Origin of the sequence: Myroides odoratimimus (genome assembly GCF_030326305.1) — a bacterium.
GTDB lineage: Bacteria > Bacteroidota > Bacteroidia > Flavobacteriales > Flavobacteriaceae > Flavobacterium > Flavobacterium odoratimimum_A.
The window spans coordinates 1-44,846 of record NZ_JACAKB010000025.1 but is presented as its reverse complement, the minus strand read 5'-3'; the positions used below and the strand labels follow the sequence as shown (position 1 = coordinate 44,846).

General features: G+C 34.3%; 35 protein-coding genes and 1 tRNA gene. 15 read left to right on the top strand and 21 right to left on the bottom strand.

The genetic code is table 11. The features are described from left to right. Positions 1-307: 307 nt before the first annotated feature. The 3 genes from HX049_RS14870 to HX049_RS14860 all read right to left on the bottom strand — a co-directional run bounded on the left by HX049_RS14870 (position 308) and on the right by HX049_RS14860 (position 4,055). Positions 308-1,495 carry a porin gene (locus HX049_RS14870; RefSeq protein WP_286416824.1) on the bottom strand — a complete coding sequence of 396 codons (1,188 nt, stop codon included), beginning with the start codon at positions 1,493-1,495 and terminating at the stop codon, positions 308-310. Between the two features lie 29 nt (positions 1,496-1,524). Next, on the bottom strand, positions 1,525-2,871 hold the full coding sequence (locus HX049_RS14865; protein ID WP_286416822.1) for an anaerobic C4-dicarboxylate transporter family protein: 1,347 nt from the start codon (positions 2,869-2,871) through the stop codon (positions 1,525-1,527). Between the two features lie 113 nt (positions 2,872-2,984). After that, positions 2,985-4,055 (bottom strand): type II asparaginase, encoded by a 1,071-nt coding sequence (locus HX049_RS14860; RefSeq protein ID WP_286416821.1) that lies wholly within the window; start codon positions 4,053-4,055, stop codon positions 2,985-2,987. A 578-nt stretch (positions 4,056-4,633) separates the two neighbouring features. On the opposite strand from HX049_RS14860, the gene HX049_RS14855 reads away from it, so the two are divergent. Then, the gene (locus tag HX049_RS14855; protein WP_286416820.1) at positions 4,634-6,583 is read left to right on the top strand and encodes a PQQ-binding-like beta-propeller repeat protein; all 1,950 of its coding nucleotides are present in this window, start codon (positions 4,634-4,636) and stop codon (positions 6,581-6,583) included. Between the two features lie 57 nt (positions 6,584-6,640). Here the strand turns inward: HX049_RS14855 and HX049_RS14850 are convergent, their stop codons facing one another. From HX049_RS14850 to HX049_RS14840, 3 genes are all read right to left on the bottom strand, one after another. Beyond that, a complete protein-coding gene (locus HX049_RS14850; protein ID WP_286416818.1) occupies positions 6,641-7,018 on the bottom strand; it encodes a DUF2752 domain-containing protein in 378 nt (125 codons plus the stop codon). A 9-nt stretch (positions 7,019-7,027) separates the two neighbouring features. Next, positions 7,028-7,381, bottom strand: a complete 354-nt coding sequence (locus tag HX049_RS14845; protein WP_286416817.1) for a CD225/dispanin family protein — start codon at positions 7,379-7,381, stop codon at positions 7,028-7,030. A gap of 107 nt (positions 7,382-7,488) precedes the next feature. Then, the gene (locus tag HX049_RS14840; RefSeq protein ID WP_286416816.1) at positions 7,489-8,070 is read right to left on the bottom strand and encodes a cell wall assembly protein; all 582 of its coding nucleotides are present in this window, start codon (positions 8,068-8,070) and stop codon (positions 7,489-7,491) included. Positions 8,071-8,458: 388 nt separating this feature from the next. Between HX049_RS14840 and HX049_RS14835 the strand changes: the two genes are divergently transcribed. Beyond that, positions 8,459-8,869, top strand: coding sequence for an NUDIX hydrolase (locus HX049_RS14835; protein ID WP_286416814.1), 411 nt, complete (start codon positions 8,459-8,461; stop codon positions 8,867-8,869). Positions 8,870-9,133: 264 nt separating this feature from the next. On the opposite strand, the gene HX049_RS14830 is transcribed toward HX049_RS14835, so the two are convergent. Then, on the bottom strand, positions 9,134-9,715 hold the full coding sequence (locus HX049_RS14830; protein ID WP_006260179.1) for a PhnA domain-containing protein: 582 nt from the start codon (positions 9,713-9,715) through the stop codon (positions 9,134-9,136). 303 nt (positions 9,716-10,018) lie between these two features. Here HX049_RS14830 and HX049_RS14825 point away from each other — a divergent pair, with 303 nt between their 5' ends. The 6 genes from HX049_RS14825 to HX049_RS14800 all read left to right on the top strand — a co-directional run bounded on the left by HX049_RS14825 (position 10,019) and on the right by HX049_RS14800 (position 23,465). After that, positions 10,019-11,686 (top strand): formate--tetrahydrofolate ligase, encoded by a 1,668-nt coding sequence (locus tag HX049_RS14825; protein ID WP_286416812.1) that lies wholly within the window; start codon positions 10,019-10,021, stop codon positions 11,684-11,686. Between the two features lie 202 nt (positions 11,687-11,888). Beyond that, positions 11,889-14,222, top strand: a complete 2,334-nt coding sequence (locus HX049_RS14820; RefSeq protein WP_286416810.1) for a TonB-dependent receptor — start codon at positions 11,889-11,891, stop codon at positions 14,220-14,222. A gap of 216 nt (positions 14,223-14,438) precedes the next feature. Beyond that, the gene (locus tag HX049_RS14815) at positions 14,439-15,164 is read left to right on the top strand and encodes an OB-fold-containig protein (protein WP_286416808.1); all 726 of its coding nucleotides are present in this window, start codon (positions 14,439-14,441) and stop codon (positions 15,162-15,164) included. 25 nt (positions 15,165-15,189) lie between these two features. Further along, positions 15,190-17,265, top strand: coding sequence for a hypothetical protein (locus tag HX049_RS14810; RefSeq protein ID WP_006267068.1), 2,076 nt, complete (start codon positions 15,190-15,192; stop codon positions 17,263-17,265). A gap of 116 nt (positions 17,266-17,381) precedes the next feature. Beyond that, a complete protein-coding gene (locus HX049_RS14805; protein ID WP_286416806.1) occupies positions 17,382-22,223 on the top strand; it encodes a DNA repair ATPase in 4,842 nt (1,613 codons plus the stop codon). A gap of 78 nt (positions 22,224-22,301) precedes the next feature. Continuing rightward, a complete protein-coding gene (locus tag HX049_RS14800) occupies positions 22,302-23,465 on the top strand; it encodes an MFS transporter (RefSeq protein WP_286416805.1) in 1,164 nt (387 codons plus the stop codon). Positions 23,466-23,501: 36 nt separating this feature from the next. Here the strand turns inward: HX049_RS14800 and HX049_RS14795 are convergent, their stop codons facing one another. From HX049_RS14795 to HX049_RS14780, 4 genes are all read right to left on the bottom strand, one after another. Next, a complete protein-coding gene (locus HX049_RS14795; protein WP_006260186.1) occupies positions 23,502-23,804 on the bottom strand; it encodes a helix-turn-helix transcriptional regulator in 303 nt (100 codons plus the stop codon). Then, positions 23,791-24,126: a type II toxin-antitoxin system RelE/ParE family toxin gene (locus HX049_RS14790; protein ID WP_286416802.1), complete on the bottom strand. Its 336-nt coding sequence runs from the start codon at positions 24,124-24,126 to the stop codon at positions 23,791-23,793. The genes HX049_RS14795 and HX049_RS14790 overlap by 14 nt, the downstream gene beginning before the upstream one ends. A gap of 128 nt (positions 24,127-24,254) precedes the next feature. Then, the gene (locus tag HX049_RS14785) at positions 24,255-27,299 is read right to left on the bottom strand and encodes an AAA family ATPase (RefSeq protein ID WP_286416800.1); all 3,045 of its coding nucleotides are present in this window, start codon (positions 27,297-27,299) and stop codon (positions 24,255-24,257) included. A gap of 6 nt (positions 27,300-27,305) precedes the next feature. Next, positions 27,306-28,523 carry a metallophosphoesterase family protein gene (locus HX049_RS14780; RefSeq protein WP_286416798.1) on the bottom strand — a complete coding sequence of 406 codons (1,218 nt, stop codon included), beginning with the start codon at positions 28,521-28,523 and terminating at the stop codon, positions 27,306-27,308. A gap of 429 nt (positions 28,524-28,952) precedes the next feature. Here HX049_RS14780 and HX049_RS14775 point away from each other — a divergent pair, with 429 nt between their 5' ends. Then, entirely contained in the window at positions 28,953-29,714 is a 762-nt protein-coding gene (locus HX049_RS14775) for a hypothetical protein (protein WP_286416797.1), read from the top strand. 100 nt (positions 29,715-29,814) lie between these two features. Then, entirely contained in the window at positions 29,815-30,282 is a 468-nt protein-coding gene (locus HX049_RS14770) for a hypothetical protein (RefSeq protein WP_286416795.1), read from the top strand. 78 nt (positions 30,283-30,360) lie between these two features. On the opposite strand, the gene HX049_RS14765 is transcribed toward HX049_RS14770, so the two are convergent. After that, complete coding sequence (locus HX049_RS14765) at positions 30,361-31,065, bottom strand: DsbA family oxidoreductase (protein WP_039328418.1); 705 nt, start codon at positions 31,063-31,065, stop codon at positions 30,361-30,363. A gap of 140 nt (positions 31,066-31,205) precedes the next feature. On the opposite strand from HX049_RS14765, the gene HX049_RS14760 reads away from it, so the two are divergent. Continuing rightward, a complete protein-coding gene (locus HX049_RS14760; protein WP_230493145.1) occupies positions 31,206-31,421 on the top strand; it encodes a DUF2905 domain-containing protein in 216 nt (71 codons plus the stop codon). A gap of 7 nt (positions 31,422-31,428) precedes the next feature. Here HX049_RS14760 and HX049_RS14755 read toward each other — a convergent pair whose 3' ends face one another. Further along, positions 31,429-32,625, bottom strand: coding sequence for a CynX/NimT family MFS transporter (locus HX049_RS14755; RefSeq protein WP_286416794.1), 1,197 nt, complete (start codon positions 32,623-32,625; stop codon positions 31,429-31,431). Positions 32,626-32,725: 100 nt separating this feature from the next. On the opposite strand from HX049_RS14755, the gene HX049_RS14750 reads away from it, so the two are divergent. The 3 genes from HX049_RS14750 (at position 32,726) to HX049_RS14740 (ending at position 34,251) form a co-directional block, all read left to right on the top strand. Continuing rightward, positions 32,726-33,508 (top strand): AraC family transcriptional regulator, encoded by a 783-nt coding sequence (locus HX049_RS14750; protein WP_286395939.1) that lies wholly within the window; start codon positions 32,726-32,728, stop codon positions 33,506-33,508. 17 nt (positions 33,509-33,525) lie between these two features. After that, positions 33,526-33,843, top strand: coding sequence for a hypothetical protein (locus HX049_RS14745; protein ID WP_286416793.1), 318 nt, complete (start codon positions 33,526-33,528; stop codon positions 33,841-33,843). Between the two features lie 171 nt (positions 33,844-34,014). Next, positions 34,015-34,251 (top strand): DUF2158 domain-containing protein, encoded by a 237-nt coding sequence (locus tag HX049_RS14740; RefSeq protein ID WP_286416792.1) that lies wholly within the window; start codon positions 34,015-34,017, stop codon positions 34,249-34,251. Positions 34,252-34,366: 115 nt separating this feature from the next. Here HX049_RS14740 and HX049_RS14735 read toward each other — a convergent pair whose 3' ends face one another. The 5 genes from HX049_RS14735 to HX049_RS14715 form a co-directional block, all read right to left on the bottom strand. Continuing rightward, on the bottom strand, positions 34,367-36,403 hold the full coding sequence (locus HX049_RS14735; RefSeq protein WP_286416790.1) for a dipeptidyl-peptidase 3 family protein: 2,037 nt from the start codon (positions 36,401-36,403) through the stop codon (positions 34,367-34,369). Between the two features lie 98 nt (positions 36,404-36,501). Next, on the bottom strand, positions 36,502-37,065 hold the full coding sequence (locus tag HX049_RS14730; RefSeq protein ID WP_286416788.1) for a DUF1572 family protein: 564 nt from the start codon (positions 37,063-37,065) through the stop codon (positions 36,502-36,504). A gap of 114 nt (positions 37,066-37,179) precedes the next feature. Beyond that, positions 37,180-37,932 (bottom strand): NYN domain-containing protein, encoded by a 753-nt coding sequence (locus tag HX049_RS14725; protein WP_286396432.1) that lies wholly within the window; start codon positions 37,930-37,932, stop codon positions 37,180-37,182. Between the two features lie 396 nt (positions 37,933-38,328). Further along, entirely contained in the window at positions 38,329-38,928 is a 600-nt protein-coding gene (locus HX049_RS14720) for a Crp/Fnr family transcriptional regulator (RefSeq protein WP_286416786.1), read from the bottom strand. After that, the gene (locus tag HX049_RS14715; protein WP_286416784.1) at positions 38,913-39,482 is read right to left on the bottom strand and encodes a TIGR00730 family Rossman fold protein; all 570 of its coding nucleotides are present in this window, start codon (positions 39,480-39,482) and stop codon (positions 38,913-38,915) included. The genes HX049_RS14720 and HX049_RS14715 overlap by 16 nt, the downstream gene beginning before the upstream one ends. Positions 39,483-39,653: 171 nt before the next feature. Between HX049_RS14715 and HX049_RS14710 the strand changes: the two genes are divergently transcribed. Beyond that, the gene (locus HX049_RS14710; protein ID WP_286416782.1) at positions 39,654-42,053 is read left to right on the top strand and encodes an outer membrane beta-barrel family protein; all 2,400 of its coding nucleotides are present in this window, start codon (positions 39,654-39,656) and stop codon (positions 42,051-42,053) included. 94 nt (positions 42,054-42,147) lie between these two features. Here HX049_RS14710 and HX049_RS14705 read toward each other — a convergent pair whose 3' ends face one another. The 3 genes from HX049_RS14705 to HX049_RS14695 form a co-directional block, all read right to left on the bottom strand. Then, on the bottom strand, positions 42,148-43,092 hold the full coding sequence (locus HX049_RS14705) for an alpha/beta hydrolase (protein ID WP_286416781.1): 945 nt from the start codon (positions 43,090-43,092) through the stop codon (positions 42,148-42,150). Between the two features lie 61 nt (positions 43,093-43,153). Further along, positions 43,154-44,629 (bottom strand): cardiolipin synthase, encoded by a 1,476-nt coding sequence (gene cls / locus HX049_RS14700; protein WP_286416779.1) that lies wholly within the window; start codon positions 44,627-44,629, stop codon positions 43,154-43,156. A gap of 144 nt (positions 44,630-44,773) precedes the next feature. Next, a tRNA-Thr gene (locus HX049_RS14695) sits at positions 44,774-44,846 on the bottom strand.

The window sequence follows — 44,846 nt, the reverse complement described above, 5'->3', positions numbered from 1 at the left end:
AATGCGGATGCAAAAGTAGTATCTTTTCCTTTACTTCCAAACTTATCTTTGAATTATTTTCAAGGTTTTTGAAAACTTTTTCTTAACTATCTATTATATCACCTTTTACGAGTAAAAGTTTTTTATCTTTTTTTCAGAGCTTATAGCGTCATAGCATCTCTATACTATATATACGTAAGGCTGTATGGCAGAATGTATTTAATATTGTACTCTATTATATATAGGAGCATGATACTACCTACTTTTGTAAAAAAGAAAAGCTCTAAGTCAGAAGACCTAGAGCTTATACTTATTATATAGCTATCTATTATAATATCAATAAAGGAGCAACAAATCCTATTGTCAATCTTCCTGTATTATAATTTTCTAATCCTAAATTATTCTTAGCATAAGAAGAATAGTTATAATATCTTCCCACATAAGAAACATAGAATCTCACATTAATATCCTTAAATGGTATATACTGTACCGTTGGTATAAAACCATAACTTGTTCTCAAACGATCTGTACCACTTGTAGCGCTCTCTATATTTTTACCATAAGCGTTACTAGTCATTAATGTTAATGATAAATTTAATTTAGGAGTAACAAGATAATCTGCCTTAATCCAGTTATCCATATAAGATACATTTTCACTTACATGGCCTTTCACTCCTTCTTCTAGTTTATTATTTACCATATAACTCACCATCCCTTTACGATCTAGATCTTCCTTGCTATATTGGAAGTCATACATAATCGTTAATTTACTATCTTGATATTTATGCCCAAGAGACACATAGTTCATCGCTTTACTTTTTGCTTCTTGAAAGTAGCTATAACTATAGTTTGTTTGGAACTTCCCATCAAAGAAATTACCTCTCCAGTTTGCAACAAAAGCCAAAGGCATTTTTGCTTTCTCTAAATTAGTTATATCAAAATCATGATATTGATCTTCAAAATCTTGTGTTCTAGAATTTAGAATCTGTGCCCCAAAAGAATGTCCATTATCTAAAGTATGTGTAACACCTACTCCAGTCAAGAAATTATCTGCATGTTGTAATATATCATTATATTGTAAAATCTCAATTGGATTTAAATCAAACTCATACCCTCCCCAGTCAGCACTCATCTTACCAATGTCTAGTCTAGTTTTAGAATCTAGATAGATTCCTACAAATGCCATATCAATACCTCTTTCAATATGGTCTTTCGTTCCTATTTCAGATTTCTGAGTATATCGATTTCTAAATCTAAAATACACTCTATCGTGTATTTTTCCTTTTATCTCAATACGAGCCTGATTATTATCAAACTCAGAGTTGGTAAAAGTTCCGTTATCAAAGTAACTCTCAAATCCCACTCTAGTATGAAATAGAACGTCTATATTTTTTAACAATCCTACTTTCTCGACGGGGATAATAGGTTTTACAATCGTGTCTGTAGAAGACTGCGGTTCCTGAGCCATTGCTCCCGCACTCACAAACATCGTCATTAATAATAATGCCTTTTTCATTTTCATTTTTTTATTTAATACTTCATTTTTTATAATAAAACAGCTCCTAACAAAAAGCCTGCAGCTACGGCTACGCCAATCGCTACTAATCCTGGAATCATAAAACTATGATTCACAACAAACTTCCCGATCTTAGTACTTCCTGTTCTGTCAAAATTAATTGCTGCTAACAGTGTTGGATAACCCGGTAAAACAAAATCTGCATTCACGGCAGGGAATATTGCTATCAGCGCAGGGTTAGATAATCCCAAAGACAATCCTAGAGGCATCATCGTTTTTGTTGTAGCTGCCTGACTAAACATCAAGGCTCCTAAAATAAATACAGCAATAGCAAAAGTCCAAGGATATGTAGAAACCACATCTGTCATAAATGCTTTTATCACCACTTCATTATGCGCCATAAAAGTAGAACTCATCCACACTACACCAAACACAGAAACGACAGCAGTAGCCATAGAACTAAAAAGACTAACCTTTGTCACAGCTATTGCACTTGTTTTGGTTGTAATCATCATCAGAGCAGAAGCAGTCAATGTAATCATACTTATCACTGCCACCATCTGCAACTCCCCACTAGCCTTAAGTACTAAGCTTGCAGCTCCAGGTTCAAAAACAGGAAGTAACTGAGGAAAAGCACCTGCTAAAACAATTAGTAACACCGCTATAGAGAATATCACAACAGAAGTCTTCGCTCCTTTTCTTAATTCTTTTTTCTCCCCTACCACATCCGCATCAAGACTTTTAGCAAACTCCGGATCTTTCATCTTCTCAATAAATATAGGGTCGTCCTCTAATTCCTTACCTTTCTTAAGAACAGACAAACAACCTATTAAAATACCAATAAGACAGGCTGGTATACACACTTTCATAATATCTATCAAAGCCCCAGGATAAGCTAAAATACTAGCCCCTGCAAAAGCCGCTGTAGCAGCACTCATAGGACTCCCTGTTATCGCTAAGTGAGAGGCGATCACCGATATACTTAAAGGACGCTCAGGTCTAATTCTCTTTTTAGCTGCTACCTCAGAAATAATAGGTAATAAAGAATATAGTAAGTGCGCCGTCCCTGCAAAAAGACAAAAGAAATAAACCGTAAATGGTGCAATAAACACAATATTAGAAGGATTACTTCGAATTACTTTCTCAGCTAATTGCACTAAATAGTCTAGTCCACCACATGCTTGAAGAGTAGCTGCTGTAGAAACAATAGCCATAATCACAAGCATTACATCTATAGGAGGATCACCAGGACGCATACCGAATACAAATACGAATATACTTAACCCAACCATTCCCATGACACCAAGACCAATTCCTTTCATTTGTGATCCGATAAGAATCATTCCTATCAGGATACAGAACTGTAATAGTAACATCGCCACAAATTTTTAATTATACCTTTAGTCTACATTCTATATAAGAGGAGCGCAACACTGTATATAGATTCAGTAAGCGCTCCTCCTATATTAATGGTTATAATTTACTTCTCTTAATATTTGAAGAACATATCTTGAATCGCAGCTCTATCCTTAGTCTCAGTAAGTGCTAACATCAATAAGATTCTAGCTTTCTGAGGACTTAAATCATCTGCTACAACAAAACCAAGTGCATTATCATCCACCTCATTGAATAAAGTCACTCTACCTGCACCCGCTCTTGCCGAACGACAAACTATAATACCTGATTTTGCAGCTGATATTAAAGCTTCTCCTACAGGAGCATTAAAGTTACCATTCCCCATACCAGCGTATACTATACCTGCTACACCTTCTTCTTTTGCAGCAGTTACAGCTCTAGGGCTAGCATCAGCATAACCGTACACGATTTCTACTTGAGGAAGTTTAGTTAATCCTTTTACATTAAATTTCTTTTCTGGAGATCTTAATGTTTTATAATAGTAACTCACTTTTCCATCAAAGATTAATCCTATTGGTCCGAAATTTCTAGACTGAAAAGTAGCCATGTTAGTTGTCACTGTTTTCGTAACATCTCTAGCTGCAAATACTGCTTCATTCATAGCGATTACCACTCCAGCTTCTTTGCTTTCTGGAGATGCAGCTACCATCACAGCATCTAGCAAGTTTCTATTACCATCTTGGCTCATCGCAGTTGCAGGTCTCATAGCTCCTACTAATACCACAGGTTTATTAGAATTTATAGTCAATTCTAAGAAATAAGCCGTTTCTTCTTGTGTATCCGTTCCATGCGTAATCACTACCCCATCAGCCTCATCTTTTTCGAATATCTCATTAATACGATTACTTAATTTTAACCATGTTTCGATATTCATATCTTGACTACCAATCTGAGCGATTTGCTCACCCTTGATCTTTCCAAACTTATGCATCTCTGGTACAGCATTCAGAAGATTCTCAATCGGAATTTTACCAGCAGTATAAGCTGCTTTGGTTGCTGATTCTCCAGATCCTGCAATTGTTCCTCCTGTTGCAAGAATGATTACTCTTGGCTCATCCTTAGATGTATTTGTAGCTCCTTTAGTTTGAGCTTGCATCTGAAATGCTAATAATACACCGAACATTAAACTAAATACCTTTTTCATGGTTACTATAATTATAATTAATCAACTTCTACTTTTTTAAACCAATCTTTTATATCAGAGATAGGTTATTCATATCATTCTATACTACACACTACAACTTTCATTCCCTTTTTTAATTTTCTTAAAAAAAGAATAAAAAAACTAAATACTTAAATCTTAGAACTTCTACGAATACTTTCTCTTAAAAAATTATAAATGTACTGTATCATTTTATTTTTCAAGCTTGTAACTAGAAGCACAAACCTTCCTTATCCTTTAATTTCCAACTATTTTAAAACAAAAAAATATAATCAAAAAAATGACAAATAAAGTCACTTTAACACAATACACATCTAAATAATATATAAAACTACAACAATAATTAACAATATCAAATAAGTAAAAGTAAAAAAGAATAAATAAATATTCAGCAATAATATCTCAAAATACTCTTTATTTTTAGAAATATCTCAATATAAGCAAAAATAAAGTCATCTTAACATCTTTATTTTTTGTTGCATTTATTTGATAAATATTAAAAAATTAAACAAAAAATATTACAATCATTTTTTTAGCTTATTTTTGTTAAAAAAAATATAATGAAAAAGTTTTTAATCAGTGTACTTTTAATAGCCACATCTATTAATTACGCACAACGACAAGCTGATGTTGTTACTAAATTTGACAACAATATCGAATCTATTAGTTTAGTTCCTGCTACGGGAGATATAATTGTTAAGGATAAAGATATTATCTCTAGTTATAATCCTACTACTAATCAAACTACTTGGAAGATTGTAAAAAAAGATTATCAAAGTGATTTTAAATCTACTGCTTTAGGAAGTGTCTTGATGTACTTCGAAGAAGTAGCTACAGAAATAGAAGTACTTCCAAAATCTCCTTATGCAAAAATCAAACTAGATGACAATGATTTGATAATTAATATCTTCAATGGAGATGTTATATTCAACACAAAAGAAAGTAAATCAAGAATAATCAAAACTAACTATATAATAGAAGATAATGCTATTCTATTATTAACAGCTAACGAAAGTGCATTCAACTTTGAGTACCTATCGCCAACAGACAAAAAAACATTATGGAGTACTCAAGTAGGTACTCAAGAGAAAATGTCTGTTTTTAAAACAATCACTTCTTCTTTAAACGTTAAAGAACAACTTTCTAAACTCAAACAAGCTGAAGATATTATTCTAAAAGTAGATAACAAACTCTATATCACAGTCAAAGGCTTTCTATTTAATCTAGACTTGAACTCTGGAGAAATTAAATGGAAAACAGATTATCAAATCAATGACTTTTATTTATCTCAAAACTTAGAAAACATCATCATTATCAATAGTGAAAAATCTTTATTAAGTACAAAAAGTTATCTAAATATCTTAAATGCTAATACAGGAAATAAGCTATGGAAGAATGATATTACTACTAAGTTTTTATCTTATATAGAAGATTGGAATGACAGAATATTAATTGCACACAATACTGGATTTAACTTCTACTCTTATAGCGATGGAAAAAAGATATGGAAAAAAGATGCCAAAGGTAAATCTATTAAACGAGTGATCCCTATTGAAAATAACTACCTGTATATAGCAGATACAGAAATGAATTTAATCAACCAAGAAGGACAACCAAAATGGAAGAAATTTATTGAAATAGCTGATAAATCAGATGATGAAATCTACTTCTTAGATAAAGTAGACAACAACAGAGTACTATACCTTACAGATACTTATGGTAATATGGTAGACTATACTAGTGGTAAAAAAATCTGGAAACGAAATGTAAAATTTAATAAAAACAGACCATTAGCTGTAGGACAAGACGAGAACACAAAAGCATTCTTAGCTTATAACAATAAGAAAATATACAAGTTTGACCCTAACTCTGCAGATGCACCAGAGCCTATCGGAGACAAAATAGATGTACAAAATGACAAGCTAATTACTAGCTTAGAGGTAATCGATGGTGTAATCTGTATCATTGGACAAAACGATGTTATCGGTGTTGGTCAAGATGGAAATGTTATATACCACAACACGTATAAAGAACCAGGAGAAGTAGGAAGACGCTTACTAAAATCAGCATCAATAGCTGGTAATGCTTATATGGGGGCTATGAATGCTAAAAACCAAGCCATAACAAGTGCAACCTATTCTGTATCTTATCGCAATGCTAATGGTCAAGTAGTAGAAAGCAAAGACTATGTATTCAGTGAGAAAGATCGTGCTAAAGCACAAAAAACACTAAATACTCAACAGTCCCTTATGAATGACCTGAATAGTACTATCACCCCATTGGTACAAAACAGATTTAATGCGCTTAAACAAACTGCTGAATACGCTTATGTATTCGCTAAAGGTACTGAAGGAGAAACTACACAACTAGTGAAAGTGAGAAAGAAAGATGGTAAAGAAGTAGATAAAATAGCTATCGACAACAATAGACCTCTATACGAGATAGACCCTATCACTAATAGTATATATTATGTCTATAAAAATGAACTACGCACTTTTAAAGAAAAATAAGAATCTAATCTTCTTATAAATATAAAAGCCCCTTAGTTAACTAAGGGGCTTTCTATTTTACCATATATTTCTGACTATAAAGAATACAATAATAAGCGCTAGAAAAAAATAGGCAAACCAATTCGGAATAGCATATTTCTGCAAAAACTTATCATTCTTTACAATATACACTTCCACTAATGCTATATATAAAAAAGCAAGTAAAGGAAAGTATACTAATATCATTATATTATACTCTAGAGCCTCTCTAAAATGTCCATGTAGTAATGCATGCAAGGCACGCTGTCCTCCACATCCAGGGCATAGCCACCCTGTCTCACGATAGAACATACACGATAGACCACCATTATCATCACTCCCAAAAAACTGATAGTAATAATATAATCCAAAAAGAGGAATTATTAGAAATATGATTCTAAGTATCCAATTCTTCATTATAACCTATTACATATTTTGAGCTGCTCTCACTTGCTCCATAATTGTTTCGAAGTATGCATTTATACCTCCTGCACTCACAATATCAAAAACAGCTTTACCAATAGCGATTACAAATAATAAAATAGCTACTAAAGCTAATTTCTTCGCTGTACTAGCTGCTTTAACAGAAGCCTCATACTCACCGTTTTTATACTTACTAGTAGACTGACTAGACATTACGATAGCAATAATACCTAATATTAACCCAATACACCAGAAAGAACACATCCCTAATACTGTAGAAGTAATAGACAGCCCCATATAGTTATTAGGCTTCTCACGTTGTTCCGTAACTTGATTTTCAAACTGATTAAATTCCATATTTTTTTTATTTTGTTGAGCAAGATAGTTATTTTTATTAACATATATATAACAAAAAAGAGAGGAATTTCCTCTCTTCATTATATCTTATTTGATTGCCACAATATTTATGCAAACTTAGCTATAAACTGCTCTAAGTCATCAGCAAATTGATCTTGCGCATTAGCAATAACTTCATCAATAGCTTCTATTGTAAGTATTGGTTTTAATTTCGCATCAGTACGAACCCAATCCAAGAATTCTTTATTGAACTCTGTAGCATCGAATTCTCCCTCTTCTATCAACTCCTCTTTATCAGGGAAATAGAATTCTTCCATAAACACAACTGCCTCCACATCATAAGCTGATATCTGTAGCAGCTCTTTGATATTTTTAGCAACGATAAACACTCCTCCTTCATCACCAAAAACAACGATAGGACAGTTATCCAAACTTTTTACCGCTTTATCCTGTACCCAAAAAGCATAAATACTACCAGTACTATTAGCTTCTGCAAAAGGAACAAACGAATTTACAAATTCTTCTTCTTCTGAAATAGACTCTATGATTCCTGGATCTTCGTCTATTAAATAGATAGCGTTAGAATAATAAGATGGAATATTCTCAGAGGTCTGAAATTCCAATAAACTTTTAATTTCATTAGGTACTTTATACCCTTTAAATAATGCAGTAAATTCTTCTTTTACCATTGTGATGTTCATTTTCGCCTCTTATCAGGCTTACGGATTTTAAAAATTAAAACTAATGTAATACACTAAATCTTACTCTATACAAGGTATCACTTTAATAGAATAAAGATAAAATATTTTTTAATTGAAAAACATATTTTCACAATAAACTTATATTTTTTTTATCATTCAAGTCAATTGATGTATGTAATTCTTTTATTTGGGTGGTAAAAATACTAAACTTTACTAAATACAACGCTAATTATTTAAATATTAACCAACTAATTTTTGCACCCACCTATTTAAACTGATTTATAAAAACATTCCTTGTTCTAAAAAACTCAAAAACACCTATTGGCTAAACAGTTATTTTTAATAATGCTATCTTTGTCACTTAAAATTGTCCAATATGACAACTCCTAATATTCTATACTTAGCATCAGCATTAATAACAGATCAAGATAACCGATTACTGACAGTTCGCAAAAAAACGTCTACCTATTATATGATGGCAGGTGGTAAAATCGAAAAAGGAGAAACTCCTGAACAGGCATTAGTAAGAGAGTTAAAAGAAGAGCTACACTTAACAATAAACACAAATGAACTAACTCTGTTAGGTACACATAGTACAGAAGCTGTGAATGAAAAAAACACTATAGTCAAAGCTCATATCTATCATATTACAATCAATCATCAAACGCTAGAAGTAGCTTCAGAAATAGCGGAAGCAAAGTGGCTCACAAGAGAAACTTATAAAGAAACTAAACTTGCACATCTATTAGAAGAATTTAGTATTCCTATTTGGTTAAGTTTATTCTAGCTCTCTGATACTACTAAAACACACTCACAGCATAATTACAAAGACCTCCTCAGGCTTCTAGCTTCATCCAGTACTGTACCTATTTTGTTTGTAATATCAACATTATCTTAATATAACACCTAAGTAGTGATTCCGTTATTTATCAAGGATTATCGGAGTCATTACAGACTCATAACGGACACAATACGGACTCAACGCTACCAAAAGTCAATAAAAAAGCCTCTAAGTCTAGAACAAAGAGGCTGTTATATCTGTATAAGCTAATTATGCTTGTTTCTTTACGAATTTGGTTAAGATAACGATTTGTTGACCGTCTATCTTTCCTTCGATTTGCTCTGTATTATCGTGTACTAAACGGATATTTCGAACAGCAGTACCGATCTTAGCATTAATCGTAGATCCTTTTACATCAAGGTCTTTAATTAATGTCACAGTATCTCCACCTACCAAGACATTACCATTACAGTCTTTATGCAGGTCTACACTACCATCTCCTGTATGATCTCCAGTAAGTTTAGCAAACTCTAAAAGTTCATCATCTAAATACATCATCTCTAAACTATCTGCTGCCCAACTTTCGTTACGGAAACGGTTCAGCATACGCCAAGCTACTACTTGTACAGCTGGAAATTCACTCCACATCGACGTAGTCAGACATTGCCAGTGATTAGCATCTAACTCAGCTTTCTTCTCTACTTGCTCTAAACAAGTATCACAAATATAGATTTCTCTATCTGCTTCATTTGCTGCTGCAGGTGGTACTTCATATACATTTAAATGTCCAGTTGCCTCACATAGTTCGCATTTATTACCACTTCTTTCTATTAATTGTGCTTCAGTCTTCATTTATAAAACAATATATTATTAAAGTTGTAAAGATATATGTTATTATTTAGATATAAAAAATAATAAAACACTTCAGTAATTAAACCATTTACACTACACAGATATGAATTTAACAAAATACTTAATTTTTTAGAAGCATTCTAAAAATTGATTCCTAGAATTATGGTTTCGACTTATATGTCATGGTTTTCATTACACAATTCGCCATAATATCTATCCCTTATTTAATTAAGCACAATAGCGATAATTGCCCTTACAAAAAACCTTATCTTTACTCTTCAATAACACAAACTATCATTATAAATGAAAACAGATATCGAAATTGCTCGCGAATGCGAATTAAAGAGAATACAAGATGTAGCGCACGCTATCGGTGTAAATGAAGAAGAGCTTATCCCTTATGGAAAGTATATGGCTAAGGTTCCTTTAGACGCTATGAATACAGAGAACATCAACAAATCAAATTTAATATTAGTTACTTCAATCACTCCTACTAAAGCAGGTATCGGTAAAACGACTGTATCTATAGGCCTAGCATTGGGGTTAAATAAAATAGGTAAGAAAGCTGTAGTAGCCCTACGCGAGCCTTCATTAGGTCCATGTTTTGGGATGAAAGGTGGAGCTGCAGGAGGTGGATATGCTCAGGTATTGCCTATGGAGAATATCAACCTACATTTCACAGGAGATTTTCACGCTATCACATCAGCTCATAATACGATAAGTGCTTTATTTGATAATTATATTTATCAGAATAGAGCTAACGAAAACGGAATTAAAGAAATATTGTGGAAAAGAGTATTAGATGTGAATGACCGTAGCTTGCGCTATATCAACACTGGGCTAAGAGGTAGCGCTAATGGAGTGCCACAAGAATCAGGATTTGACATTACTCCTGCCTCTGAGATTATGGCTATTATGTGTCTGGCGACAGATATAGAAGACCTTAGACGCAGAATAGAAAATATCTTATTAGGATATCGATATGACGGAAGTATGTTTACCGTAAAAGATCTAGGTGTAGCTGGAGCTATTACGGTATTATTAAAAGATGCACTTAATCCTAACTTAGTACAAACTACCGAAAACACTGCGGCCTTTATTCACGGTGGGCCATTCGCTAATATTGCACATGGTTGTAACTCTGTTATCGCTACTAAAATGGCTATGAGCTATGGAGACTATGTCATCACTGAAGCAGGGTTTGGTGCAGACTTAGGTGCCGAAAAATTCTTTGATATCAAGTGTCGCAAATCTGGTTTACAACCCAAACTGACAGTGGTAGTCGCTACTGCACAAGGATTAAAGATGCACGGTGGTGTAGCTATCGAAGATATTAAAGCTAAAAATACAGATGGTATCCGCAAGGGGTTAGAGAACTTAGCTAAGCATGTAGAGAATATTAAATCTTACGGACAAAGCATTGTAGTAGCTTTCAATAAGTATGCAACTGATGATGCAGAGGAATTACAAATCGTAGAGCAATACTGTAAGGATAACCACATTGGATTTGCGATTAACAATGCATTCGTAGAAGGTGGTGAAGGCGCTAAAGCCCTTGCTGAAGTAGTTGTAAACACAATAGCACACAATCCTAGTAAACCTCTTCAATTCCCTTATCAAGACAGTGAAACAATAGCTGTAAAAATAGAGAATATCGCTAAAAAGATATATGGAGCTAATAAAGTAGAGTTCTCCTCTGCTGCTAAAAAGAAGTTAGCCCAACTAAAAAACACAGATATGGACCAATACCCTGTATGTATTGCCAAAACACAATATTCATTCTCTGCAGATGCAACAGCATACGGTGTAGCTAAAGATTTTGACATTGTAATCAATGACTTAGTGATCAATAGAGGTTCTGAGTTCATCGTGGCTATAGCAGGAGATATTATGCGTATGCCTGGACTGCCTAAATCACCTCAAGCACTAAGAATTGACTTAGTAGATGGATTAATAGAAGGATTGAGCTAATTGCTAATATCATATACTATAATGGTAGGGTCACCTTTATAAGGTGACCCTATTCATTTTATAATAACTGTGAAATAATCAAAATTAAACATCTACTATTCAAAACTTTAACTACATATTCCTCTTAATTTACGATCTGTTTTTTTAAATAAAGTGATGCTTTTGTATAAATTTGTTTAGAACAATTCTAAATAAATAGACTATGAAATTACTATCCTCCCGAAAAGAGAAACTGTACATCACACTATTCTCTTCATTATCAATGTTCTCACAGGCACAGCATTTAAATCTTCAAGTAAAAAATCCTTCTGGTCATGCCGTTCCTAATGTAGTCGTAGAGATAAATAATCAAAATGTAGGTATCACCGATGATACAGGCATATTCTCTCTAGTAGATACTCATTCTTCTACTCTTGACTTAAGGTTAAAAGCCTTTGATTATGCTGATTATCATACGATTCTAGAGTTACAAAAAGATACGATTAATAACTTTACAATTACACTTACTACTAATCCTGAGACTATAAATGAAATTATCATTACTGCTGGCCGAAAACCAGAACATACTTCTACAGTCCCCTCTTCTATCACAATACTTACCAAACAAGAAATAGAAACACAAAGTGATATTAATAGTAATATTGGCTATATCTTAGGAAATACAGTACCTGGACTCGCTACAGCCACTAATAAAGTAGCCAATACAGGACAGACACTGAGAGGAAGACCTTTATTAGTCTTAATAGATGGTATTCCTCAATCTCTCCCTTTAATGAATGGAGCCCGGAGTATACGCTCTCTAGATCCTTATGTAATCGAAAGGATAGAAGTAATAAAAGGAGCAACATCTATCTATGGCAATGGGTCTGCAGGTGGTATTATTAATTATATTACTAGAAAAGACGTCGGGAACAAACCATTAAGTGGACAGACTAAAATAGGTACTACTTTTAACCCTTATAACAGTAGCGGAACTATAGGTTATCAAATAGGACAATACTTCTCAGGTAGAATAAATAACATCAGCTATGCTATAGGTGGTCATCTTAAATACAATGGCTTACAAAGAGATGGTGAAGGCTTGCCATTAGGGCAACTAGGTGGACTATCGAATTCTTATGAACGAAACATCTTCACAAAACTATCTTATCAGCTCAATGATTCCTCATCACTACAACTACTCTACAATTATTACACTACCGTACAAGATGAGAAATATAAAACTAAACCAGGACGTTATGGACAGGAGCCTGCTATCGGAATAAGAGGTAGCGAAGGTGGAAAGCCTGTAGGCACACCATACAATCATAATGCTATGCTGACCTATAGTAATAATGCTCTTTATGCTAATACCCGATTAGACATTAGTGCTTACATCACCTCCTTTCAATCTATGAATCGCTATGTACCAAAAGGAACAGTCTGGTATGGACCAGGTCAGACTAGGATAATCTCAAAAAAGAAAGGGTTGAGAACCAACTTTAATACCCCTTTCACCCTTTATAATACTCCTATTGAAATTACTTACGGTTTTGATCTACTCAGTGATATGACTATGCAAGACCTCACAGATGGTAGGATATTAACCCCTCAAATGAAAATGCTAAGCGTAGCTCCTTATGCACAGTTAAAGATACATTTGTTAGATGACTTTATCTTTAAAGGAGGGATTCGATATGAAAATTCGAATGTAAAAATCAATGATTATACCACTATAGCAACAGGCCCTAACAACGAAGGCTCCATAGCTGTCAATGGAGGCAAACTAACTTATAGAGCAACAGTATTTAACGCAGGTATTCGATACGCTAAATATGATTACTTCAATCCATTTATCAGTTACTCACAAGGTTTTTCTCTCAATGAAGTAGGTAAAATATTGAGAAGAGCAGATGCTAATACACTGAATAATTTAGAAACTTCTCCTGTCATTACTAATAATTATGAAATAGGTTTCTCTAGTAAATACAGCATCTTCTCACTACAAACTTCATATTATATAAGCACTTCTAAATACGGTATTAATTTAGTAGATGTAGGAGGATATCTGATGCCTAGTAGAGAACCCGAAAAGATTAAAGGTTTTGAAATAGCTTTAGAGGTGAGAATAATAGAGAACTTAAAAATGGGCGGTACCTTCACCTCTATAGAAGGAAAAACAGAGAATAAAAAAGGTGTCTTAGAATACCTGGGAGGTGATAGAATACCTCCAAATAAAGCGACTGCATTTATTACATACAATCCAATCAATAAAGCGACTCTATCCTTATTTTGGATAAATACAGGAAGCAGAAAACACTTCAGCCCAAATAACAATGGAAAATATAAAAACGGACAAGGCCCGATAAGTGAAATCAATCTATTTAATCTTAGTGCAAATTATACACCTAACAATCATTGGTCACTCTCACTAGGTATTGACAATTTATTCAATAAAACATATTATCCTCCAGTAAGTCAATACAGAGGTATTCACGCAGATTACACAAGAGGAGTTGGAACTACAATGTCAATCCATGCAACTTATTCCTTTTAATAAACCAAATAAACAACCTTTTTTAAGCTATGACTTTTTTTATTCAATAATCTATAATTTATGCTATCTAAACCTCATTTCCTAAAAGAGGTATCCTAAAAGGATAAATTATTTACTCATGTTATAATATTGACAAAACATAACAGAATACTTTCTTAAAATTAAGTTATATTTGGTAAATTTTAAACACATATTAATATAATACGCTATTTATAAATGACAGAAATAATTCATCATTTATTCAATCCTCTTCCTAACGCTATTATGAGCGTATTAATGGGAATAACCTTTATCTATTGGATATTTTCTGCTGTATTAGGAGGGTTTGATGGTTTTGATATTGATATGGATGTCAATCCTGAAATAGATGTTGATATAGACATAGATGCAGATGTAGATACAAATTTTGATTTACAACAGAGTCATGTAGATATCACTCATGACAAAGAAGTGGATGTAGCAGATCATGTAGATGTACGTCAGCCAAGTATCTTTATGCAGATACTTGAGTTTATGAATGTAGGGAAGATTCCTTTCATGATTGTATTGACGATCTTTAAGTTCTTTACTTGGGCCGGTACGTTATTAACTACCACTATTCCTAAGGTAGTGAATCTAGGCTTTTGGTCTGTTGTGATATTAATTCCACTTTCTTTTATAGCGATTATCTTAACGCATTACGCTACACTTCCGTTAGTTAAGTTTTTAAAGAATACTGGTTATCACGGTGAGAAGGCAATAGACTTTATCGGAAAAGAAGGTGTTATGCTATCAAGTATTATAGCAGATAAACAAGGAAATATGGAGGTAATCATCGATCAAGATCCAATCAAGATATTGGTACAGAGTACAGATGGTAACCAAATAAAATATGGAGAGAAAGTCATTATCACTAAAAAATGTGATAAAGAAAATATATTCCAAGTAAGAAGAATACATTAATTATTAACTATAAACACTAAAATCTATGGGTGAGTTTGGCTTAGGGACATTAATAGCTATTATTATAGGCGCACTTTTTCTATTAGTATTATTATTTTTTGCAATACTTGCATCCTTCTATAAAAAAATACCACAAGGTAAATCTATAGTAAGAACAGGGGTTGGAGGAACTAAAGTAGCTTTTAACAAAGGTATTTATGTAATCCCAGTATTCCATAAGATGGAGATAATGGATATCTCTGTAAAAAAACTACAAATCGATAGAATGCAAAACGAAGGTCTTATCTGTAAAGACAATATTCGTGCAGATATTAAAGTAGCTTTCTTTATCAGAGTTAACAAGTCTATAGAAGACGTAATTAATGTGGCACAAACATTAGGTTGTGAGCGAGCAAGTGATGTAGAAACGCTAAGAAACATATTCGAAGCGAAGTTTTCTGAAGCTTTAAAAACAGTAGGTAAGAAATTTGAGTTCATCGAATTATACGAAGCTCGTAGAGAGTTTAGAGAAGAGATTATTAATATCATAGGTAGAGACTTAAACGGGTATATCTTAGATGACTGTGCTATCGACTACTTAGAACAAACAAATATCTCTTACTTAGATCCTCAGAACATTCTTGACTCTGAAGGGATTAAAAAGATTACCGAACTTACTGCATTACAAAACATCAATGCTAACCTTATCCGTAGAGATGAGCAAAAGGTAATCAAGAAGCAAGACGTTGAAGCTCGTGAAGCTATCTTAGAACTTGAAAGACAATTGTCAGAAAAAGAAGAGAAACAACGCAGAGAAGTGGATAATATCCGCGCTCGTGAAGAAGCTGAGATTCAAAAGGTACGTGAAGAAGAACGTCTTAAGTCTGAGAGTGTACGCATCTCTACAGAAGAAAGTTTGGCTGTATTAGAAGAGAATAAACTACGTCAAGTAATCATCGCTGCTAAAAATAAAGAGCGCACTGATGCTGTAGAAACAGAAAGAGTAGAAAAAGACAGAGCGTTAGAACAAACAGAAAGAGAGCGTATCGTAACATTGGCTCAAATCAATAAAGAGCGTGCTGTAGAAGAAGAGAAAAAGACGATACAAGATGTTATTCGCGAAAGAGTACAGCTTGAAAAAGGAGTTGTGGAAGAACAACAAAATATTAAAGACGTAGAAGCACTTCGCGCTGTAGAAAGAGAGAAACAAGTAGGTATCACTCAAGCAAGCAGACAAGCAGAAGAGAACTTAATCAGAACAGTAAAAGAAGCAGAAGCTAAAAAGTCTGCTCAAGAGCAAATCTCTCAACAAATGCTGATCGAAGCAGAAGCAGAGAAAGAAGCTTCTATTAAACAAGCTGAGGCACGTAAGATACTTGCAGATGCAAAAGCTCGTGAAGATGCTACTATCGGATTAGCAGAGGCAGAAGTAATCAAAGCAAAAGCAGAGGCTGTAGAACAACAAAGTATCGTAGATGCTGCAAAAATACAACGTATAGCAACTGCTGAAGCTGCTGGTATCGAAGCGAAAGCGGAAGCGAAGAGAAAAGAAGGGTTAGCTGAAGCGGAAGTGATGAAAGAAAAAGCAATAGCAGATGCTGAAGGATTAAAAGAGAAAGCAAATGCTATGAAGCAAATGGATGGTGTAGGAAAAGAACACGAAGAGTTCAAACTACAACTTCAGAAAGAAAAAGAAGTGGAATTGGCTGCTATCACAATCCAAAAAGACATTGCTCAGTCACAAGCTAACGTATTATCTTCTGCACTTCAGACTGCTAAGATTGATATCGTAGGTGGAGAAACAATGTTCTTCGAAAACATTATCAATCAAGTAAGTCGTGCAAAAGGATTTGACCAATTAATCGACAAGAGTCAGAATGCTCAAGATATTAAACTTGCTCTATTAGGTGATGGTTCTACTATCAGTCAAGGGGAGTTATTTAACAATATTAAGCACTATGCAAGTCAGTTTAATATCACAACTGAAGATTTAAAGAATCTTAGTATAGCATCATTAGTACTTAAGATGCAACAAAACGCAACTGAGGACAATATGGGCCTATTAAGTAATATAGCTGATGCTGTTCAGAGTTTCGGTATAGGGAATAAGAAGTTATCTTAATATATACTAATCACTCTTCTCTATAGAGAAGAGTGATTTTCTACTATTACCCCTACTCTATTTTTAATTTACCTACGTATTAGTCTTATCGTTCTAATACAAAGTATCCTTTATATATGGCTGAATTAGAAAACCAAAATATAGAATCATTAGATTCTAACACTTATGAGATTATACAGAAGAGACTGCAAAGTCAAAAAGGAGATTTAATCCAACGATTAAATGCTCTGAATGACGACCGTAAAGAAGTCTTTACCTCTGTTGATCTAAAACTTATCGCCAATCAACGTATTACGACAGAGAACAACTGTACTGCCAGAGGTATTATTGCCTTTGACACGACTTGTATTTTTGCCTATAACGTACACTTTGGACTTAAGACTGATATTCAGTTAAGTGATGTATTTAGTATATACCGCTTTGAGAACAATCAGTTCTTACCTCAAGCATTAGACTTTATCTATGATGAGAACTTCATCAGCGATTATAAAAACTTATACAAATACTATAGAGACTCTATCTTCAGCAGATTTAAGAAGACTGAGAATTACCTCTATATGGTATTCCAAACAAGTAAGAATGCAGATAACTTAAAAGCTTTTAAGTGGTTAATCAAAGATAATCAATTGATTTATCAAGATGATCGTAGCATTCACGAAGTAGTAAAGAGCCCTCAGTTTGAGTTCAACTGGGTTAAAACTAACCTTGAGAACAGACGCTTAGGGGTACACCCTCATATCTCTATACAAGACAAAGTGTTTATAGAAGCTGTAGGTGGAGATATTACTTTTAAAATAGAAGACAACACAGATAATGGACAAGGGATATACTCTGAGCCTGTAAAGAATATAGATCAACAGCTAGATGATGCCGACTATTTCTACGCTGACTTAGGTAACTTTATCGCTATACGCATTAAACCTTACCAAGAGGATTTCCGTGCTTTTATCTTTAACAATAGAACAAAACAAGTTATCAATGTACCTGCTTTAAACGAGACAGGTATTCTACTTCCTGATGGACAGGGTATCTTATTCTCTAATGGGTATTACCTACAGAATGGGGACTATAAGATATTTGATAACAGTGTTCAAAACTTAGAGTTTGTAAGAACTATTCCTTCTCATAATGGAGAGGACTACTTATACCTATTCTATCAAGCAGAGAATAATATCTATACCCTGATGTCTTATAACATCATCAAACAGCAAGTAGAAACTCCTATCGTATGTAGTGGTTTCACTTTGTTTAACGATGGTAAGTTAATCTATTTCCGTTCAGAGAATGAAGCAGTAAGACATCACGTAGTACAAATATGGGAAACTCCTTATGCTGCTACATTAATAGAGAATAAGGAACAAAAAGAAAATCACCTATACAAAATAGGGAATAAAGACATCGTAAAAGCGATGGCTGAATGTCAAGAGATCATCCACCTCATCGATAAAGAAGATTCGTATGAAGGGCTGTATGGTGATATAGCTAAGAAAGCAAATGACATTATAGATGCTTATTTCTGGATAAGAACCAAAGAGACTAAAAGCTTAGACGAGCCATTAGAGCAGATAAAAAGCATTGCTAATACAGCAATAGATGAGTTCGAGAAAGTACAAGAACAACGCAAAAGAGCAGCTGGTCTATTAACTGACCTAAAAGCGAAAGTAGATAAACAACTCTTTAATGTTAAGAATGCTAAAGGAGATACTTTAGAAGGATTAGTACATCTATTGGCTGAAAACAGAAAGCTATTAGGTGAAGTCATCAGCGCTCGTCAAACGAAGTATGTTGACTTATCTATCTTAGAGAATTATCAAGAGCAATTGGGTAAAACTAATGAATCGCTATCTGATAAAACAATTGCTTTCTTACTACAAGAGCAAGCTCTAGTTCCTTATGAACAAAAAGTAATTGATCAAAAGACTAAAGTAAATGAGGTAGTCAAAGTAATCGATGCTAATGCTATAGATGAAAATTGTAAAGCGATATCAGGTGAGTTAGAACTGCTAATCGATATACTGAACAGTTTAAAAATAGAAGACACTACTCAAGCAACAAAGATTATAGAGAAAATATCTGTAATATTTGCTTCGCTTAATGAGGTGCGTTCTCAACTGAAGAGAAAGATAGACTCTCTTCGTACGAATGAATCTATTGCTGAGTTTCATGCCCAATTAACCTTACTTGATCAAAGTATCATCAACTTCTTAGAGTTATCTAATTCACCTGAGAAGTGTGACGAATATCATTCTAAAGTAAGTGTACAAGTAGAAGAACTGGAGAGTAAGTTTGCTGACTTCGATGATTTTATCTTAAAGATAGCCGATAAGCGAGAAGAAGTATCTAAAGCTTTTGATACGCGTAAAACACAGTTAGTAGAACAAATCAATAGACGTACAAGTTCATTAGAACAGATAGGTCTACGTATATTAAAAAATATAGAGAACAAGTCTTCTTCGTTTAAAACCAAAGAAGAGATACTTGCATTCTTCTCTACTGACTTAATGGTGGATAAGGTACGCCAATTAGTAATCGAACTAAAAGACTTAGGCGATGTCTCTAAAGCAGAGAATTTAGAGAACAGCGTGAAGACGAGTCAAGAGGATGCACTGCGTACACTAAGAGATAAACAAGACTTATTCGCTGATGGAGAAAATGTAATTAGCTTAGGTACTCATAAATTCTTAGTCAACAAACAGCCATTAGACCTTACTATTGTAAGACGTAACGATATTTTGTATTATCACTTAACAGGAACAAGTTTTACTTATCCTATTAACAATGATAAGATATATGCCTATAAGGAGATATGGAATCAAGATCTTATCTCTGAAAATAACGAGGTATATAGAGCTGAGTATTTAGCTTACCAAATCATAAAAGAGTTGCAGACTAATCCTTCATTAGATATTCATGAAGCAGTTAAGTTTAGAACAGAACAAAATTACTCTGAAGGGTATTTAAAAGGAGTACACGACTTTGACGGATTAGAGATTACGCAAGCCCTACTGAAGCTAAAAGCAGAGTTAGGAATATTGACGTATGCTCCTGCTATCCGTGTTTCGGCACAAGTATTCTGGTATAAATTAGAAGCGGAAGTAAGAGAGTCTTTATTGAAGAGTATCAATAGTGCTGCTGCTGTACAAAAGGTATTCCCTAACAGTGCTAATTATCAATATATAATTAGTCAATTAGAGGAGCTATATACACAATGGCAATCTCCATTGCGTGAATTAGCATACAAGAAAGACATAGCACATTATATTTTTGAAGAGTTCTCTTCAGGAGTGTTCTTTACCAAAGCTGGACAAGCTTCTCAGTTAAAGAAACAGTTTGTCGCTTTCTTACAACAAAAGAATGCGAATGTAACCTTTGAGAATGATATTAACGATGCAACCTTATCTACATTAGATGCTTTCTATCTAATACAAAACTGGTTGTATTCTTATATAGATAATGAACCAAGTGCTGCCCTTTACAAAAAGTATATAGACGAAGCTTGTTGTTTACTGTTATTTGAAAAACAGTATAACTATACTTTAAAAGAGAGTACTGATACTGTAGTCTTAAACAACCTAAAAGGGAATCACACTTTAATAGTACAAGATACTTATACATTAGACTATCACGAATATATGCGCAAACTTCAAGTATTCGAGACTGAAAGTGTTCCAATGTTTACAGACTTTATTGCTACTAAAGATATGTTGTTAAGCGAATACAAGAAATCATTAAAAGTAAATGAATTAAAACCGCGTGTACTGACTTCTTTTGTTCGTAATAAACTGATTAATGAAGTTTACTTTCCATTAATTGGAAATAACTTAGCCAAACAGATAGGAGTTTATGGTGATAACAAACGTACAGCACGTATGGGAATGTTATTATTAGTATCTCCTCCTGGGTATGGTAAGACTACCCTAATGGAATACTTAGCCAATGCTTTAGGTCTTCACTTTGTTAAGATTAACGGACCAACTATTGGACACTCTATTACTTCTATTGATCCAACTGAAGCGAAGACTTCTGGTGCTCGTGAAGAACTAAAGAAGATCAACTTATCGTTCGAAATGGCGGACAACGTAATGCTATACTTAGACGACATACAACACTGTAGTTCTGAGTTTTTACAGAAGTTTATCTCTCTAGCCGATGGACAGCGTAAGATGGATGGTATTTTCGAAGGAGAGAGTAAAACGTATGACTTAAGAGGTAAGCGGTTTTGTATCATTATGGCTGGTAACCCATATACAGAATCAGGAGAGAAGTTTCAGATACCAGACATGTTAGCTAACCGTGCAGATACGTATAACTTAGGAGATGTGATTGGTAGTACAGAGCATTTGTTCAAACTAAGTTTATTAGAAAACGCGATTGCTGAGAACACCTATTTTCAGAAGTTGAGTAGTAACTCTTTAGACGACTTCTATAAACTGATTAACCATATCGAAACGAAGTCAGAAGAATCTTTATCCTTAGAAGGAAACTTTAGTGGACAAGAGATAGAAGAGTTTACTGCTGTATTAAAGAAATCAATAACAGTAAGAGATATTGTACTAAAGGTAAACCAACAGTATATCTTAAGTGCAAGTATGGACAATGCTTATAGAACAGAACCTGCCTTTAAGCTACAAGGTTCTTACCGTGATATGAATAAGATGATGAGTAGGATAGTTCCACTGATGAACGATAGTGAAATAGATGAGTTAATCTTAACTCATTATGAGAACGAGTCACAGACCTTGACATCAGATACAGAGGCTAACTTACTTAAGCTAAAAGAGCTTGCTAATCGACTAACAGATGTAGAGCGTCAACGGTGGGAGGATATTAAAGATATCTTTGTTAAGCAAAACAAATTAGGTATGGCAGGTAAAGACAATCAAGTTGCTCAAGTATTAGGTCAACTGATGGACTTTAATCAAAACTTAGAAAGCATTGCTAAAGCAATCAAAAAATAAAATCATCTAAACGGTCTGTATAAACAACAGACCGTTTTTATTTATTCATACATTTACGGCTTTCAATCAAAAAGAACTATGTCAAAACACTTAGCACGTATAGCCGTAACTGTTTTATTCTTCATCTTTGGAGGAATATCTGCCTCATGGGCATCGCGTATTCCTACTATTAAAGAAGCTTTCGGAGTAAATGACTCTGCTTGGGGATTTGTCTTATTATACATCTCTATAGGAACCTTAATAACTCTTCCTATAGCAGGTAAAATAATAGAGAAACTCGGCAGTAAAAAAGCAACCCTATTCTTCTTATTAACCTACTTAGTACTATTAGTGGGTATTGGTTATTGGGAGGTATTATGGCAGTTAAAACTAAACTTAGTCTTATTCGGGGCAATTAGTAATATCACTAATATTTCTATCAACACACAGGCTATTAAGGTCTCTAAACTATATAAAGGACAAATCATAGGCTCTCTACATGGTACTTGGAGTATAGGAGGCTTTGCTGCCTCATGGTTAGGCGCAGAGATGATCAGTAGCTATGTCCCACCTTTAGAACATTTTATCTATTACTCTACCGTAGGGATTATTGTTTCTCTATTGCTTTTTAAATACCTTATTCCTGAAACAAACGACGCTGCTAGTGATAATCCAATACTAACAGAAAAGAAAGGCTTTCAATTACCCGATAAGAACTTAGTCTTGTTAGGGCTATTAGCCTTCTTCGCTATGGTAGCAGAAGGGATGATGACTGATTGGTCTAGTGAATATATGAAACATGTCACCCATGCTCCTATACAGCTTATCGGATATGGACTGACAGCTTATATGTTTGCGATGGCAAGTGGCCGTTTTATATCTGACTTTACAGTTAGAAAATTTGGAGAACAGAAGACATTACTTTTCTGTGGTATATTACTTTTTTTAGGGTTAGGTGCATCGGTTATGTTTCCAAGTGTATATACAACGATTGCTTCTTTTATGATTGTAGGGCTTGGTGTATCAGCCGTAGTACCCATGTGTTATAACTTAGCAGGACACACGAAAACAATGCCACCTCAGCAGGCCTTAACGTTAATTACCAGTATTGGTTTTATCGGTTTCTTTTTAGGACCACCAGTTATAGGGTTTATTGCACAGCACTCTTCTCTTAAGACTGCCTTTGCTATAGTAGCCTTTTTTGGGTTAGCTATCTCTCTACTAAGTAGATTTATAGTTATCGAATCTACCTCATCAAAATAAACAAAAAGCCCAATCATCACTGAATGGGCTATATATTTATAGTTCAATAGATATTGTCACCTTTCCTCCTAATCCTTTTTCTACGATATCATATAACGTCTTTAATGTCATATTACTTCCATTATTTTCTACTCGAGAAATATATTCTCTCTTCTTATTCACTAAACTAGCTAGTTCTGCTTGAGTTAGCTTTTTCTCTTCTCTTGCCTTTCTAAGCAATAGTCCTACTTTAAAAGTCTCTACTTCTCTCTCTATCTCATCTCTTTTTGGTTCTCCAACTACACCAAACACCTCATCTTTTACTTGTGACCAAGTCTTCACATCTCTATTTTCTTTCATAATACTCATTCATTAACTTTATAGCCTTTTTAATCTCATTTAAGGGAGTCTTTTGAGTTTTCTTTTGGAAGCCACTCAATAAAACCACTAATTTATCTCCATCAAAAAAACAGAACACTCTCCAAATATCACTTCCTAATTGTATTCTTATTTCATACAAACCTACTGTTCCCAAAATATGCTTCATGTAATTAGAAGGTATTCTATCTAGAATTTCAACTGCTTCAATTATTTTAATTATCTTCATTTGAACCTTTAATGGTTGTTTACTTAAAAACTCATTAAAGTAATTCTTATACATCACTACTTCTCTTATCTTCATTACAAAGGTAATTTAAAAGTTACTTAAAAACAATACAAACTATAAATCAACATATTAAGCCACTAAAACCATACCATAAAAAAAGCCCAATCATCACTGAATGGGCTGTAATATATAAATGAGGTTTACTAATAATTAATCACTACTTCACTACCTCGTTCTTCATCTTTTACCACAGATAGAGACATAGGGATGCGCTCTTGTAGTTCATCTACGTGAGAGATAATACCAACTATTCTATTCTCCTTATGCAGATTACTCAAAGTCTCGAATACAATATTTACTGACTCACTATCCTGTGTACCGAACCCTTCATCTATAAAGAAGAAGTTTCTATCTGACTTAGATAAACTCTGTACGCTCTCTGCTAATGCTAACGCTAAAGATAATGACACCTGAAAACTCTGTCCTCCAGATAAAGTCTTCACACTTCTCGCTTTCCCATTGTTTAAATAATCTATGATCTCAAACTCATTTGCTTCGTTTAGCTGTAAGCTCAATTGGTTATTCGTCAATCGATGGAAACGGGCATTCGCCATATCGCATAAGTTCTTTAAATAGATAGCTGACACATAATTTACAAAACCAGCTCCACTAAACATTGTCAATAGCGTATTCAGATTCTTCACCCGTTTTTCTATTGCATCATACTGCTTCTGTAAGTTTTGCTTCTTCGCATAGTCTTTTTCCAAACGATCTATCTCTCCAGCTAATTTAGCTACAACCTCTGTAGCCTCTTTAACCTGTAGCTCTAACTTCATTATTTCTTCTTGCTGTTTAGCGAATTTCTCTTGATCAAAAGAAATACCTTCTAACTTCATTTCTAAAGTACTCACAGCATTTCGGACAACCTCTAGTTGTACTTCGAATGCTTGTATTTGTTCTCTACGTTCTACGACATTAATCTGTTTATCTAGCACACTACGCACTTCCTCTACAGATTGTACTTGATGAGTGATTAATAAAGCCTTAATCTGCTCGTTAAACTGATCAATAGCTACTTTCAGTTCATTTAACTCTACTTGTACACTATTGCTCTCTGTCTGTAAGCTTGCCAATTTAGGAGACATCATCTGATATTGATTCGTTAGATCTCTATAGCGTTGTTCTACTAAGGTTACATTAGCTTCTCGTTGCTGTACTTGCTGTGCTAATAAAGTCTCCTCTAAACTTAAATAGGTCTCTATCTGCAACCTTATAATCTGTGTACTCTTAGATTTGATTTCACTGTCTAAACTGACACCTTCTACCTCTATCGCATTTAGTTCTTTAGTAAACTTATCTACATTACCTCTGTGCTGTTCTACCTCTTTTCCTATTGTAGTATATTGTATCTCTAGAACTTCTACTTGCTTGTTCGCTAACTCAGCTCTTTGTTTTAACTCGATAAACTGTGTTTCATTACCCTTCTCTATCACTGTCCAAACAAAGTTCTGCTGATGAGAGACTAACTCTTGTTGCAAGTGTTGTTCCCTCTGTTGGCTTTCTTGCCATTGTGTTGTTAAGAGTTTCTTTTTATCAAAAAGACTAGCTGCTTTCCTTTCGTATTTCTTTAGGCGCTCCTGTTTATCCTTTATATCACTTAGACGAAGTTCACACTGCTGTATAGCAGAAGATACATCATCTCCCTGAAGAATATGAGGGTGATGTGCAGAACCACATAAAGGACAAGGCTGCCCATCGTGAAGCTCGTTAGCATACTCTGCTAACTGTTGAGCTACACTATGATTGCGCAACTCTACTTCTATCGTATTGATCTCTTGTTCAAAGTGATTTCTATACTTCTCTATCTCTTGTTCCCAATGATTGATATCCTTTAACTTTAGACCTAAGATATCCTTTTCTACTATTTGCAACTCTGACTGCAGTGCATTCATTTGCTGTTGCACATCTTGAATTCCTTTGTGAATAAAAGATTGCTGACCGAACCACGCCTCTATAGCCATCAGCATCGTTGTATCTACTCTAGCTGTTTTGGCAGTATTTAGTTCTATCTCCTTTTGTGCTAAAGCAAGTTTGCTCCCCTCTAATGCCTTCTCAGCATCTACTACGAAAGACTTCCCTTTGTGATAACGCTCTAATAAGGTCTCCTTAGCTAGATTAGCTTTCTTGATTTCTTTGATCAAATTCAACTCATACAACTCTGCTTTTAGGTGTTCTAAGCCTGCATACTGTTGTTCTGCTACTTTGAGCTCATCTGTCACTTTCTTAAACTGACTTTGTAGCTCTGTGGTTTCTTTTGTCAATGTAGCTAATCGAGTCTCTCGATTCACAGTCTTATCAACTGTCTTTTGTTGTTCTAACAGTATAGCAGAAAATGCTTTATCTAATTGTTCATACTGAGACAATTCGTTCTTTTGAGCAGTTATCTCAGGTAACTTCACTTCTAATGTACCTAACTCTGCTTTCTTTACCTCCAATGCTGAGAAGTCATCCTTCACTGCTTTGACCTTTTGATAACTTTCGTTTTCTTCCTTAAAAGTCTTACTTAGCACATTAAACTTCTCTGCCTCCTGTAAGTGTAGCGCCTTCTGCTCTGCTATCTGCTCCGTTGTAACTTGGCTAAAACTTTTTAGCTCTCCTTCTACTAAATTCAGACTCTCTTTAGTCGAACTATATAATCGTTTAGTCTTATCTGCAAGGTCAAAACGGTCTAGACCGAATATCTCTTGCATCATCTTCGTTCTATCCTTTCCTCCTAATTCTATAAATTCTCTGAATTTCCCTTGAGGAATAATGATAGTACGCTTAAAGTTCTCATAGCTCAGCCCTACTACTTCCTGTATATTCAACTCTTTCTGAGGTACCCAGATACCATCTTCATCCTTATACAATGTTGCCTCACCTCTCTTTACATCATCGAAGCGCTTAGAGTTTCTTCTAAACTCTCTATAGATGCGGTATTTCTCATCTTTAAAATTATAGAACTCAAAGTCTATTACCGAACGGTCAGACTTTAGGTTCATCATATTATACGCACGGTTATCACGAGAGTTCATACGCTCTGTCTCTCCGTAAAGCCCAAAAGAAATAGCTTCTAAAATAGATGACTTTCCTGATCCTACCTTACCGAATATACCGAATAACCCTGCCTCTATAAGACTGGTGAAGTCAATAACCTGTTTTTCTTGATAAGAATACAGTCCTTCTATTGTTAACTTAATTGGTATCATACTGCTCTAATCTAAAATCTCGTTAAACAAATCCATCAACTCCTCATTAGGCACTTGCCCTTTATTGCGCTGTTTAAAGTAATCTCTAAACAGTCCTTGCATATCTTGTTCTAAGTTCACCTGTTTTACATTCACTTGTTCTCCTTTGTCCCCCAGTGTTACTTGTGGGATAATCGTAATAATACCATCATGCGCAGTGTATAACCTCTTGATATCATCCCCATTTAAGAACGTATCGCTTACTATGGTTAACTCTACTAGATGATACGGATTCGCTAATAACCACTCCACAGCATCATCTACACTATCAAACTTCAAACGTGACAGTTGTCTCCCACTCTCTAATGCTACCTTAGTATAAGTAATAGGTTTGCTAGCCTCTGCCTCTAAGATCATCACATACTTCTGCTGACCAGCTTCACTAAAACTATAACTCAATGGGCTACCCGAATAAACCACAGGTCTATCTTCTACTCCCACCTGATGTGCTCTATGTAAGTGCCCTAGAGCGGTATACTGCACTTGCTCTGGAATAATGTCACTGTATATAATATCTGCATTACCTACCTTCAGAGGCTTCTCTCCATCAGGTTCTTCTAATAACTCTCCATTTCGGTTCATCATATACAGATGCGAGATCAATAGATTCACTCCTTTAGTCTTACAATACTTATCTGCTAAAGCTTGCCAACTCTCACCTAACACCTCATTAAGAGCTGCTCCTTTATCTTCTGTGTCTAGTGCTTTCTTTAGCCTTATCTCATTCGCATAAGGAGTGTGTAGTATACGTATCGGTTGTTTAAATCGTTCTAATCTCAATTCAAAAAAACCATTTGTTGACTTCGATATTTTAAACTGATTTTCGATCTCAAAAGGAGTAACCTCAGCATGAGGTAGTCCTACTAAGATAATCCCACACTCTCGCGCTAACGGATCTGGTGCGTCTATACGCTCAGGACTATCGTGATTACCAGCTATAGCGATGACAGGTCTCTCCCCATTCTTCGCTAAGCGTTTAAGTGTTTTGTAAAATAATTCTACAGCTTCTACTGGAGGGTTAAACGTATCAAATAAATCCCCTGCTACTAAGACTACATCCACTGCTTCTCGATCTGCTATCTCGCAAATTTCGTCTAGCACTATGCGCTGTTCGTCTAGGCGGCTAAAGTTATCTAATCTCTTCCCTAAGTGCCAGTCGGCTGTATGTAGAATCTTCAATCCCATGTATCTTTCTTTGTTTTCTAGTGCCTCAAAGATACTAACTATATCAAGGTTTATAAGCCATTTTTAAGATTAGCTTACTCCTTTTTTTTAGCCAAAAGCATTATAGAGATTCTAATCAAATAGACAATAATTATCCTATATCCATTAACAATCGATAATTACTGAGTCTACTAATAAAGTGTACATTCTATTCATAGGATAATTATAGGATAGTGGTCGTATAACAGTCGCATAAAAAAGGGCTAAAAGTATGCGATAACTATGCGATAACTATGTGACCATTATGCGACCATTGGCATCAAAAAAACATAACAATTACAGTAAAAAGACATTCATACTCACACACAATTTTAAATTAAACAATTCGTTTTCAATTTAATATTGATTCTAATACCTATTCGCTTATCTAACAACTTTACTTAAAACACTATGATGAAAAGAATCTTACTATACTTCACAGTCCCTATAGTGCTAATCTCTTGTCAAGAGCCTAAGAAATTTGGAGACCTTAAGATGGATATTGAGACATTTGATTATAACTTCCCAGTAGAAGACTTTTATGCTTTTAATGGCAATAACGATGGAAGTATCACAGCTGATGCAGATGCTAGTGTGATGACAGTAGTTAAAGAACTCAAACCTATAGAGATCACATACTATAAAGTAGCTCCTAAGAGATATAATGATTCTATTAGAGATATAATCGGCAAAGAATATAGTATGAGGATGTGGGTAGAGTCTGACAGCGTGGCAAAGTATGGGGATTATTACTTCGATAAGGTGGATATGCTACAGAGTCTAAATAAAGACCTAATCGGAGTAGCCTGCTCTGACCTAAAAGGTGACGAAAACAAGGCTATACAACTCCGTGACTATATTATCTCTAAAGAAGGAGAACCTGTAGAGAAAATCGCTTTTATGGTGTATGACTGTATCGTCTATACTTGGCAAAAAGAAGATAGGGTATTAGCCTTAGTAGTGCGCTACCACGAGATAACAGAACCTCCGTTTATAGCAGAACATATCTCTACTGAAGAACAAGAAGTATACACTCCCTCTCGTGTACAAGTAAGACTATTCAGTATCAACAATAAGTACAAAGATCTTGTATTCAACAATCTATACCGAGGTGAATGGGCTTATATGCAATACAATGATACACCTACTAAGGATCGAAGACTTCCTCAATAGAATGTTCTTGTTTGAGTAGACTAAATTCCTTACACTATTCAAACATTATTCTTCTTCAATTTAATAGAGATGGCTATTTCACTATCTTTAAAATAAAGAGATGGAGAAAAGAGTATTTCATAATGTGATATGGGACTTCTTAGATGATATGCCTATAGAACGAGACGACTTTAATAATGCAGTCATCGCTAAGCAATTCTTTAATTTTAATAATTCTGACAATTGGGATCCAAATGAGATCATTATACATAAACCTAAGGTGATTATCAGCTATCGAACTATGATGTGTTCTCAAGAAGGTATATATGATAACGAAAAGGTCATCAAGCTTGAACAGTTCACTCTACCTGAAGAATTAGGAGAAGGCGACGACTTACTATTTGGTACAATATACACTACTTTAGAGACTGATAATAAAGAAAACTTCGCTGCATTAGAGCTCTTGTACAAACTACATAAACAGTTATTAAACAAAGATTCTATGACGCACCTATACTTCGATGGGTTAGAGATAAACAAACAACCAAAGAACAAATACGATTACCTCATGCATTTTGATTTTGGTTAAGAAATACCAGAATACAAAACAGCCCATTCATACACTGTATAAATGGGCTGTTCTTATTTATAAATCAACTATAGGTACTTATATCTCACATCCTTCTGGGCCACATGCTGCCGCATCACTCCCCCCTTTCATTTCGAATTTAGGTTGGCTTTCTTGGAATGCTTGTGTCAGTGCTTCTACAAAAGACTCTGTAGGTTGAGCTCCTGATACACCGTATTTTCTATCTAATACGAAGAAAGGCACTCCTGATATTCCTAGAGCACGTGCTTCTGTAATATCCGCTGTCACCTCATCTAGCTGTTCGTCAGTAGCTAAGAACGCTTTTACTTCTTCTGCATTTAATCCTATCTGCTCTGCTAGTGCTACTAATACTGCTATATCACCTACATTTTTACCATCTGTAAAGTGAGCTTTAAACACTACTTCTTTAGCCTCATTCCCTTTTCCTTGTAACTGTGCGAAGTGTACAAAGCGATGAGCTCTAATCGTATTCACAGGAATAGATTGATCTTGATTAAATTCGATACCTACTGCTTTACCTGCTTGTTTTAAGTTCTCTAGCATTCCTTGTATCTGTTGCTCCGGCATACCTTTGCGTTTAGCTAGGTACTCCTTAGTAGACATATCTAACCCTTCTACTGGTAAGTCTGGATCTAGCTGAAAACTCTTCCACTCTACTTCTATCTTATCTGCGAAAGGCAATTGTACCAACGCATTCTCAAAATTCTTCTTTCCGACGTAACAAAACGGACACATAATGTCCGACCATATCTCTACTTTCATATCTTATCTTTTTAAATGAGGAGCTACCTAAATAACTCTATACTCAAAGATACTATTAAAACACCCTAATACCTGTCTCCTTAACAATAATTAAATAGTTTCCTAAAGGGAAGTGCATGCATTTTTATACCTTTACTCTTATGGGAAAAACAGTCATCTTTATCGGTTGTATCATCGTCATCATAGGTCTATTGATACAGTTCACCTCGTTTAATCTGGATTGGTTTGGCAAATTGCCTGGTGATATCCGTATCCAGCGCCCGGGTTTTTCATTCTTTATGCCGATTACCTCTATGATTATCGTATCTGTAGTAGGCACTGGGTTACTATGGTTATACAGAAAATTCTTTAGTTGATAAAGAACTATTTCACCCAGTCGTTCTTACCTGCGATACCTCCTGATACAATCAAAGTAATAGACATCACTAATAAAAACATCAAAGACATAGACCAAGACTGTGTCACATCGAATAATGCTCCAAATACTGGTGGACCACATGCTGCAATTAGGTATCCGATAGACTGTGCCATACCTGATAATTCTGCTGCTTGGGTAGTGCTACTTGTACGCAATACGAAGAATAGCATCGATAAACTAAAGGCTAATCCGCTCGCTGTACCGATTAATACACACCATAGCGCGATCATATTTACCTTAAAGATCAATAAACCTGCTATCCCAATAGCAAACAATACTCCTGTACCGATAGCTAGTAGTTTCTGATTAGATAACTTACTCGCTATGATAGCACCAATAAACGTCATAGGTAGCTGTGCGAACTGCATATAAGACAATAACCATCCTGCATCTTCTTTAGGTATACCCCATGTAATAGCTACTTTAGGTAACCATGCTGCTAAACAGTAGAACAGTAGAGACTGTACACCCATAAATACTGTAACTGCCCAAGCTAACTTAGACGAGTACATATTTACTTTTTTCTCTTCTGTGAAACCTTTATTACTTCCTTCGATTGCTTTTCTCTTTTTTACTTGAGGAAGCCAAATCAAGATAGTCGCAATACTCAATACTAACCATACTCCTATCGAACCTTTCCATCCCATCTCTGTGAATTTACCCAAGCTAATACTAAACCCTGCTGCTAATGCTGCTGTTAAGTTCATAGCTACTGAGTATATTCCCATCATGGTACCTACATTCTTCTGGTAATTATTCTTGATATAGGCTGGCATCAATACGTTACCTACTGTAATCGCTATCCCCACTAAAGCTGCTCCTAAAAACAAAGTGACCAAACTACCATAAGGTCTAATGACTAACCCTATACTCAATAGAATCAAGGATCCTAATAACACTAGCTCCATACCGTATCTACGTGAGATCTTTGGCACCATACTAGATAAAAATCCGAATGCCATTAAGGGTATCGTCGTTACTAATCCTGCTGTAGTGTTAGACAGAGCCAGTGATTTACTTATCTCTGATATCACAGGCCCTACAGATGTAAGTGGAGCTCTTAGATTAGAAGCAATAAATATGATACCTAACAACATCAGTAATTTCTTCATTTTAGATATCTCTTCTATCTTATTTTCCATTGTTATTTAATTTATTATTTACACATTGTTATTTCTAGATGCAAAATTAAATGCTAATAAATGATTATATTCGCCATAAATCATAACTAAAACGACAACAATGAGTAAGCCACAATTAGTTGATCAAGTTGGAAAGAAAGGTTTTTCTTGGCATGCTGAATATTGGAAACACAACAATGAATTTCACCATCACAAGAAAGCCCAACTCGTTTATGTAGAATCAGGATATCAATACTTACACGTAGAATCTTGTCAATTCTTATTACCTCAAAATCACGTAGCCTATATCCCATCTAATGTCCCTCATAAAACTACGCATGCGTCTGAGCATGTCTCTCTGCGTACACTATACTTCGATGTGGATGGTTTACCTCCGTTTTATAATGAGTTATACCTGTTCTCTATACCTAGTGTACTTAGAGAAATGATTATGTACACTGAGAAGTGGTCTATGAATATGAAGTATGAAGAAAGTGAACAGACTTTCTTAAGAGCAATCTTATTAGAACTGCCTTCTTTTGTACAGAATGCGGTACCTCTTATTACCCCTGTCCCACGTACTAAAGTATTACTTGATGCTACAGCTTATATTCACAAACATTATCCATCAACTATCACTATAGATGAGTTAGCTCAACTGTGCTTTATGAGTATTCGTACTTTAGAACGACAATTCAAAAAAGAAACGGGTATCAGTATCGCTAAGTATATACAGATGGTACGTATCATCAAATCAATAGAGCTGTTGAGTGAAGGACAGTATACCATCAATGAGATAGCGTTACTCGTAGGATATAACAGTGCTCAGTCTTACAGTAATGTATTCACTAAACTGATGGGACAACGCCCAACTGAGTTTATACAACATACATTCACACTATAACCTATATCCTATCATTTATGAAAGATATTATCTCTCTACTACAAAAACGGAAACAAGATATAATCGTAGAACTAAAACAAGGTGATACTACCAATCAATACCTAATAGCCCAATTAGACAAAGCTATCTCTTGGCTAACGATGGTAGAAGATCATCAGTTAGACACGGTTAATCGCTATGATGTACACGCTCTACCTAATACTACTCATGGTATGTCTTATTATCACCTGATGATAGACTGTGAAAGTAGTGATCCTGTAAATTGGGTAGAATATACACCTCATAATCGTCCTATAGAGATGTGCATGGGAGATATTATTATCACTAGAAAATAAGACTCTTTACTTAACAATAAGTACTAACTCACTTAACACTCTACGTCTGAAGTCACTAAAACTGCGACCATAAGATTAAGAAATTGTAAAGGTTTTCTAATTATTTGATTACTATAATTAAAATAAAACTGAACATATTAATTTAGTCAAATAATACAAAATCAATCAATTATGAACACAAAATTTGAAGTAGGGAACATCGTAAATCTTAAAAGTGGTAGTATAAATATGACTATTACTCATTTATTTGACAACAAAGCAGAAGTAACTTGGTGGACAATGATCAACGGTTTTGATTCTCAAGTTTTTCCATTAGAAGCTATCGAAATATCACCTGCTGAAGACGACGAAGAGTATAGCAGCTGTATAAATACATCAGGAAGTCTTGACTTCTTACATGGCAACTAATAGAGTATGACCAAACAATGAACTTGTGGTTATTATCCATAAATCATAGCCAATACTATATCACAAAAAAAGTCGGTTTATAATAAACCGACTTTCTTGTATAATCTTCTTGTAATTAGTTTACAAGTGGTAAGAAACCATATTCTTTAGCATAACGCAACATTTGTTCTTCAAATGATTTAGGTTGTTCGATTACATAATCAGTCACCTCTCCTTTATCATTCTTTACTGGTACAATGTATGGGTTTACAAATCCTCTATATGGAGCAGAGTTAAACTTAGCATTACGTTCTAAAACTTCTTTGTGGATAGCCTGATCTACTTTCACACCATAAGTCTCTACTAACTCTTGTCCTGCTTTATAATCACCTTCAGATTTGATACGTTGAGTCTCTTTTAAAAGCTGTCCGAATAGATCGTGTAACTTATCATAATCAGTAATATTATAATATGTCTTACCATCGCGCACTACTTTCTCAATTACATTGTCTTTCTTCCCTTTTTCGAATACCCAAGCACTCACCCATTGACGGTTACGCATGTGAGCTTCTTCGATATCAGCACCTGGCTCTAAGCGTACTAACTGCGTCATTAATCCGTTACGGATATATCCATCATAAGCTGCTTTACCAACTGACTTCCAATCGTCAACTAATCCTAACTCTTGCAACTTAGGATTGTATAAATAGAATAACCCCACTAAGTCAGCACGTCCTTCTTCTAATGTAGAAGCATAACTCTTCAATGTTTCTTTTGGTTGTCCTACTCCTTTGTTGATTTGTCCAGATGCATGTCCGATTACCTCGTGAAGAGCTGTGTGTAGCTTGTCTGCTAACTCACCGTACTTCTCCTCTAATTGTAATTCTTCTTCATCGTGAACAAACTCTTTTAATTTATCTGATCCACCTGCATGATTATATGCATCGATAATATTACCTAAAGAGATAGACTTAGAACCGTGTTCTGCTCTAATCCAGTCCGCATTAGGTAAGTTCACTCCGATAGGTGTACTTGGCGATGCATCACCAGACTCAGACGCTACGATCACTGTCTTATACGATACTCCTGTTACATTTTTCTTTTTATGTTCTGCCATTAATGGAGAGTTATCCTCAAACCACTGAGCTTCTTTAGAAAGAACAGCCATTTTCTTAGACATATCAAAGTCGTTGATTTGAACAACGCTTTCGTAAGATCCTTTATGTCCTAATGGGTCTGCATATACTTCGATAAATCCATTGTTGTAATCAATATTCCCTTTAGTAGCTTTGACCCATGCAACGTTATAATCATCCCAAAGTTGAAGATCTCCTGTTTGGTAATATTTGATTAATAACTTAAGTGCATCTGCTTGCTCTTGGTTCTCAGCAACTGTAACAGCTTTTTCTAACCAAAAAATGATTTGATCAATAGCTGCTCCATACATTCCACCACTCTTCCATACTTTCTCTACTAACTTACCATTCTCTTTTACTACCTTAGAGTTTAGTCCTGTAGATAATGGACGGTGTGGGTCTGGACTCTTCATCGCATTATAGAATGCCTCTACCTCATCTTCTGTAATCCCTTCTCCATAGAAGTTAACTGCAGATCCTTTTACAAGACCTTTCGCTAGATCAAGATTTACTTTTTTACTATCTACATTATTAAATAAAATATTCGCTACGTTCTGATCTAATGTAGTATTAGTCTCTTTTAATAAAATAGAGAAGTAAGCTTGAGAGAATCCAGGTTTTATCTTTTCGTTAGAATAATGGTGGTGAATACCATTAGAGAACCATACTCTCTTTACATAAGTCACAAACTCTTTCCAATCTGCTGATTCTTTGTCTCCTTTATAGTTTTCGTAAATATTCTCTAATGCTTTACGAATAGTCAAATTGTGTTTATAGTTCTGATCCCAGATGATATCGCGTCCAGCATACCCTGCCTGACTTAGATAATAAACTAATTCTTTTTCTTTTAATGTTAGATCGTCCCATCCAGGTACTTGATATCTCAATACTTCGATATCTCCAAACTGATCCACACTGTAATCAAACTTTTCTGTTGTAGTCACTTCGCTTGCTCCTTTTTCTGCCTCTTTCTTGTCTCCACATGATAATAACATAGCGGAAGCCAATACGATACAGGCCATTGTATTTAATTTCATATTGTAGTTTTTTACCGTCTTTTGACAAATATATAAAATATTGCACTGAACGACTCTACTAATTCTCATTCAAAATTAGGAATCTAAAAAATTATCTCTTACTTCTTTAGATAATCATCTACAAAATGAGTCTCTGAATTAGGATTATCAAATTTGTCTTGATTGTATTCTTTTGATTTATTTTTAGGAATGGTTAAAGACTTCCACTCTTCATTGCGTATCATCTTTCCGATAAATACAATTTGTCCTATGTGGTAAGGGTAATGTGCTAACTGTCGGTATAAAGCTTCTGCAACTGTATGGTCTTGATTTCTGATCTTCACTACTGTATTAATATTCTCTTCATTAATACTATCTATGGTGCTGAAGAGTACATCCCAAGCCTTGTCCCAATTCGTTATAAGCTCATGTCTGTCATAAATCCCATCTGCGAACTCATCATCTCTGTTTCTCCATGACTTCTCTCCATCTTCTGTAAAAAAGTTAGTAAAACGAGAAAGCAGATTACCTGTGATATGACGCATTAACATTGCTATAGAGTTACTCTCTTCATTTACTTTTTGATTTAATTCGTCTTGAGATAACACTAAAACTGTTTTATCTACGATCATTCTGTAGTACTCGAATTGCTTGCGAATACCTTCTAATTCTTGTATAGTCATAATATAAATTGTATTGAGTTGATATTTTTTATTATAGTCAATATTTGACCTATTGCAATTTAAAGTTTACAGACCATACAATTCGTTTATTAGCAAAAAAAAATAACCCGAAGGTTATTTTTTCTTTACTAAGGGATGATTTAACCCCTTAACATTATTATTAATTACGTCATAAGTCTTTAGATGTTTAAAAAGTTCTGTCAAGTTTCTAAAGCCGTAATCTCTAGCGTCAAAACTAGGATTAAGCTTACGAAGGTTACCTCCTACTGTAGCGATATAAGCTTCTACCTCCTCATCTACAGACATATCGAACGCTTTATCTATCAGTCTATACTCTTTCTTAGTCAATGATTTAGTATCGTCATCATCTGTAGCTTCTACCTTTTTAGCATTGCCATTTGCTTCTTTAACATTAGAAGTCACTTTAGGCATTAAGGTTTCACAATAAGTAAATATCTCACATGACTGAACGAAGGCATTTGGAGTTTTCTTCTCTCCTACTCCCATCACGAAGATACCTTCTTCTCTGATACGCTTAGCTAAACCGGTATAGTCACTATCACTAGATACGATACAGAATCCATCTACCATCTTAGCATGGAGAATATCCATCGCATCTATAATTAGAGAACTATCTGTAGAGTTCTTCCCACTAGTATAATTAAACTTCTGTATAGGCGAAAATGACAAGTCATTCAGTAATTCCTTCCAGCTATTCATTTGCGGTGTTGTCCAATCTCCATAAATACGACGGACAGTCACCTTCCCATATTTAGAAACTTCTTCTAAAATCTTATCCAACAACTTAGCCTGAGCATTGTCCCCATCCACTAAGATTGCAATGTTGTTATTTTGTTTTTCCATCATATTTTCCTTTTCTAAAGCTCTAAAATACGAAAATTGGCTAATGTAAACATCGGTTATAACAAAATCATAACTAAAATAAGTAAATAGTAATATTAATTTATCTTACTAGACCCTATTAATAACAAATGAAAATGAATTAAAGAAAAAATGAATGTATGAATTTATAACTATAGTAGAGTGTAAGAAAAAAGCTATAGTTATTCTATTAAAAAAAGTACTAGTGTGGCTATCACTAGTACTTTTTATTATCCGTAATGAATAAACTGTCTCATCACTGCTAAAATCAGACAATTTAAATTATCTATTTTCACAGTTTATGTTGTTTTATTGTTCTATATCTTGCTACAAAAATATAGCGTATAAAACTCAAAAACATTGAACTAGTTCAATAATTTGTTATTTCTTCTTACTTTTTATTTTACTTAAGAACTCTTGTGATATACCTAGATATGATGCGATTTGTATATTAGTCAATCTGCTTAATAGAGAAGGATACCTCTTACAAAAATCGTCATATTCTGCTGTAGCATCCATCGATAATTTATTTACTATTCGTCGTTGTAATGCGACACATTCTTGTCCAAGCATTAATCTGTATATTCTTTCTAAAACAGGAATCTCTTTATACAAAGGTTCTTTTACCTCTTTTGTAATCATCAATAATTCACAATCTTCAATTGCTTGAATATAAAACTTAGAAGGAATACCTAAATGATAACTTTCTAAATCTGCCAACCACCAATCTTCTATAGCGAAATAAATAATATGTTCCTGTCCAGTACTATCTAAAAAGTAGACCTTACAACATCCTGTAACAACAAAAGCTTGAAAATTACATACCTCTCCTGCAACTAATAATTGGTCTTTCTTTTTTAAATACACTGTTTTAAACGCGGCAAGTATCCGTTCTTTCTCTTGAGGAGTTAATACTACTCCTTTTCGTTCAAAATTATCTATTAATGAGGCTCTATTCATGCTATTTATTTTTGAATCCATTTACCTTCTTTAGGTGCTTCATAAGCTTTCATCCTTTCTAAAAGTTCTTCTACCTTATCAGCTACCACAATCATCTCTCTATTGATTCCTTTTAAGAATTCCATATCCACCATAGTATCTATCATTTCTAATAGTGGATTATAAAAACCATCTATATTTAATAACGCTACAGGCTTCTTATGTAATCCTAACTGAGCCCATGTCAGCATTTCAAAGAACTCTTCTAAGGTGCCATATCCTCCAGGCATTGTGATCACACCATCAGATAATTCGTTCATTTTAGCTTTGCGTTCATGCATTGTTTCGACCATAATTAATTCTGTTAATTCCTTATGGCCTAACTCTACATCTGCCAAAAAAGTAGGAAGCACACCTATGACTTCACCACCGCCTTTAAGAACACCGTCAGCGACTGCTCCCATTAATCCTACTTTAGCACCTCCGTATACAAGCCCAATACTATACTTAGCTAATTGTTCTCCTAATGCAAAAGCTTGTTTATAATAAATATCCTTAGTACCTGAACTAGAACCACAAAACACTGTATATCTCATTTATATCAATTTTAAATAGTAAAACAAAACACTACATATCAATAAGTTACATATATAAATAAACATTTTATAAAAAAACAAATATTTTTTGTTGTAACATTTTACTCAAAAGTATGACTATTATATAAACCTTAATCAATTATTAAAAATAAACTTAACGAAAGAACTATTATGAAATTCAAATTAAGTGTTATTCTTTTCCTTACCATGGTTTGCTCTATTTATGCACAACAGAAAGGAAAAATTATAGGAGCGATTTTTGACAAATCGATCAATCAATCCGTTCCTTATGCAACTGTCTCTATTAAAGATGGAGAGACTATTGTAACAGGCGCTATGTCTGATGACAATGGAAAATTCGAATTAACTGTTCCTCAAAAAAAATATACTTTAGAAGTACAGTTTATCGGTTACCAAACATATACTAAAGAATTTGAATTAACTGAGGCTACTTATAACTTCGGTACAATTAACTTAACTCCTGAAGCGACAACTTTAGAAGGAGTTAATATTATTGCTGAATCTTCTACAATAGAACAAAAGATAGATAGAAAGGTAATCAATGTAGGTAAAGACTTAACTACTGCTGGTGCTACTGCTGGTGAGATTATGAATAATATCCCTTCTGTAAATGTGGATAAAGATGGTAAAATATCTTTAAGAGGAAATGAGAATGTACGTATCCTTATCGATGGACGTCCTACTAATATGTCTTCTGAACAGGTACTAAAACAAATCCCTTCTACTTCTATTAAGAGCATTGAGTTAATCACTAACCCAAGTGCTAAGTATAATCCAGAGGGAATGTCAGGTATTATTAATATCGTATTACATAAAAATACGATGGATGGTTTCAATGGTTCTGTAGACACAGGGGTTACATTTGCTCACACTGTTAAAAATACTAACTCTATCAATGCTAACTATAGACAAGGGAAGTTAAACTTCTTCGCTAATGGTAGTTACTCGTATGGAAAATATAAAAATGATGGTGATATGCTACGTACAGATATTATGTCTCCAACAGAGATTCGTATGAATAATAAGAACAAGAACTACTTCTATAAAGTAGGTATGGATTATTATATCAACGATAACAATACACTGTCATTCTATACAAATCAAAGTACAAATGATAGAACAACAGATATGGATAATGCTACTACATATCCTAAAAACTTATTTGAAGATATCTTCCAAAAAACTGTTTATGATGGAGATAATAGATATAGTGCGTATAACTTAGCTTATAAACATTTATTTGAGAAAAAAGGTCACACTTTAGATATCGAAGGAAACTTTAGTCGTAACAAATCTACAAATGACGGTGATTACAATACAATTATAGGTAAAAACCCTAACCAATTTTATCAAGATAGAAACAATGATAAAAGTGATTTAACAACAATCAACATTGATTATGTAAATCCTTTAAACGATCATACAAAACTAGAAGTAGGTGCAGAAGCTAGAATATCTAGAGCTGATAACAACTTTGACTCTAACAATCCTTTGATTCCTGAGAAGAATAAGACTATCAATAATAAATACAATCAAGATATCTTCTCTGCTTATGTAACTTTTGGTCAAACTTATGGTAAGTTTAACTACCAAGTAGGAACAAGATTAGAAAGCTATAAAGTAGAATCTAAATTAGGAGGAACGACTACTTTTAAAGATGATTACGTTACCTTATATCCATCTGTATATTTAGGGTATTCTATGACAGATAATGATATGTTTAATTTAAGTTATAGTAGACGTGTAGACAGACCTAGTATTTCTCAGACTAACCCTGTTAGACAATTCTCTACACCATTAATGACAATGGTAGGTAACCCTGAATTAAAACCTCAGTTTACTAACTCTGTAGAGTTAAATTATACTAGAATGTTTAACAACAAAAGTAGTGTGACTGCTGGTGTGTACTATAGAAAAATAAATAAAGAAATCAACCACGTTATCTATGATGACCCAGATAATGATAACCCAAATGCTTTATTAATGACTTTTGATAACTATAAGTCTAATGATGCTTATGGATTCGAACTTTCTGCTAATATCAAATTAACTCCATGGTGGGATATGCAACCTGGTATTGATTTCTCAAGTATTAAACAAACTGGTTTTGTATCTCAGTTAAACAGTACTACAAATCAAATGGATTTTATCGAACGCGACATTACTGCTAGTGCATTCAATGCTAGTTTAAACAGTAACTTCAAAGCGACTAAAAACTTAAGATTTAACTTATTCGGATTCTATAGAGGTCCAGTAGATGGTATCACTATGGACTCTAAAGAGATGTATAAAATAGACGCTGGAGCTAGATATTCTTTACTTGAAAACAAGTTAAGCATCAGTGCTAGATTCAATGATATCTTCAATACCATGAAGTTTAAATATAATTCTCAGTACCCTTATGCTTCTAATGGACAGTTTACATGGGAAAGTAGATCAGTTTACATCGGAGTAAACTATATGTTCGGAGGAGGAAAAGGACGTGCATTACAAAGAAAGCACAGAGATTCGAATACAAAAGAAAGTGGAGGAGCTGGAGGATTATTCTAAAAAGTTTCCCTACCAACCAATCAACAACAACTTTTTTCAATTATTGCTAAAAAAGCTGTTACCTTAAACGGTAACAGCTTTTTACTTTTTATAACTATTGATACCTCTTTAAGAACTGTACTACACTAGACAAAGCTTTGCTCCTAACTTCTTTCTTAGACAGAAATAAATCATGCATTCCATCTTCTATTACAACTTTCTCTACATTACGCCCTATCTTACCTCCTATTTTCTCAATATCTTTTACATTTAGAACAATATCTGATGTCATAGAATTAGCAGTCCATTTAGAAGTATTTCCTGATTTATCACTATACATCAATAGAATAGGAAAGTTTTCATGTAAGACAACCTCTTGAATTAGTTCTTGTGTATGCTGTACAGCTAATACCCAATTATAATATACAGCAAAAGGATTTATCGGTTTCCATTCTTTCTTATACTCCCATTCCCCTTCGTAATCTTTATGCAATGTTTTACCATATAGCTCAGGCATCTGCTCAGCATTAGCAAAAATATCCTTACTTACTTTACTCCTAGCTACACTCCCCATAAAAGGCTTTACATAAAAAGGCACATTAAAATCAAAGAAAGGAGAATTTAATATTAATCCTGACAACCTTTCTTTTAACAACCCAAACATAGCATAATACGTTGCTAATAACCCTCCAGTACTATGTCCTAATAGGAATAGTTGAGTATCTCTATTTTCTTTTAGAATATACTCTATTCCATAATCAATATCAGGAAAGTACTCTCGCATAGATTTACAATAATTCGGATGCTGATGAGGCAATAACGAACGACCATATTTACGCAAGTCTATCGCATAGAAGTTTACTCCATGCTCATTTAAATAATCCATCAAATGTATCTGAAAGAAGTAATCACAAAATCCATGTATATACAGAATAGTCTGCTTATACTCTTTCTTATTCCCTCTTGACTCTATTAATGTAGTGATTACCTTCCCTTCATAATCATTCTCAAAGGGATGTTGATGTGTTATATATTTATCAAATGTCAAATGTAAATTCATCGTATCCTTATTTAAAGTTTACTTAATCCTTCATTCCTCCTTTATTTGATGTCTACACATACTATAATAAGGGAGAGAACAAACGAATAAAACTGTTTTTAAGACGTTGTTTCCAAGATCTCTTATTCCACCTGTGCAACTCTAATTTAATAGAATCTCTACAATCTCTATCAAACATTGTTTTCATTTTACGAGCAAAAGCCTCGTCATAAACTACGACATTCACCTCGAAGTTTAAGTCAAAGCTACGATGATCTAAATTACACGTCCCTATAGAACTCACTCCTGAGTCAGTCACAAAAGTTTTCGCATGGATAAATCCTTTCTTATATAGATAGATCTCTACACCGAACTCTAATAACTCTTGAAAATAGGACTCTGATGCCCACTTCACAATATTTGAATCTGTTATCCCAGGCAGTATCATTCTAACGCGCTTACCACTTAATGCTGCCATTTTAATAGCTAGTTGTAATGATTCGTCAGGTATGTAATACGGAGTAGTGATGCAGATCTCTCTTTCTGCTGTTTGTATAGCTTTTAAGACACTATATAAGATAGAGGGCACATCGGAGTCAGGACCAGATGAGATCACTTGTAATGGCACTCCTGTATCATTGCTATCTTGAATAGGAAAATACTTTTCATCAAAGGCTAAATCTTGCTTACTACAGAAATTCCAATCTGCCAAAAAGATATATTGTAATCCATAAGCTCCCGAACCTTTTATTCTAATATGTGTATCCCTCCAAAAATATTGATTAGAATCTTTCTTGCGGTTATCATAGCGATCAGATATATTTATCCCCCCTGTATAAGCAATAGTTCCATCTATCACGACTATTTTGCGGTGATTTCGATAATTCATACGGTTAGCAAAAGCTAATAGAATAATCTTATTAAATGGATAGGCTTCCACCCCATTCGCACGAAGATTGCGCACAATGTTCTTTCGGATGCTCTTACACCCAAAGTCATCGTAGATAAAACGTACCTTAACCCCCTCCTTCACTTTATTGATTAAGATGCTTTCTATCTCTCTTCCAATATCATTATTTTCATAAATATAATATTCGATATGAATGGTACTCTTAGCTGCTTTTAAATCTTCAATTAGTCTCGGAAAGAATTCTTCTCCGTTTTCTAATATTTCAGTTTCATTATCTACTAATAGTGGACCTTCTCCCATCGTTGCACTAGAAAGCATTTTAATAAAAGAGCGATTCCTTTGTACAATAGGGTTTCCTTGTTCCCTGCGATCTAAGTGAATATCGTTTAGACGTTCCGTTAATTTAGCACTATACTCATCATTTACCTTAAGCTTCTTAGAATACATCTTTCTTCGTCGATAATTAATTCCAAAAGAAAAATAAAATAAAATACCAAAGATAGGCACAAAGAAAACTAACAATAGGTATGCTAATGTTTTCGAGATAGAGTCTGTATCATAGATAATGCGTACAGCCACAGCAATAGCTATAATAAAATAAACTATCTCCAAATAGATAAACCAATCTGCTTGAACTCTCAAAAACATATCTCTATTTATTATTAACAATAATCGACCTATATAAGGTAATTTTAGGTTATCTAAAAGTAAAAAATAAAAAGCAGTTAGAAGAGCATTTAATACACAAAGTACTTAAAAACAAAAAAGTCTCCCTTTAAGGGGAGACTTTTGAGCCGATGGAGGGACTCGAACCCACGACCTGCTGATTACAAATCAGCTGCTCTAGCCAGCTGAGCTACACCGG

What these genes read in the sequence shown, in the direction of transcription:
- HX049_RS14790 (WP_286416802.1), bottom strand. Translation starts at nt 24,126, where the DNA reads ATGAAGATAAGAGAAGTAGTGATGTATAAGAATTACTTTAATGAGTTT.
- HX049_RS14710 (WP_286416782.1), top strand. Translation starts at nt 39,654, where the DNA reads ATGAAATTCAAATTAAGTGTTATTCTTTTCCTTACCATGGTTTGCTCT.
- HX049_RS14855 (WP_286416820.1), top strand. Translation starts at nt 4,634, where the DNA reads ATGAAAAAGTTTTTAATCAGTGTACTTTTAATAGCCACATCTATTAAT.
- HX049_RS14715 (WP_286416784.1), bottom strand. Translation starts at nt 39,482, where the DNA reads ATGAGATATACAGTGTTTTGTGGTTCTAGTTCAGGTACTAAGGATATT.
- HX049_RS14800 (WP_286416805.1), top strand. Translation starts at nt 22,302, where the DNA reads ATGTCAAAACACTTAGCACGTATAGCCGTAACTGTTTTATTCTTCATC.
- HX049_RS14825 (WP_286416812.1), top strand. Translation starts at nt 10,019, where the DNA reads ATGAAAACAGATATCGAAATTGCTCGCGAATGCGAATTAAAGAGAATA.
- HX049_RS14745 (WP_286416793.1), top strand. Translation starts at nt 33,526, where the DNA reads ATGAAAGATATTATCTCTCTACTACAAAAACGGAAACAAGATATAATC.
- HX049_RS14760 (WP_230493145.1), top strand. Translation starts at nt 31,206, where the DNA reads ATGGGAAAAACAGTCATCTTTATCGGTTGTATCATCGTCATCATAGGT.
- HX049_RS14770 (WP_286416795.1), top strand. Translation starts at nt 29,815, where the DNA reads ATGGAGAAAAGAGTATTTCATAATGTGATATGGGACTTCTTAGATGAT.
- HX049_RS14720 (WP_286416786.1), bottom strand. Translation starts at nt 38,928, where the DNA reads ATGGATTCAAAAATAAATAGCATGAATAGAGCCTCATTAATAGATAAT.
- HX049_RS14810 (WP_006267068.1), top strand. Translation starts at nt 15,190, where the DNA reads ATGGGTGAGTTTGGCTTAGGGACATTAATAGCTATTATTATAGGCGCA.
- HX049_RS14835 (WP_286416814.1), top strand. Translation starts at nt 8,459, where the DNA reads ATGACAACTCCTAATATTCTATACTTAGCATCAGCATTAATAACAGAT.
- HX049_RS14765 (WP_039328418.1), bottom strand. Translation starts at nt 31,065, where the DNA reads ATGAAAGTAGAGATATGGTCGGACATTATGTGTCCGTTTTGTTACGTC.
- HX049_RS14735 (WP_286416790.1), bottom strand. Translation starts at nt 36,403, where the DNA reads ATGAAATTAAATACAATGGCCTGTATCGTATTGGCTTCCGCTATGTTA.
- HX049_RS14740 (WP_286416792.1), top strand. Translation starts at nt 34,015, where the DNA reads ATGAACACAAAATTTGAAGTAGGGAACATCGTAAATCTTAAAAGTGGT.
- HX049_RS14815 (WP_286416808.1), top strand. Translation starts at nt 14,439, where the DNA reads ATGACAGAAATAATTCATCATTTATTCAATCCTCTTCCTAACGCTATT.
- HX049_RS14865 (WP_286416822.1), bottom strand. Translation starts at nt 2,871, where the DNA reads ATGTTACTATTACAGTTCTGTATCCTGATAGGAATGATTCTTATCGGA.
- HX049_RS14840 (WP_286416816.1), bottom strand. Translation starts at nt 8,070, where the DNA reads ATGGTAAAAGAAGAATTTACTGCATTATTTAAAGGGTATAAAGTACCT.
- HX049_RS14750 (WP_286395939.1), top strand. Translation starts at nt 32,726, where the DNA reads ATGAGTAAGCCACAATTAGTTGATCAAGTTGGAAAGAAAGGTTTTTCT.
- HX049_RS14820 (WP_286416810.1), top strand. Translation starts at nt 11,889, where the DNA reads ATGAAATTACTATCCTCCCGAAAAGAGAAACTGTACATCACACTATTC.
- HX049_RS14860 (WP_286416821.1), bottom strand. Translation starts at nt 4,055, where the DNA reads ATGAAAAAGGTATTTAGTTTAATGTTCGGTGTATTATTAGCATTTCAG.
- HX049_RS14730 (WP_286416788.1), bottom strand. Translation starts at nt 37,065, where the DNA reads ATGACTATACAAGAATTAGAAGGTATTCGCAAGCAATTCGAGTACTAC.
- HX049_RS14780 (WP_286416798.1), bottom strand. Translation starts at nt 28,523, where the DNA reads ATGGGATTGAAGATTCTACATACAGCCGACTGGCACTTAGGGAAGAGA.
- HX049_RS14785 (WP_286416800.1), bottom strand. Translation starts at nt 27,299, where the DNA reads ATGATACCAATTAAGTTAACAATAGAAGGACTGTATTCTTATCAAGAA.
- HX049_RS14725 (WP_286396432.1), bottom strand. Translation starts at nt 37,932, where the DNA reads ATGATGGAAAAACAAAATAACAACATTGCAATCTTAGTGGATGGGGAC.
- HX049_RS14705 (WP_286416781.1), bottom strand. Translation starts at nt 43,092, where the DNA reads ATGAATTTACATTTGACATTTGATAAATATATAACACATCAACATCCC.
- HX049_RS14755 (WP_286416794.1), bottom strand. Translation starts at nt 32,625, where the DNA reads ATGGAAAATAAGATAGAAGAGATATCTAAAATGAAGAAATTACTGATG.
- HX049_RS14845 (WP_286416817.1), bottom strand. Translation starts at nt 7,381, where the DNA reads ATGGAATTTAATCAGTTTGAAAATCAAGTTACGGAACAACGTGAGAAG.
- HX049_RS14775 (WP_286416797.1), top strand. Translation starts at nt 28,953, where the DNA reads ATGATGAAAAGAATCTTACTATACTTCACAGTCCCTATAGTGCTAATC.
- HX049_RS14830 (WP_006260179.1), bottom strand. Translation starts at nt 9,715, where the DNA reads ATGAAGACTGAAGCACAATTAATAGAAAGAAGTGGTAATAAATGCGAA.
- HX049_RS14850 (WP_286416818.1), bottom strand. Translation starts at nt 7,018, where the DNA reads ATGAAGAATTGGATACTTAGAATCATATTTCTAATAATTCCTCTTTTT.
- HX049_RS14870 (WP_286416824.1), bottom strand. Translation starts at nt 1,495, where the DNA reads ATGAAAAAGGCATTATTATTAATGACGATGTTTGTGAGTGCGGGAGCA.
- cls (WP_286416779.1), bottom strand. Translation starts at nt 44,629, where the DNA reads ATGTTTTTGAGAGTTCAAGCAGATTGGTTTATCTATTTGGAGATAGTT.
- HX049_RS14795 (WP_006260186.1), bottom strand. Translation starts at nt 23,804, where the DNA reads ATGAAAGAAAATAGAGATGTGAAGACTTGGTCACAAGTAAAAGATGAG.
- HX049_RS14805 (WP_286416806.1), top strand. Translation starts at nt 17,382, where the DNA reads ATGGCTGAATTAGAAAACCAAAATATAGAATCATTAGATTCTAACACT.